This window comes from Parviterribacter multiflagellatus (genome assembly GCF_056863265.1).
Genome location: NZ_JBXPIZ010000002.1, coordinates 605,249 through 659,017, shown reverse-complemented (window position 1 = coordinate 659,017; position 53,769 = coordinate 605,249). Strand labels below are relative to the sequence as shown.

55 protein-coding genes (2 of these 55 only partly in view) are annotated in these 53,769 nt (G+C 73.8%); 36 read left to right on the top strand and 19 right to left on the bottom strand.

The window, feature by feature from the left end:
- The 4 genes in view from AC1UE5_RS06810 to AC1UE5_RS06795 are tightly spaced (each overlapping or abutting the next) and all read left to right on the top strand, a layout consistent with a single transcriptional unit that may run on beyond the window.
- A protein-coding gene (locus AC1UE5_RS06810; RefSeq protein ID WP_482921450.1) for a (Fe-S)-binding protein crosses the window boundary here: on the top strand, positions 1-1,179 show its 3' portion. 105 nt of this gene lie to the left of the window's left edge; the window shows 1,179 of its 1,284 coding nt (coding positions 106-1,284); the start codon falls outside the window, past its left edge; it ends in the stop codon at positions 1,177-1,179.
- Positions 1,176-2,693 (top strand): FAD-binding oxidoreductase, encoded by a 1,518-nt coding sequence (locus tag AC1UE5_RS06805; RefSeq protein WP_482921448.1) that lies wholly within the window; start codon positions 1,176-1,178, stop codon positions 2,691-2,693. The genes AC1UE5_RS06810 and AC1UE5_RS06805 overlap by 4 nt, the downstream gene beginning before the upstream one ends.
- Positions 2,690-2,938: a hypothetical protein gene (locus AC1UE5_RS06800; protein ID WP_482921446.1), complete on the top strand. Its 249-nt coding sequence runs from the start codon at positions 2,690-2,692 to the stop codon at positions 2,936-2,938. The genes AC1UE5_RS06805 and AC1UE5_RS06800 overlap by 4 nt, the downstream gene beginning before the upstream one ends.
- Complete coding sequence (locus tag AC1UE5_RS06795; protein WP_482921444.1) at positions 2,931-4,430, top strand: APC family permease; 1,500 nt, start codon at positions 2,931-2,933, stop codon at positions 4,428-4,430. Before AC1UE5_RS06800 ends, AC1UE5_RS06795 begins: the two co-directional genes overlap by 8 nt.
- A 20-nt stretch (positions 4,431-4,450) precedes the next feature.
- On the opposite strand, the gene AC1UE5_RS06790 is transcribed toward AC1UE5_RS06795, so the two are convergent.
- Positions 4,451-6,667: a helix-turn-helix transcriptional regulator gene (locus AC1UE5_RS06790; RefSeq protein WP_482921442.1), complete on the bottom strand. Its 2,217-nt coding sequence runs from the start codon at positions 6,665-6,667 to the stop codon at positions 4,451-4,453.
- Positions 6,668-7,016: 349 nt separating this feature from the next.
- Between AC1UE5_RS06790 and AC1UE5_RS06785 the strand changes: the two genes are divergently transcribed.
- Both AC1UE5_RS06785 and AC1UE5_RS06780 read left to right on the top strand, forming a co-directional pair.
- A complete protein-coding gene (locus tag AC1UE5_RS06785) occupies positions 7,017-7,316 on the top strand; it encodes a hypothetical protein (RefSeq protein WP_482921440.1) in 300 nt (99 codons plus the stop codon).
- 35 nt (positions 7,317-7,351) lie between these two features.
- Positions 7,352-9,037: a hypothetical protein gene (locus AC1UE5_RS06780; protein ID WP_482921438.1), complete on the top strand. Its 1,686-nt coding sequence runs from the start codon at positions 7,352-7,354 to the stop codon at positions 9,035-9,037.
- An 11-nt stretch (positions 9,038-9,048) separates the two neighbouring features.
- On the opposite strand, the gene AC1UE5_RS06775 is transcribed toward AC1UE5_RS06780, so the two are convergent.
- From AC1UE5_RS06775 to AC1UE5_RS06765, 3 genes are read right to left on the bottom strand one after another with little or no spacing between them, the layout of a single operon-like run.
- On the bottom strand, positions 9,049-9,906 hold the full coding sequence (locus AC1UE5_RS06775; protein ID WP_482921436.1) for a fumarylacetoacetate hydrolase family protein: 858 nt from the start codon (positions 9,904-9,906) through the stop codon (positions 9,049-9,051).
- Position 9,907: 1 nt separating this feature from the next.
- On the bottom strand, positions 9,908-10,807 hold the full coding sequence (locus AC1UE5_RS06770; protein WP_482921434.1) for an NAD(P)-dependent oxidoreductase: 900 nt from the start codon (positions 10,805-10,807) through the stop codon (positions 9,908-9,910).
- On the bottom strand, positions 10,804-11,637 hold the full coding sequence (locus AC1UE5_RS06765; protein WP_482921432.1) for a hydroxypyruvate isomerase family protein: 834 nt from the start codon (positions 11,635-11,637) through the stop codon (positions 10,804-10,806). The genes AC1UE5_RS06770 and AC1UE5_RS06765 overlap by 4 nt, the downstream gene beginning before the upstream one ends.
- Before the next feature lie 81 nt (positions 11,638-11,718).
- Between AC1UE5_RS06765 and AC1UE5_RS06760 the strand changes: the two genes are divergently transcribed.
- From AC1UE5_RS06760 to AC1UE5_RS06730, 7 genes are all read left to right on the top strand, one after another.
- Entirely contained in the window at positions 11,719-12,450 is a 732-nt protein-coding gene (locus tag AC1UE5_RS06760; protein ID WP_482921430.1) for a GntR family transcriptional regulator, read from the top strand.
- 112 nt (positions 12,451-12,562) lie between these two features.
- Positions 12,563-13,690: an ABC transporter substrate-binding protein gene (locus tag AC1UE5_RS06755; protein ID WP_482921428.1), complete on the top strand. Its 1,128-nt coding sequence runs from the start codon at positions 12,563-12,565 to the stop codon at positions 13,688-13,690.
- The gene (locus AC1UE5_RS06750; RefSeq protein ID WP_482921426.1) at positions 13,687-15,447 is read left to right on the top strand and encodes an ABC transporter permease; all 1,761 of its coding nucleotides are present in this window, start codon (positions 13,687-13,689) and stop codon (positions 15,445-15,447) included. The genes AC1UE5_RS06755 and AC1UE5_RS06750 overlap by 4 nt, the downstream gene beginning before the upstream one ends.
- On the top strand, positions 15,440-16,540 hold the full coding sequence (locus AC1UE5_RS06745) for an ABC transporter ATP-binding protein (RefSeq protein ID WP_482921424.1): 1,101 nt from the start codon (positions 15,440-15,442) through the stop codon (positions 16,538-16,540). The genes AC1UE5_RS06750 and AC1UE5_RS06745 overlap by 8 nt, the downstream gene beginning before the upstream one ends.
- Positions 16,537-17,922 carry an acyclic terpene utilization AtuA family protein gene (locus tag AC1UE5_RS06740; protein ID WP_482921422.1) on the top strand — a complete coding sequence of 462 codons (1,386 nt, stop codon included), beginning with the start codon at positions 16,537-16,539 and terminating at the stop codon, positions 17,920-17,922. Before AC1UE5_RS06745 ends, AC1UE5_RS06740 begins: the two co-directional genes overlap by 4 nt.
- Positions 17,912-18,265, top strand: coding sequence for a DUF4387 domain-containing protein (locus tag AC1UE5_RS06735; protein WP_482921420.1), 354 nt, complete (start codon positions 17,912-17,914; stop codon positions 18,263-18,265). Before AC1UE5_RS06740 ends, AC1UE5_RS06735 begins: the two co-directional genes overlap by 11 nt.
- Positions 18,249-19,274, top strand: a complete 1,026-nt coding sequence (locus AC1UE5_RS06730; RefSeq protein ID WP_482921418.1) for a pyridoxal-phosphate dependent enzyme — start codon at positions 18,249-18,251, stop codon at positions 19,272-19,274. Before AC1UE5_RS06735 ends, AC1UE5_RS06730 begins: the two co-directional genes overlap by 17 nt.
- Positions 19,275-19,278: 4 nt before the next feature.
- On the opposite strand, the gene AC1UE5_RS06725 is transcribed toward AC1UE5_RS06730, so the two are convergent.
- The 3 genes from AC1UE5_RS06725 to AC1UE5_RS06715 all read right to left on the bottom strand — a co-directional run bounded on the left by AC1UE5_RS06725 (position 19,279) and on the right by AC1UE5_RS06715 (position 23,631).
- Complete coding sequence (locus tag AC1UE5_RS06725; protein WP_482921416.1) at positions 19,279-19,986, bottom strand: response regulator transcription factor; 708 nt, start codon at positions 19,984-19,986, stop codon at positions 19,279-19,281.
- Positions 19,983-22,169: an MMPL family transporter gene (locus AC1UE5_RS06720; RefSeq protein ID WP_482921414.1), complete on the bottom strand. Its 2,187-nt coding sequence runs from the start codon at positions 22,167-22,169 to the stop codon at positions 19,983-19,985. The genes AC1UE5_RS06725 and AC1UE5_RS06720 overlap by 4 nt, the downstream gene beginning before the upstream one ends.
- Before the next feature lie 64 nt (positions 22,170-22,233).
- Complete coding sequence (locus AC1UE5_RS06715) at positions 22,234-23,631, bottom strand: sensor histidine kinase (RefSeq protein WP_482921412.1); 1,398 nt, start codon at positions 23,629-23,631, stop codon at positions 22,234-22,236.
- Positions 23,632-23,788: 157 nt separating this feature from the next.
- Here AC1UE5_RS06715 and AC1UE5_RS06710 point away from each other — a divergent pair, with 157 nt between their 5' ends.
- Positions 23,789-25,444, top strand: a complete 1,656-nt coding sequence (locus AC1UE5_RS06710; RefSeq protein ID WP_482921410.1) for a S8 family peptidase — start codon at positions 23,789-23,791, stop codon at positions 25,442-25,444.
- Here AC1UE5_RS06710 and AC1UE5_RS06705 read toward each other — a convergent pair.
- Complete coding sequence (locus AC1UE5_RS06705) at positions 25,441-26,892, bottom strand: WS/DGAT/MGAT family O-acyltransferase (protein ID WP_482921408.1); 1,452 nt, start codon at positions 26,890-26,892, stop codon at positions 25,441-25,443. The genes AC1UE5_RS06710 and AC1UE5_RS06705 overlap by 4 nt on opposite strands.
- Positions 26,893-27,002: 110 nt before the next feature.
- Between AC1UE5_RS06705 and AC1UE5_RS06700 the strand changes: the two genes are divergently transcribed.
- Complete coding sequence (locus AC1UE5_RS06700; protein WP_482921406.1) at positions 27,003-28,208, top strand: M15 family metallopeptidase; 1,206 nt, start codon at positions 27,003-27,005, stop codon at positions 28,206-28,208.
- Between the two features lie 56 nt (positions 28,209-28,264).
- Here the strand turns inward: AC1UE5_RS06700 and AC1UE5_RS06695 are convergent, their stop codons facing one another.
- The gene (locus AC1UE5_RS06695) at positions 28,265-28,837 is read right to left on the bottom strand and encodes a helix-turn-helix domain-containing protein (RefSeq protein ID WP_482921404.1); all 573 of its coding nucleotides are present in this window, start codon (positions 28,835-28,837) and stop codon (positions 28,265-28,267) included.
- A 47-nt stretch (positions 28,838-28,884) separates the two neighbouring features.
- Here AC1UE5_RS06695 and AC1UE5_RS06690 point away from each other — a divergent pair, with 47 nt between their 5' ends.
- Genes AC1UE5_RS06690 through AC1UE5_RS06680 form a run of 3 tightly spaced genes read left to right on the top strand, consistent with a single transcriptional unit; the run spans position 28,885 to position 31,647 of the window.
- On the top strand, positions 28,885-29,826 hold the full coding sequence (locus AC1UE5_RS06690) for an NAD(P)/FAD-dependent oxidoreductase (protein WP_482921402.1): 942 nt from the start codon (positions 28,885-28,887) through the stop codon (positions 29,824-29,826).
- Between the two features lie 4 nt (positions 29,827-29,830).
- A complete protein-coding gene (locus AC1UE5_RS06685) occupies positions 29,831-30,643 on the top strand; it encodes a LysR family transcriptional regulator (RefSeq protein ID WP_482921400.1) in 813 nt (270 codons plus the stop codon).
- A 47-nt stretch (positions 30,644-30,690) separates the two neighbouring features.
- A complete protein-coding gene (locus tag AC1UE5_RS06680; RefSeq protein WP_482921398.1) occupies positions 30,691-31,647 on the top strand; it encodes an aldo/keto reductase in 957 nt (318 codons plus the stop codon).
- 5 nt (positions 31,648-31,652) lie between these two features.
- On the opposite strand, the gene AC1UE5_RS06675 is transcribed toward AC1UE5_RS06680, so the two are convergent.
- Positions 31,653-32,711: an NAD-dependent epimerase/dehydratase family protein gene (locus AC1UE5_RS06675; RefSeq protein WP_482921396.1), complete on the bottom strand. Its 1,059-nt coding sequence runs from the start codon at positions 32,709-32,711 to the stop codon at positions 31,653-31,655.
- A gap of 18 nt (positions 32,712-32,729) precedes the next feature.
- On the opposite strand from AC1UE5_RS06675, the gene AC1UE5_RS06670 reads away from it, so the two are divergent.
- A complete protein-coding gene (locus tag AC1UE5_RS06670) occupies positions 32,730-34,016 on the top strand; it encodes an acyl-CoA dehydrogenase family protein (RefSeq protein ID WP_482921394.1) in 1,287 nt (428 codons plus the stop codon).
- Complete coding sequence (locus AC1UE5_RS06665; protein WP_482921392.1) at positions 34,009-34,950, top strand: M28 family metallopeptidase; 942 nt, start codon at positions 34,009-34,011, stop codon at positions 34,948-34,950. Before AC1UE5_RS06670 ends, AC1UE5_RS06665 begins: the two co-directional genes overlap by 8 nt.
- Positions 34,951-34,956: 6 nt before the next feature.
- Here AC1UE5_RS06665 and AC1UE5_RS06660 read toward each other — a convergent pair whose 3' ends face one another.
- The 3 genes from AC1UE5_RS06660 to AC1UE5_RS06650 are packed head-to-tail and all read right to left on the bottom strand — an operon-like array spanning position 34,957 to position 37,342.
- Positions 34,957-35,724 (bottom strand): ABC transporter permease, encoded by a 768-nt coding sequence (locus AC1UE5_RS06660; RefSeq protein ID WP_482921390.1) that lies wholly within the window; start codon positions 35,722-35,724, stop codon positions 34,957-34,959.
- The gene (locus tag AC1UE5_RS06655) at positions 35,721-36,698 is read right to left on the bottom strand and encodes an ABC transporter ATP-binding protein (protein WP_482921388.1); all 978 of its coding nucleotides are present in this window, start codon (positions 36,696-36,698) and stop codon (positions 35,721-35,723) included. The genes AC1UE5_RS06660 and AC1UE5_RS06655 overlap by 4 nt, the downstream gene beginning before the upstream one ends.
- Before the next feature lie 32 nt (positions 36,699-36,730).
- Positions 36,731-37,342, bottom strand: coding sequence for a PadR family transcriptional regulator (locus AC1UE5_RS06650; protein WP_482921386.1), 612 nt, complete (start codon positions 37,340-37,342; stop codon positions 36,731-36,733).
- Positions 37,343-37,406: 64 nt separating this feature from the next.
- Between AC1UE5_RS06650 and AC1UE5_RS06645 the strand changes: the two genes are divergently transcribed.
- Together AC1UE5_RS06645 and AC1UE5_RS06640 are read left to right on the top strand one after the other, a co-directional pair.
- Positions 37,407-38,363: a 4-hydroxy-3-methylbut-2-enyl diphosphate reductase gene (locus AC1UE5_RS06645; protein WP_482921384.1), complete on the top strand. Its 957-nt coding sequence runs from the start codon at positions 37,407-37,409 to the stop codon at positions 38,361-38,363.
- Positions 38,364-38,397: 34 nt separating this feature from the next.
- The gene (locus AC1UE5_RS06640) at positions 38,398-39,495 is read left to right on the top strand and encodes a metallophosphoesterase (protein ID WP_482921382.1); all 1,098 of its coding nucleotides are present in this window, start codon (positions 38,398-38,400) and stop codon (positions 39,493-39,495) included.
- Here the strand turns inward: AC1UE5_RS06640 and AC1UE5_RS06635 are convergent.
- On the bottom strand, positions 39,492-40,889 hold the full coding sequence (locus AC1UE5_RS06635) for a hypothetical protein (protein WP_482921380.1): 1,398 nt from the start codon (positions 40,887-40,889) through the stop codon (positions 39,492-39,494). The two genes, AC1UE5_RS06640 and AC1UE5_RS06635, sit on opposite strands and share 4 nt — an antisense overlap.
- 97 nt (positions 40,890-40,986) lie before the next feature.
- Between AC1UE5_RS06635 and AC1UE5_RS06630 the strand changes: the two genes are divergently transcribed.
- Entirely contained in the window at positions 40,987-41,625 is a 639-nt protein-coding gene (locus AC1UE5_RS06630; RefSeq protein WP_482921378.1) for a calcium-binding protein, read from the top strand.
- On the opposite strand, the gene AC1UE5_RS06625 is transcribed toward AC1UE5_RS06630, so the two are convergent.
- On the bottom strand, positions 41,622-42,410 hold the full coding sequence (locus AC1UE5_RS06625; RefSeq protein ID WP_482921376.1) for a thioredoxin domain-containing protein: 789 nt from the start codon (positions 42,408-42,410) through the stop codon (positions 41,622-41,624). The genes AC1UE5_RS06630 and AC1UE5_RS06625 overlap by 4 nt on opposite strands.
- 139 nt (positions 42,411-42,549) lie before the next feature.
- Here AC1UE5_RS06625 and AC1UE5_RS06620 point away from each other — a divergent pair, with 139 nt between their 5' ends.
- From AC1UE5_RS06620 to AC1UE5_RS06600, 5 genes are all read left to right on the top strand, one after another.
- Positions 42,550-43,314: a hypothetical protein gene (locus tag AC1UE5_RS06620; protein ID WP_482921374.1), complete on the top strand. Its 765-nt coding sequence runs from the start codon at positions 42,550-42,552 to the stop codon at positions 43,312-43,314.
- A gap of 108 nt (positions 43,315-43,422) precedes the next feature.
- Entirely contained in the window at positions 43,423-44,187 is a 765-nt protein-coding gene (locus AC1UE5_RS06615; protein WP_482921372.1) for a hypothetical protein, read from the top strand.
- A gap of 62 nt (positions 44,188-44,249) precedes the next feature.
- On the top strand, positions 44,250-44,726 hold the full coding sequence (locus AC1UE5_RS06610) for a hypothetical protein (protein WP_482921371.1): 477 nt from the start codon (positions 44,250-44,252) through the stop codon (positions 44,724-44,726).
- Entirely contained in the window at positions 44,723-46,132 is a 1,410-nt protein-coding gene (locus AC1UE5_RS06605) for a fenitrothion hydrolase (RefSeq protein WP_482921369.1), read from the top strand. The genes AC1UE5_RS06610 and AC1UE5_RS06605 overlap by 4 nt, the downstream gene beginning before the upstream one ends.
- 7 nt (positions 46,133-46,139) lie before the next feature.
- Complete coding sequence (locus AC1UE5_RS06600) at positions 46,140-46,319, top strand: hypothetical protein (RefSeq protein WP_482921367.1); 180 nt, start codon at positions 46,140-46,142, stop codon at positions 46,317-46,319.
- On the opposite strand, the gene AC1UE5_RS06595 is transcribed toward AC1UE5_RS06600, so the two are convergent.
- Complete coding sequence (locus AC1UE5_RS06595; protein WP_482921365.1) at positions 46,286-46,897, bottom strand: SCO family protein; 612 nt, start codon at positions 46,895-46,897, stop codon at positions 46,286-46,288. The two genes, AC1UE5_RS06600 and AC1UE5_RS06595, sit on opposite strands and share 34 nt — an antisense overlap.
- Before the next feature lie 86 nt (positions 46,898-46,983).
- Between AC1UE5_RS06595 and moeB the strand changes: the two genes are divergently transcribed.
- Positions 46,984-48,165 carry a molybdopterin-synthase adenylyltransferase MoeB gene (moeB, locus tag AC1UE5_RS06590; RefSeq protein WP_482921363.1) on the top strand — a complete coding sequence of 394 codons (1,182 nt, stop codon included), beginning with the start codon at positions 46,984-46,986 and terminating at the stop codon, positions 48,163-48,165.
- Between the two features lie 15 nt (positions 48,166-48,180).
- On the top strand, positions 48,181-48,459 hold the full coding sequence (locus AC1UE5_RS06585; protein ID WP_482921361.1) for a MoaD/ThiS family protein: 279 nt from the start codon (positions 48,181-48,183) through the stop codon (positions 48,457-48,459).
- A gap of 126 nt (positions 48,460-48,585) precedes the next feature.
- Here AC1UE5_RS06585 and AC1UE5_RS06580 read toward each other — a convergent pair whose 3' ends face one another.
- The 3 genes from AC1UE5_RS06580 to AC1UE5_RS06570 all read right to left on the bottom strand — a co-directional run bounded on the left by AC1UE5_RS06580 (position 48,586) and on the right by AC1UE5_RS06570 (position 50,764).
- Positions 48,586-49,275, bottom strand: coding sequence for a hypothetical protein (locus AC1UE5_RS06580; RefSeq protein WP_482921359.1), 690 nt, complete (start codon positions 49,273-49,275; stop codon positions 48,586-48,588).
- The gene (locus AC1UE5_RS06575) at positions 49,265-49,813 is read right to left on the bottom strand and encodes a hypothetical protein (protein ID WP_482921357.1); all 549 of its coding nucleotides are present in this window, start codon (positions 49,811-49,813) and stop codon (positions 49,265-49,267) included. The genes AC1UE5_RS06580 and AC1UE5_RS06575 overlap by 11 nt, the downstream gene beginning before the upstream one ends.
- Before the next feature lie 75 nt (positions 49,814-49,888).
- Positions 49,889-50,764: a hypothetical protein gene (locus AC1UE5_RS06570; protein ID WP_482921355.1), complete on the bottom strand. Its 876-nt coding sequence runs from the start codon at positions 50,762-50,764 to the stop codon at positions 49,889-49,891.
- A 52-nt stretch (positions 50,765-50,816) separates the two neighbouring features.
- On the opposite strand from AC1UE5_RS06570, the gene AC1UE5_RS06565 reads away from it, so the two are divergent.
- The 6 genes in view from AC1UE5_RS06565 to AC1UE5_RS06540 are tightly spaced (at most 56 nt apart) and all read left to right on the top strand, a layout consistent with a single transcriptional unit that may run on beyond the window.
- Positions 50,817-51,452 (top strand): CPCC family cysteine-rich protein, encoded by a 636-nt coding sequence (locus AC1UE5_RS06565; protein WP_482921353.1) that lies wholly within the window; start codon positions 50,817-50,819, stop codon positions 51,450-51,452.
- A gap of 56 nt (positions 51,453-51,508) precedes the next feature.
- Positions 51,509-52,483 (top strand): PLP-dependent cysteine synthase family protein, encoded by a 975-nt coding sequence (locus AC1UE5_RS06560; RefSeq protein WP_482921351.1) that lies wholly within the window; start codon positions 51,509-51,511, stop codon positions 52,481-52,483.
- A 9-nt stretch (positions 52,484-52,492) separates the two neighbouring features.
- Complete coding sequence (gene tatA, locus AC1UE5_RS06555; RefSeq protein ID WP_482921349.1) at positions 52,493-52,672, top strand: twin-arginine translocase TatA/TatE family subunit; 180 nt, start codon at positions 52,493-52,495, stop codon at positions 52,670-52,672.
- A 36-nt stretch (positions 52,673-52,708) separates the two neighbouring features.
- Positions 52,709-53,104 (top strand): M67 family metallopeptidase, encoded by a 396-nt coding sequence (locus AC1UE5_RS06550; protein ID WP_482921347.1) that lies wholly within the window; start codon positions 52,709-52,711, stop codon positions 53,102-53,104.
- Positions 53,101-53,586: a hypothetical protein gene (locus tag AC1UE5_RS06545; protein ID WP_482921345.1), complete on the top strand. Its 486-nt coding sequence runs from the start codon at positions 53,101-53,103 to the stop codon at positions 53,584-53,586. The genes AC1UE5_RS06550 and AC1UE5_RS06545 overlap by 4 nt, the downstream gene beginning before the upstream one ends.
- A gap of 5 nt (positions 53,587-53,591) precedes the next feature.
- Positions 53,592-53,769, top strand: the 5' end (the start) of a protein-coding gene (locus tag AC1UE5_RS06540) for a histidine phosphatase family protein (RefSeq protein WP_482921343.1). 539 nt of this gene lie beyond the right edge of the window; only the first 178 of its 717 coding nucleotides appear in the window; it begins with the start codon at positions 53,592-53,594; its stop codon lies beyond the right edge, outside the window.

Genomic DNA, 53,769 nt, shown 5'->3' with positions numbered 1-53,769 from the left:
TTCTGCCGCGAGGTCTGCCCGGTCCAGCAGGTCACGCGCAACGAGTCGTGGACCCCGACGGCGTTCCACGCGAACGTCGTGGCGATGGAGAAGGGCGAGCTGTCCGTCGAGGACGTCGCCGAGGACTTCGTCAACTGCACGCAGTGCGGCGCGTGCGAGCTGCGCTGCCCCAACACGCTGTTCACCGGCGACTTCTACCGCTTCCGCACGCGGACGGTGGACCTCGTGAAGGCCGTCCGCGCGCTGGCGGTCGAGGAGGGCATCCACCAGCCCGGCTACCAGCGCTGGAACCTGCTCACCGACGAGCGCCGCCACGAGCCGGTGCTCGGCGAGGCCGCCGGGTGCGGCGTGCCGGTCGACCAGGCGCACGTGGCCGACTGGGCCGCGGACCTCGACATCCCGGTCGGCGGCGAGACGATCCTCTTCGTCGACTGCGAGGCGGCGTTCTACCGCACGTCGGTGCCGCGCGCAGTGGCGCAGATCCTCCAGCGCGCGGGCTTCGAGTTCGGCCTCATGCGCGAGCAGTGGTGCTGCGGCGGCCCGGCCGCGGAGATGGGCTACCTCGAGCAGGCCAAGCGGTTCGCGCGGCACAACCTCGACGACTGGCGCGCGAGCGGCGTCAAGCGCGTGATCGTGCTCGACCCGCACGACTACATCACGTTCACCGAGGACTACCCGAAGTACTTCGGCGAGGAGTACGACGACATCGAGATCGTCCTGGCGGTCGAGATCTTCGCCGAGCTGATCCGCGACGGGAAGCTCACGCCGACGGTCCCGATCGACCGCACGATCACCTACCACGATCCCTGTCGCCTGAACAAGCGCAAGGGCATCTGGCAGGAGCCGCGCGAGATCCTGCGCGCGATCCCCGGCCTGGAGTTCAAGGACGTCGACCGCGTGACGCAGTGGTCGTACTGCTCGGGCGGCGGCGCGGGCCTGCCGGTCGAGAAGCCGGAGCTGACGGCCAAGATCAGCGGCCGGCGGCTGGAGAAGGCGGCGGAGCTGGAGGTCGACACGCTCGTCAGCGCGTGCCCGTGGTCCGAGCGGCCGCTCGCGGAGGCGGGCGAGGCGCAGGCGATCGACGTCGTCGACATCCACGAGCTCCTGGCCGAGTCGCTCGGCATCGTGGTCGGCGGCAGCCGCGGGGCGAGCGAGCCGCGCGCGGGGGAGGCGGCATGAGCGCGGTCGCCACGCCGCGGTCGCTCGACGACCAGGTCCTGCGCGAGCTCGAGCGCGCGCTGGGCAGCGACAACGTGCTCACGAGCAAGCCCGCGCGCCTGCACCGCGCGCGGGTCCCCGCGCCGTTCCCCGTCCACCGCTGGGCCGACCACCTGCCCGATGCCGTGGCGCTCCCGGGGAGCACCCAGGAGGTCGCGGAGGTCGTCCGCATCGCGAACCGCTTCGGCGTCCCGGTCGTGCCGCGCTCGGGCGGGACCGGGCTGACCGACGGCGCCGTGCCGTTCCGCCACGGCATCCTGCTCGACCTCAAGCGGCTGGACCAGATCCACGAGATCGACCTCGAGAACCGCACGTGCACGGTCGGCGTGGGCATGAACATGCTCAAGCTCAACGAGGTCCTCGGCAAGCACGGGCTCATCTATCCCGACGACCCGGCGTCGTACCCGTGCTCGCTGGTCGGCGGGCGGATCGGGACGAGCGGCTGGTCGCTGGTCGGCTCGCGCTACGGCCACACGCGTGACCTCGTGCTGAGCTTCACCCACGTCCTGCCGACCGGCGACGTGATCCGCGCCGGCGACGGCGGCGGGGCGAAGATCTCCAAGAGCTCGACGGGCTACAACCTCAAGCACCTGCTGATGGGCCACCAGGGGACGCTCGGCGTCGCGACCGAGGCGACGCTCAAGCTCTACCCACGGCCCGAGGCGGAGCTGTCGCCGTTCTGGGCGTTCGAGGACTACGACACCGCCCACCGCGTGCTGCGCGACCTCGTGCGGGCCGACTGCGCGACGTTCGCGGGCGCGGTGCTGTTCGACGAGCAGAAGGTCGCGTACCTGCGCCGCGACGACGAGGCGTACATCCCGCAGCCCGAGAACGTCCGCGCGCTCGTGTGCGCGGTGCTCTACGGCAACGAGGACGAGGTCCGCGCGGGCGGCAAGCGGCTGATGCGGATCGCGCGCGACGGCGGCGCGCGCTACCTCGGCGACGAGATCTCCGAGGGCGACTGGGCCGCGCGGCACGACCGCTACGCGACGCCGCTGCACGGCCGCACGAAGGCCGGGCAGGTCGTGCCGATGAGCTGGCACTGCGAGGACGCCGCGGTCAACTGGACGCAGCTGCCCGCCGTCCGCCGCGCGTGGCACGAGATCGTCGCCGGCCTGCGCGCGAAGAGCGACGTGTTCGACGACTGGGGCATGTTCGCCTACACCAGCGCGCGCACGGGCGTCGACTACCTGACGGAGATCGACGTCGGCATCTGGGAGCAGGAGCTCGACGACGAGACGTGGGCGATGTGGGTCGACGCCAAGCGGCGGATCGCCGAGGTGGCGGTCGCGCACGGCGGCTCGATCAGCACCTGCCACGGCGCGTGCCGCGAGGGCGAGGTCGACGTCGTCCCGCTCGAGCTGGGCGGCGCGTACGACGTGATGCGCCAGATCAAGCGCACGCTCGACCCCAACAACGTCATGAACCCCGGCAAGTACGGGCTGGACGGCGCGTTCGAGGAGGACGTCAAGTGAGGGTCTTCCGCCACGGCGAGGAGCGCCGCCCGCCGGAGCCCACGCGCGCGAGCGACGTCGCGATCACGCGGTTCGAGCACATCTACGAGGTCGACCCGCGGCTGATGGCCGACCACGTCCGCCAGCAGCCGTTCCCCAACTGGGACACGCAGCGCATCGCCGCGAGCCGCCACGACCACCTGCACTGGATGCATCGCCACTGGGCCAACGTCGTTCTGTCGGGAGAGGAGCTCCTGGATGACTGACATCGCCGTGCCGGCCGCGCCGCCCGCGGCCGCCGACCACCACGACGACGACGCGCGCCAGCTCGCCGAGCTGGGGTACGAGTCGCAGTTCGAGCGCCGGATGGGGCTGTGGGAGAACTTCGCCCTCGGCTTCACGTACCTGTCGCCGGTCGTCGGCGTCTACTCGACGTTCGCGATCGCGTTCCTCGCCGGCGGCGCGCCGATGATCTGGAGCATCGTGATCGCGGGCATCGGCCAGCTGCTCGTGTCGCTGGTGTTCGCCGAGGTCGTCGCGCAGTACCCGATCGCGGGCGGCGTGTACCCGTGGACACGGCGGCTCGTCGGCCGCCGGTGGGCGTGGCTGACGGGATGGATCTACGGCTGGGCGCTGATCGCGACGATCGCCAGCGTCACGACCGGCGCCGTGCCGTTCATCGGGTCGCTGTTCGGCTTCGAGCCGACGCGGCTGACGACCGTGCTGCTGGCCGGGGCGCTGATGGTGATCGCGCTGGCGATCAACCTGAGCGGGACGAAGACGCTCGGCCGCGTCGCGATGGCCGGGTTCATCGCCGAGCTGGTCGGCGCGCTGTTCGTCGGCGGCTACCTGCTGCTGTTCGAGCGCCACCACGACTTCGGGACCTTCTTCGACTCGATGGGCACCGCGGGCGACGGCTCGTACCTCGGGCCGTTCCTCGCGGCGAGCCTGCTCGGCCTCTACCTCTTCTACGGGTTCGAGGCGTGCGGCGACGTGGCGGAGGAGGTGCCCGATCCGGGCCGGCAGATCCCGAAGGCGATGCGCCGGACGATCTACATCGGCGGGTTCGCGGCGCTGCTCGTGACCGCGGGGCTGATCCTCTCGCAGCCCGACTTCGACGCGATCCTCAGCGGCGAGCTGGCCGACCCGATCGGCACGACGTTCGAGGCGGTCTTCGGCAGCTTCGGGGCGAAGGTCATCACGGTCATCGTGCTGATCTCGTTCCTGTCCTGCGCGCTCAGCCTGCAGGCGGCGGCGAGCCGGATGCTCTACTCGTACGGGCGCGACCGGATGATCGTCGGCGGCGCGGCGCTCGCGCGGTTCTCGCCGTCCCGTCACGTCCCGCCGGTGGCGCTGGTCGTGGCGAGCATCGTGCCGCTCGGCGTCATCGCGATCGCCGAGATCGTCTCGACCGACGCGCTGCTGCGCGTGATCGGGTTCGCGTCGGCCGGCATCTACATCGCCTTCCAGTCGGTCGTGCTCGGCGCGCTGATCGCCCGCCGGCGCGGGTGGGTGCCGAGCGGCAAGTTCCGCCTCGGCCGCTGGGCGTACCCGGTCAACGTCGCGGCGCTGGTCTACGGCGTCGCGGCCGCGATCAACCTCGCGTGGCCGCGCGGCGACGGGCTGCCGTGGTACGACCGCGGGGTCGTGCTGATCGGCTGCGGCGTCGTGCTCGTCTCCGGCGTGCTGTACCTGCTCCTCGGGCGCCCCTACGAGGGCAGCGACGCACCGGCCGGCGACGCCGCGCGCCGGACGTGAGGTGACCGGCTAGGCGGCCTTCACAGCAGTCCGCGCCGGCGCGCCTCCGCGACCGCGTCGGCGCGGTTGTCGACCCCGAGCCGGCGGTACAGCCGGCGCCGGTGGCTCTTGATCGTGTGGATCGAGAGGTACAGGTCGCGGGCGATCTGGGCCACGCTCAGGTCGTCCGCGAGCCGCGCCAGCACGCGCAGCTCGGACGCCGTCGGCGGGGTGCCGGCGAGGCCGTCGTCGGCGTGCCCGGCGAGCGCGCGCTCGACCGCCGCGAGCCGGGGCTCCAGCACGCCGACGTCCGCGAAGGGCGCGAGCACCTCGCGCGCGGTCGCGGCCGCACGGCCCGCGTCCTCGCGGTCGTCGCACGCGAGGCCCAGCTCGGCGCGCAGGAGCAGGGTGAACGCGTGGTGCAGCGACGTGGGGTGGTGGCCGGTGACGCGCTCGACGTGGGTCAGCGCCACCGCGGCGTCGTCGAGCCGGCCGGCGCGCCGCAGCGCGTCGGCCTCGGCCTGGAAGGCGACGGAGAACTCGAGCGCGGCCGCGCCGCCGTGCCGCCGTGCGGTGGCCGTCGCCTCGGCCGCGTGGTCCAGCGCCCGCTCGACGGCGCCGCCGTCCGCGGCGCAGAGCGCCAGCGCGGTGTGGGCCAGCGCCCGGCTGGTCGGGAACGTCACCGCCCCGACGTGCAGCTCCGCGATCGCGTGGGCCCGCGCGACGTCGCCGGCGAACCACAGCGCCAGGGCGAGCCGAGCGGCGGCCGCGTGCCGGCTCGGGTCGGAGATCGCGTCGCGGTCCCAGCGGTAGGCGCGGTACCCGAGGTCGACGGTCTCGCCGACGCGCCCGAAGAACGGCCACACGCGCGCGGCCAGCGAGAACCACGCCATGCCCGGCGCGTCGCGGTGGGCGTCGAGCTGCTCCCACCGCTCGTCGAGGACCGCGGGGCCGGCGCCCCGGTGCTGGAGGGCGACGGTGTGGACCGCCTCGCTGAACGGCCCGAGCGGCCCGCGCTCGGCCGGCATCTCCTCCACGAGGCGCAGGACGGCGGCGTGGCGGCCGCTGCCGAGCAGCTCGACCGCCGCCTCGCGCAGCAGCCCGGCCGCGCGGGGCCCGTCGCCGGCCCGGCTGGCGTGCGCGATCGCGTCCTCAGCCATGCCGGCCTGCTCGAACCACCGCGACGCGCGTGCGTGCAGCTCACGCACGAGGTCGGGCGAGCGGCTCTCCAGCGCCTGGCGCAGCAGCCGGGCGAACGGGTCGGGGGAGCGGTACCAGACCCCGCGGGCGTCCCCGTCGAGCTCGGCCACCAGCAGGTTCGCGCGGCGCGCCTCGGCCAGCAGCGGGCGGGCCCCGGGCGTCCCGACGACGTGCTCGCACAGCGCGGGGGTGAACCGGTCGAGCACGGCGCTGCGGACGAGGAGCTCGGCGAGCGGCGGGTCCATCCGCTCGAGCACCTCCTCGGCCAGGTACTCGTCCATCTGCTGCGCCGCGCGCCCGAGCGCCGCCAGGAACGACGGGCCGTCCGCGCTGCGGCTGAGGTTCGCCGCCACGAGCGCGAGGCCGGCCGGCCAGCCGGCGACGTGCTCGTCGACCAGCGCGAGCTGGGCGGCGCTGAGCGCGAGCTCGTGCCGGCCGTTGAGCAGCGCCTGCGCCTCCGCCGGGTCGAACGCGAGCTCTGCGAGGCCCAACTCGGTGGCCTCGCCCGCGGTGCGCCGGCGGCTGAGCCGCAGCGGCGGCGCGGTGCGGCTGGAGACGACGACGTGGGTGGTCGGGGGCGCCGCGTCGAGCAGCGCCGTGAGCGCCCGGTGGGCCTCGTCGTCGCGCACGTGGTGGTAGCCGTCGAGGACGAGCGTGACGCCGTCGCCGGTCGCCTCCTCGAGCGCGTGGACGGTCAACGGCACCACGGCGTCGAGGAGGCTTGCCCTGTCGCGGACGGCGGCCTGCGCCGCCTGGGCGCCGGGGACGACGCCGTCGAGCGCGGCCAGGAGCAGACCGAAGAGCCGCCGGGCGCCGTCGTCGGCGGCGTCGAGCGTCACCCAGGCCACGGGCGTGCCGGCGCGGTCGAGCCACTGGAGCAGCGCGGTCGTCTTGCCCGAGCCGGCCGGCGCGGACAGGACCGTCAACGGCCCGCCGGCGCCCGCGGCCACGCGGCGCACCACGCGCTCGCGCGTGATCGTCCCGCTCAGCGGCCGCGGCGGTCGCACCTTCGTGGCGGCGACGGCGGGCCCCGATGGCCCGCCGTCCGCCGCTGTCACTCCCTGCCCATCCTTGGTTCACACCTTCTCGTGCGGGTCTGCTCGGCACCGGAGGAATAGCGCCGCGGACGCGACGTCGCGGGCCAGTTGGCGCGCACGGGCTCCGGCAACGTGCGCAGGTGCACCGAGAGCTGGACATCCGTCGAGCGGCACCGCGTTTCATCCGGATGAGCCCCGGCGCGGTCGGCGGCGAGCGCATCCGCGGGTGGGGATGAACCCGTGCCTCACCCCGGGTGAAGTTGCTGTTCCGGCGCGTTGGCCGCTGGTAGAACCTGGGCCGCCGATGACCGGGAGTCATCGGTGAAGGACGGGGCTCCGCAGCGATGCGGGCGCCAGACAGGGGAAGACGATGTCCACACAGGTTTGGGGGCCGCTGGCCCTGCTCTGGCCTGCGCACGGTGCTGCCGGCCTGCTGCTCGCCGGAGGGCTGTACGTGGTCGGGGCAGGCGCGCTGGCCGCCGTGCTCTGCCGCGCGGCGCGACGAGGTGACGACGCGGTCGCGGCCGCGCTCGCCGCCGGGGAGATCGAGCGCACCGCGATCGAGGACCGCGAGACCGAGGTCACCGCACCCGACCGCACGGCCCGCCTCACGCGGCGCCCGGCGGCGGTCGCCGTCGCCCCCGGCGGCCGCCCCGCGCGCCGGCGCTGAGCCCACGCTTCGACCACCCATCAGACAGGGAGACCATGCACCATCCACGGATCGGAACCGGGACCCTCGGCGCCGCAGCGGCGCTGGCGGCGACCGCGCTGGCGCTCGCCCCCGCGGCGAGCCAGGCCGCCACGCCGGCGCTGGAGTGCGAGGCCAGCGCCCTCAGGACCAGCCTGCTCGGGGCCACGGCCGTCGAGCCGGCGGTGACCGGGCGCCACGGCGCGTGCCAGACCGGCGCGGCGGGGCTTCCGCTCGCGCTGCCGCCGCTGGTGAGCGCCGGCGTCCTGACGTCCACCACGACGCTCGACGCGACCGGCCCCACGGCGGGCGCGACCGGCGCCGTCACCGGCCTCGACGTCGGGCTCGGCGGGCTGCTGCCGCAGATCGAGCTGCCGACCGAGCAGCTCATCGCCGCGCTCCCGTCCGTCTCGGTGCCGATCCCGAGCCCGCTGCTGACGCTCGTGCGCGTGCTCGACCCGTCGTTCCCGAGCGCGCTCACCCTCGACATCCGCGAGGCCGTGCGGGCCGCGCTGCCGGACCGGCTCGCGGCCGGCTCCCTGCTCAGCGCCGACGTGCTGCGCTCCCAGGCGACCGCGGCCTGCAACGCGGGCACCGGCTCGCTGACCGGCAGCAGCGAGATCGTCGGGCTCGAGGCGCTCGGCCAGGACGTCACGCTCGTGAACGGCGTCGCCGAGCAGGCGCTGCCGCTGCTCGACAGCGCCTCGATCGACCTGTCGACGCTCGACCTGTCGAAGATCACCGTCACGCCGGCCCTCGACGGCCTGACCGGCCCGCTGCTGACGTCGCTGCAGGGCCTGATCCGCCCGGTGCTCGCTGGCCTGCCGCCGATCCAGATCCCGGCGACGGTCGCGCACCTGAGCGTCAAGGCGCCGGAGCAGATCGCCGACGGCACGACGCTCACGCAGCGCGCGCTGCACGCACGCGTGACGCTGGCCGGCCAGGAGCTGCTCGACGCGGTCGCCGGCGAGGCGCGGGTGCGCCGCACGGGCGACTGCCCGGCGCCGCCCAAGCAGGACCCGCCGACGGACACCACGCCCAAGCCGGGCCCGGCCGTGACGCCGCCGTCCAAGAGCGCCACGGTCGCCAACACGGAGCAGCTGAGCGCGTCCGAGCAGCTGCTGGCCTGCACCGACCGCAGGCTCGTGCTCCTCAACGTGCTGCCGGAGGGCGGTCGCGTCCGCCTCGAGGGCGCGGCCGACAAGGAGCTGGTCGGCCGCACGGTGGGGATCCGGCTGCGCGCGACGGGCAAGGTCGTCGCACGGGCGAAGGTCGGCGCCGACGGCTTCTTCCGTGCCGGCGCTCCGCTGCCGGCCGCGTCGATCCGCGCGTCCAACGCCGCGCGCTACACGGCCGAGCTGGGCAGGGAGCGGTCGCTGCCGCTCAAGCTCCAGCGCCGGATGACGCTCACGCGGCTGGTCGCCTCCGGCGGCAAGGTGACGCTGAGCGGCCGCGTCGCCCTGCCGCTGTCGAACCCGGTCGAGCCGGTCCGGATCGTGCGGCGCGTCTCGTGCGGCAAGAGCGTCGTCGTCAAGTCGGTCCGCCCCAACGCCGACGGCACGTTCACGACCACGGTGCCCGCGCCCAAGAACGCGGCCGCGGCGGTCTACCGGCTGTCGACGCGCGTGCGCAAGACGATGCGCAACGCGAAGACGTACCCGACGTACACGCTGCCGGCGGGCGTCGACCTCGACCGCCGGTAGCCGCCGCGTCCTCAGCCCTCCGCGACGAACGCGTTGCGGAGGGCGCCGACGCCCGGGATCTCCGTCACCAGCACGTCGCCCGCGGTCAGGAACCGCGGCGGCGTGCGGGTGAACCCGGTCCCCGCCGGCGTCCCGGTGAGGACGACGTCGCCGGGGCGCAGCGTCGTGACGGAGGAGAGCGCCGCGACGATCGCCGGCACGTCGTGCAGCATGTCGCCCGCCGAGCCGTCCTGCACGACATCGCCGTTGAGCGTCGCCTTCAGGCGCAGCTCACCGAGCGGCGGCAGCTCGTCCAGCGTCACGAGCGCCGGGCCGAGCGGGCAGAACGTGTCGTAGCCCTTGCCGAGCGAGAACTGGCGCCCGCCCGCGTTGAACTGCACGTCGCGCTCGGTGACGTCCTGCGCGACCATCACGCCGGCGACGTGGTCGAGCGCGTCCTCGCGCGCGATGTGCCGCCCGCCGCGGCCGACGACGAACGCCAGCTCGGACTCCCAGTCGACCTGCTCGCGCCCGCGCGGGATCACGACGTCGGCCTCCGGCCCGCAGACCGATGACGGCAGCTTGACGAACGTCGTCGGCAGGGAGCCGGCCTCGATGTTCGCCGTCGCGGCGTGCGCGGCGTAGTTGACGCCGATGCCGAAGATCGTGCCGGGCCGCGGCGTCGGCGCATCGAGGTCGCGCGCCGGCGGGAGCGGGTCGCCCGCGCCGAAGCCGCCCGCGGCGTGCAGCGTGCGGACGTCCTCCCACAGGCCGGCGGCGAGCAGCGCGCTCGGATCGCCCTGCAGGCGCCCGCCGGACAGCTCGTCGAGCCAGTGCGCCCGTTCGCCCTCGGCGAACGCGGCGCGGCCCCGGTGGCAGATCAGCCTCATGTCAACCCTCTCGGTCGTGGTGGTCGGTGCGGCCGGAGAGCTGCTCGGCGAGCAGCATCAGCGCGCTGTGGTCGAGATCGCCGTGGCCCTGCGCGCGGAGCGTGGCGACGAGCTGGGCCACGTGGGCGCCGAGCGGGGTCGCGACGCCGGCCGCGCGGGCGGCGGCGAGGACGATGCCCAGGTCCTTGTGGTGCAGGTCGATGCGGAAGCCCGGGGCGAAGCGCCCGGCGAGCATGCCCTCGGCCTTCAGGTCCAGCACCCGGCTGCCGGCCAGGCCGCCGCGCAGGACCTCCAGCGCGGCGTCGGGGTCGACGCCGTGCGCCTGCAGGAACACCAGCGCCTCGGCGACGAGCTGGAGGTTGCCCGCGACGATGAGCTGGTTGGCGGCCTTGACCGTCTGACCGGCGCCGTCGCCGCCGACGTGCGCGATGGTCCCGCCGAAGGCGCGCAGGACCGGGACCGCCGCGGCGACGTCGTCGGGCGCGCCGCCGGCCATGATCGACAGCGTCCCCTGCTCGGCGCCGACCTGGCCGCCGCTGACCGGGGCGTCGACGGGGCGCAGGCCTAGGCGCCGGGCCGCCGCGGCGAGCGCGCGCGACGTGTCGGGGCGGATCGTCGAGCAGTCGACGTGCAGGGCGCCCGGCTGCGCGTGCGCGTGGATGCCGTCCGCGCCGAGCGCGACCGCCTCCACGTCGGGGCCGTCGGGCAGCATGGTGATCACCACCTGCGCGTCGCGGACGGCCTCCGCGACGCTCGCCGCTCCCCGGCCGCCGTCGGTCACGAGCCGCTCGACCGGCGCGCTGCTGCGGTTGACGCCGACGACGTCGTGGCCGGCGGCGACGAGGTGCCGCGCCATCGGCGCGCCCATCACGCCGAGGCCGATGAAGGCGATCCGCGTCATGCCGTCGCTCCCGCTGCGCGCCGCTCGCGGGGCAGCCAGGCCAGCGACGCCTCGGTGTCGCCGCCGCTCGGGACGTACTCGAGCGCGACGCGTCCGGTGTAGCCGGCCGCCTGGAGCGCGGCGAGATGGGCGTCGAGCGCCAGCCCGCCGGTGCCCGGCTCGTGCCGGCCCGGGGCGTCGGCGATCTGGACGTGGCCGATGCGGGCGGCGTGCGTGCGGACGACCTGCGCGAGGTCGTCGCCGTTCGTCGCCAGGTGGTAGAGGTCGGCGAGCAGGCGCACGTCCGTCCGGCCGGCGCGCTCGATCGCTGCGACGACGTCCGCCGCCGTGCGCAGCGGGTAGCGGGGCGCGCCGCTCACCGGCTCGAGCAGGACCGTCGCGCCGGCGGCCGTGAGCGCGTCGGCGATCCACACGAGGTTCTCCGTCGCGAGCGCGTCCTGCGCCGCGGGGGAGACGCCGTCGACGCGGTTGCCGTACAGGCACGTGACGCCGTCGACGCCCAGCCGGCCTGCGAGGTCCACGGCGACGTCGACCGTCGCGCGGAGCTCGGCGTCGCGCCCGGGCAGCGACAGGAGCCCGCGGTCGCCCGCGGGGAGGTCGCCGCCGAAGAGCGTCAGCCCCGTGAGCCGGACGCCGGCGTCTTCGACCGCGCTCGTCAGGCGGTCGACCTCGGCGGCGGGCGGCGCCGCGTCCGCGAACGGCCACCACAGCTCGATCGCGTCGAAGCCGGCGGCGCGCGCGGCGGAGGGCCGCGCGAGCAGCTCGTGCTCGGTGAAGAGGAAGGTGCAGCTGGCGACGAAGGCCAGCCGATGGGACGGAGGATCGTGCATCGCGACGGAAACCATATGCCATAGCAAGTGGAAAAGAACATGCTTGACACCGCGTCGTGAACGGCTAAGGTCCCCGCTCCGATGTCCACCGGTCCCGCCTCCTCGCTCGTCGGCCTCACGTCGGCCACGCTCGCCGACCAGGCCTACGACGCCCTGCGCGCCGCGATCGTCGCGGGCGAGCTGCCGAGCGGCGAGAAGATCACCGAGCGCGGGCTCGCCGAGCGGCTGCGCGTGAGCCCCACGCCGATCCGCGAGGCGCTGCGGCGGTTGGAGCAGGACCGGCTGGTCGAGCGCACTGGCCCGCGCTCCATCCGCGTCGCGGCGCTCGACGACGCCGACCGGGCCGAGGTCAGCGCCATCGAGGACGCCTTGCGCAGCGTCGCTGCCCGCATGGCCGCGAAGCACGCGACGGCCGAGCAGATCGCGCGGATGCGCGCGGAGCTCGACGCCGCCGACGCCATCCACGCCGACGTGGCCGGGCGCGACGACGTCGGCGCCGACGTCCTGCGGGCGGCAGTCGAGCAGATCTTCCTCCACGTCCGCGAGTTCCACCGGCTGCTCGACGAGGCGGGCGGCAGCACCTTGCTGCGGCACCTCCTCACGACGGTGCAGGCGTTCGACGCCGGCGAGCGGCGCCGGTACGTCGAGCGGCTGGTGGAGCAGGGCGACCTCGCGGCGGTCGGGCGCCGGTACCCCGAGCACCGCGAGATCCTCGAGGCGGTCGAGGCGAGGGACGAGGACCGCGCCGAGCAGCTGATGCTCGCGCACTGCCGTGCGGCCGCTCCCGCGCGGCTGAGGTACACGGGCTCGTAGGGGTTCGGCGCCGCGTCGCGAGGCGCGGCCGGGTCAAGGTGCAGGGCGCTTCACCGGCGCCTTGCTATGGCAAATAGGAGAGACGATGGGTTGGAGAGCTACGAGGCGAGCGGTGGGGACCGCGGGCCTGATCGCCGCGCTCGCGCTGGGTGTGGCCGCGTGCGGCAGCGACGACGACGACGCGGCCGCCGGGGCGGGTGCCACGGCGCCGGCGGGCAACACGACGACCGTGGACGCCGGGAAGGCGGCTCCCGAGACGCCGGTCGACCCGCAGGTCGCGGCCGCGGCGAAGGAGGAGGGCACCGTCCTCCTCTACACGAACGCCAACGAGGAGCAGACGCAGCCGCTCGTCGAGGGCTTCGAGCGGGAGTACCCCGGCGTGAAGGTCAAGACCCTGAGCCTCAACGGCGAGGAGGTCGTCCAGCGATACCTCAGCGAGCAGGCCAGCGGCGGGACCACGGCCGACGTGATCATGAACTCGAACGCGATCGGCTGGCTGGGCCTGGTCGAGCGCGGCGCGATCGCCGACTACGAGGACCCGAACGTCGCGAACCTGCCGGACCACGCGAAGCTCGCGCCGGGCGTCGTCGCGGTCTCCGAGGACCCGATGATGGCCTTCTACAACAAGGCCGTCCTGCCGGAGGACCAGCAGCCGGACACCCTCGCGGACCTGGCGAAGATGGCCGGGAGCCTGAAGGGCAAGATCGGCACGGCGAACATCACGACCACGCCGCAGGCCTACGAGGCGACCGCCTCGTACCTGGAGGCGGCGGGCGACGCCGGCTGGAAGAACCTCGAGCAGCTCGGCGGCAGCACGAAGGTCGAGAGCAGCACCGGCAGCCTGATCACCAAGCTCGCGCAGGGGCAGTACGCCGCGGCGTTCCTCGTCCCGGGCTCCGTCCGCCCGCTGCTGCCCGACGACCTCGCGAAGATCGTCACCTTCAAGTACCTGACCGACGCGACGGTCGTCGTCCCGCGCGGCATCGGGCTCACGAAGAGCGCGAAGTCGCCCAACGCGGGCAAGGCGTTCATCAACTACGCGCTCTCGGTCGAGGGCCAGGAGGCCGCGTGCCGCGGTGGCATCACGCCCTACCGCGACGGCGTCGAGTGCCCGTTCGGCCTGGCCGCCACCCGCGCCGAGCTCGGCGACGACAAGCTGATCTTCGGCACGTACGACGAGGCCCTGGCCGACGAGCGGCAGGCGATCCTCGACCGCTGGAAGGCGGCTTTCGGCCGATGAGCACGTCGTCGCCGAGCGGCACGCTCGCCGGCGCCGCTTCCGGAGCGCCCGCCCTCGGGCGCTCCGCACGGCGCGCGTGGCTCCCGGCCGGCGTGACGCAGTGGGGCCTGTGGGCCGGCGCGATGCTCCTCATCGTCGGCCCGGTCGTGCCGGTGCTGCTCGCGTCGCTGTGGTCGACGCCGCTGTACGAGAGCGGCGGGCACCTGACGCTCGACAACTACAGCCGGCTGCTCAGCGACGGCGCGTGGTGGACCGCGGTCGCCAACAGCCTCGTCTTCGCGGGCTCGGTCACCGTGGGCGCGCTCGTGCTCGGGACGGTCCTGGCGATCCTCGCCACGCGCACCGACCTGCCCGGCCGCCGCCTGCTCAGCGGGCTCAGCATGGTCCCGGTCGTCCTGCCCGGGCTCGTCCTGATCCTCGGGTGGATCGCGATGTGGGCCGAGTCCGGCTACGCGACCGCCTGGCTGGAGCTGCACACGCCGCTGCGGGTGCCGGGCGACCTGTTCAGCCTGCCCGGGATGATCGTCGTCGGCATCAGCGTCGCGACGCCGGTCGTCTTCCTCTTCGCGCGCAGCACGCTGGCCGCGCTCGACTCCTCGCTGGAGGACGCCGCGCGCACCGCCGGCGCCGGGCCGCTTCGCGCGCTGCTCTCCGTGACCGTGCCGATGCTCCGGCCGGCGCTGCTCAACTCCGGGCTCATCGTCTTCGCGCTGTCGCTCGAGGTCCTCGGGCTGCCGCTCGTGCTCGGCACGACGCCGAACGTCACGCTGATCTCGACCTACCTGTACGACAACTGGCTGCGCGCCGACCCGCCCGACCACGGGCTCGTCTCGGCCGGCGCGGTGGTGCTGCTCGCGGTCGTCACGCTGCTGCTCGTCGCGCGCAACCGGATGGTCGGCGACGTCGCGCGGTTCACGACGACGACCGGCAAGCCGAAGGCGCACGTCACGCTGCGGCTCGGGCCGGCGCGCTGGCCGATCGCCGCGCTGATCCTGCTCGGGCTGCTCGCCGGCGTCGTGGTGCCGCTCGTCGGCGTCGTGCTGTCGGCGTTCACCACGCTGCTGACACCGCTGATCGATCCGTGGACCGTGCTCACCACCGAGCACTTCACCGCCGTGCTCGACAAGCCGCAGTACCGCGAGTCGATCGTCAACAGCCTCCTCATCGCCGCGGTCGGCGGCGCGCTGACGACGATCGCCGTCGCCGCGCTGTCGGTCGTCGCGCACCGCTCGCAGTTCCGCCTGCGCGGCTCGCTCCAGCACGCGATGCTGTGGCCGCGCGCGATGCCGGGGCTGGTGACCGGCATGGCGTTCTTCTGGTCGTTCGCGATCCTCGACCCGGGCGGCGCCGTGCGCGCCAGCCTGTGGGCGATCGGGCTCGCGTTCGCCGTCCGCTCGCTCGCGTTCGCCTACAGCGCGTTCTACCCGGCGCTCGCCGCGATCGGGGAGGACCTCGACCGCGCGGCGCGCACCTGCGGCGCGGACTGGTGGACGGCGATGCGCACGATCGTCCTGCGCCTCGCGCGGCCGGCGATGGGCGTCTCGTTCGTCCTGCTGTTCGTGACGATGCTCAACGACGCCGACCCCGCGGTGTTCCTCGTCACCTCCGACACGCCGGTGATGGGGCTGACGATGCTGCAGCTCGCCACGACCGGGATCGGTGGGCCGGTGGCGGCGTTCGGCGTCATCCAACTCGTCCTCACGGTCGTCGTCCTCGGCGCCGGCCGCCTGATGTTCGGAGCCCGGACCCATGTCTGACCTGCACGTCGACCGGCTGCGCAAGACCTTCGGCGACGTCGTCGCGCTCGACGACGTCACGATCGCCGCGCGCGACGGCGAGCTCCTCACGCTGCTCGGCCCGAGCGGCTGCGGCAAGTCGACCACGCTGTGGTCGATCGCCGGGCTGCACGACCCGGACTCCGGCACGATCCGCGCCGGCACGGACGTGTTCTTCGACGCGGCCACCAACCGGCCGGCGGAGGACCGCAACTGCGGCGTGGTGTTCCAGTCCTACGCGGTCTGGCCGCACATGTCGGTGTTCGACAACGTCGCGTACCCGCTCAAGCTGCGGCGCGTCAAGGCGCCGCAGCGCCGCGCGCGGGTCGAGGAGATGCTGGAGCTGGTGGAGCTGGGCCCGTACGGCGCGCGCTACCCGCACGAGCTGTCGGGCGGCCAGCAGCAGCGCGTCGCGCTCGCCCGTGCGCTCGCGTACGAGCCGCAGCTGCTGCTCCTCGACGAGCCGTTCTCCAACCTCGACGCCAAGCTGCGCGAGCGGGCCCGCGAGTGGCTGCGCGCGCTGCAGCGGCGGGTCGGTGTGACGACGGTCTTCGTGACGCACGACCAGGACGAGGCGCTGTCGATGAGCGACCGCATCGTCGTCATGGACGGCGGCGCGGTGATGCAGATCGGCACGCCGGAGGACGTCTACCGGCGGCCGGAGCGGCTGTTCGTCGCGGACTTCGTCGGCGGCGCGAACATCCTCGACGCCGAGCTGGCCGGCGGGGACGGGCGCGCCGCGACCGTCCGTCTGCCGGGCGCGCCGGCGCCGCTGACCGTCGCGTCGGCGCTGCGCGACCCGGGGCCGGTGGCCCTGGTCGTGCGGCCCGAGTCGCTCGTCCTGCGCGACGACGACGGCGCGCCGCACGACGGCGCCCTGCCCGCGCGCGTCCTGGACCGCGCCTACCTGGGCGACCACTACCGCTATCGCGTCGGGGTCGGCGAGACCTCGATGAGCGTGACCAGCCGCCGCGGCGACCTCGGCGAGCGGCTGCTGATCGAGATCCCGCCCGGTGAGGCGCGGCTCTTCGCACGGGCGCAGGCGCCCACCGAGAACGACAAGGAGCAGCAGTGAACGACGATCTGCAGGCGGTGGGCGTGCTCGTCCCCTCCGGCGCGCTGGGGACGGGCTTCACGCCCGAGTCGATCCGGCGAGGACTCGAGCTCGGCCCGGCGGCGATCGCCATCGACAGCGGCTCGACCGACTCGGGCCCGTACTACCTCGGCACCGGGACGCCCAAGGTCCCGGCGAGCGCGATCCGCCGCGACCTGGACCTGCTGATCCGCGCCGCGGCGGAGGCCGACATCCCGCTCGTCGTGGGCAGCTGCGGCACGGGCGGCACCGACGCCGGCGTCGACCTCGTGGCCGGCCTGGCGGAGGAGATCCTGCTCGAGGCGGGGCTGCAGCGGACCGTCGCGCGCGTGTACTGCGAGCAGCGCGCGGAGGAGCTCGTCACGCGGCTCGACGCGGGGCAGATCACGCCGCTCGCGCCGGCCGGCCAGCTCGCCGCGGAGACGCTGCGACGCTGCTCGCACATCGTCGGGATGAACGGGCACGAGACGTTCGTGCGCGCCATCCAGGCCGGGGCCGACATCGTGCTCGCGGGCCGGACGAGCGACGCGGCGGTGCTCGCGTCGGTGCCGCTCATGCTGGGGGCGCCGGCGGGCCCGAGCTGGCACGCCGCCAAGGTCGCCGAGTGCGGCAGCCAGTGCACGACCAACCCGCGGTCGGGCGCCGGGGTCTTCTTCCGGGTCGACGCGACCGGCTTCGAGATCGAGTCGCTCGACCCCGAGACGCGGTGCACGACGCGCTCGGTCGCCGCGCACATGCTGTACGAGACCGCCGACCCGCACGCGCTGCGCGAGCCGCCCGGGACGCTCGTCACCACCGAGGCCGTCCACCTCCAGCTCGACGAGCGGCGCGTGCGCGTCGAGGGCTCGCGGTTCGAGCCGGCCGAGCAGCACACGATCAAGCTCGAGGGCGCGGCGCTCGTGGGCTACGAGACGATCTCGCTGACCGGCGTGCGCGACCCGTACATCGTCTCCGAGATCGAGCGGTGGTCGGCCGGGCTGCTCGGCGAGCTGCGCCGGCGCGCGGACGTGGCGCTCGGCCTCGGCGCGGACGACTACGACGTCGCGCTGCGGCTGTACGGGCACGACGCGATCCTCGGCGACCTGGAGCCCGCGACGGCCCCGGCGCGCGAGGTGGGGGCGATCCTCGTGGTGCGCGCGCCCGACCAGCAGACCGCGACGGCGGTGGCCAAGCTCGCCAACCCGCTCATGCTGCACATGCCGCTGGCCGAGCACGAGGAGCTGCCGAGCTTCGCGTTCCTCACCTCGCCGGCCGAGATCGAGCGCGGGCCCGCCTACGAGTTCGTGCTCAACCACGTGGTCGCGATCGACGAGCCGACCGAGCTGTTCCGGATCGAGATGGAGGCGATGACCCATGTCGCATGACGCGACCACCCTCGGCGCGCTCGCGGTGAGGATCCGCGCGAAGAACGCGGGGCCGTTCTGGATGACGCTCGACGTCTTCCTGCCCGACGACGAGGCGTACGCGCGGGCGGCGGCGGAGGGCGTCGTGACCGAGGAGGCGGTGGCCGGCATCTACGCCGTCGCGCCCGAGTCGGTGCGGATCTTCCGCCTGCCCGAGCTGCAGGTGCTGAAGATCTCGTTCCCGCGCCGGGTCCCCCAGGGCAGCCTCGAGGACCGGGACATGCACGCCGGCCAGCAGCACGTGCCGCTGATGGCGCTGCCGGTGCCGGCGGTCGCCGCGGCCGCGCATGCCGGCGCTCCCTGAGCCGCCCCTGTTCGTGCCGGCGCCGCTCGCGGTCGGAGCGGCGCCGGACGGCGAGGGCCTCTGGCGCTACCGGGCGTGGCTGCCGCCGGAGGTGGGGGAGCCGGTCACGCTCGGCGAGCCGACCACGCCGCTCGTCGCCTACGGCGCCGTGCTGGTGAAGCTCGAGGGCGCGCTGCCGACCGGCTCCTTCAAGGACCGGGGTGCCGCCGTGCTCGTGTCGGCGCTGCGCGCGGACGGCGTCCGGGCGGTCGTCGAGGACTCGTCCGGGAACGCCGGCGCCGCGCTCGCCGCCTACTGCGCCCGCGCGGGCATCCGCTGCACGATCCACGCGCCCGCCAGCGCGCCGGCCGCCAAGCTCGCGCAGCTGCGCGCGTACGGCGCGGACGTGGTGCTGGTGGAGGGCCCGCGCGCGGCGGCGACGGCGTCGGCCGAGCAGGCGGCGGCGCGAGAAGGGGTCGTCTACGCGTCGCACGCACGCAGCCCGCTCTACCTCGCGGGGACGATGACGTTCGCGTTCGAGGTGTGGGAGCAGCTCAGCCGGCGGGCGCCGGACGTCGTGGTCGTCCCGACCGGCGGCGGCGCGCTGCTGCTCGGCGCCGCGCTCGGCTTCGGGGCCTTGCGCGACGCGGGCCTGATCGACCGCGTCCCGCGCCTGGTCGCCGCGCAGGCCGCGGCGTGCGCGCCGCTGGCACAGGCGATGGCGAGCGGCGCCGACGAGCCGGAGGAGGTGGCGCCGCGCCCGTCGCTCGCCGACGGCATCCAGGTCGCCGCGCCGCTGCGGGGCCGCACCATCCTCGCGACGCTGCGCGCGACGGGCGGGACCGCGGTGGCGGTCGGCGAGGACGAGATCGCCGCCGCCTACCGCGTCGCCGCGCGCGACGGGCTGCTCGTCGAGCGCACGTCGGCCGTGGCGCTCGCCGCGCTGGCGGCGTTCCCCCAGCTGACGGGAGCGGGCGAGACCGTCGTCGTCGCCGCGACCGGGCACGGGCTGAAGACGCCGCCGGCGTGATCGCTCACGCCGGCGCGGGGCGCAGGCTGTAGCCGATCCCGCGGACCGTCTGCAGCAGCGGCGCGCGCCCGTCGTCGAGCTTGCGCCGCAGGTTCGACACGAACCGCTCCACCACGACGGACTCGCCGCCGAAGTCGTACTGCCACACGGCCTCGAGGATCTGCGAGCGCGTCAGCACGTGGCCCTGGTTGACGAGCAGGAAGTGCAGGAGGCGGAACTCGGTCGGCGACAGCGCGATCAGCTCCCCGTCGCGACGGACCTCGTGCCGCGCCTCGTCGAGCTCGAGGTCGGCGCAGCGCAGGACGCCGTCGTCGGGCTCGGCCTCGCCGCCCGCCGCCGTCCGCGCCCGCCGCAGCAGCGCCGTCAGCCGCGCGACGAGCTCGACGACCGCGAAGGGCTTGGTGACGTAGTCGTCGCCTCCGAGCTGGAGGCCCTCGACGCGGTCGTCGACCGCGTCGCGGGAGGTGAGGAACAGGACGGGCACGTCGACCCCCTGCGACCGGAGCAGTCGCAGGAGGTCGAAGCCGTCGCCGCCGGGGAGCATCACGTCGAGGACGATCGCGTCCGGCGTCCGCTCGCCGATGCTGCGCAGGGCCGACGGCACGTCGCCGACGGCATCGACGGCGAAGCCCGCGAACCCCAGCGCGCTGACCAGCAGCTCGCGGATGCCGGCGTCGTCGTCGACGAGCAGGATCCGGTCCGGGACGGTCACGCCCCGATCTTCGCAGCCGATGGCGTGCGCGCGGCCTCCGCGCCCTCGAGGTCGACGTGCGGCAGCCACCGCTCGAGCCAGCGGGGAATCGTCCACGCCCGGTCGCCGAGCAGCGCGAGCACCGCCGGGACGAGCGTCATCCGCACGAGGAACGCGTCCACCAGGACGCCGGCGGTGAGCGCGAGCGCGATCGCCTTGATGTCCGCGTCGGCGTGTGTCAGGAAGCTGCCGAACACCGCGATCATGATCAGCGCGGCGGCCGTCACCACCCGCCCGGCGTGGCCCGCGCCGGCGATGATCGCGCGACGGTGGTCCCCCGTCCGCAGGCGCTCCTCGCGCATCGCGCTGACCATGAACACCTGGTAGTCCATCGCGAGCCCGAACAGCACGGCCATCACGACGATCGGCATGAAGCTGGCGACCGGGCCTTCGACCGGGACGCCGAGCGGCCCGGCGAGCCAGCCCCACTGGAACACCGCCACCGTCACGCCGAACGCGGCGCCGATCGAGAGCAGGAAGCCCGCTGCGGCCTTGATCGGGATCGCGACCGAGCGGAACGCGACGAGGAGCAGCAGGAGCGACAGGCCGACCACGGTCGCGCCGAACGGCAGCAGCGCGGCGTTGAGCTTGGCGGCGACGTCGAGGTCGACGGCGGTCCGTCCGGTGATGGCGGCGTCCGCGCCCGCGGCGGAGGCCGCCGCCGCGCTGACGTGCTGGAGCCGCGTGACGAGGTCCTGCGTCGCGGGATCCTGCGGGCCCGTGGTGGGGAGGACGATGAACCGGGCCGCGTCCTCGCGCTCGGAGAGCTCGACGCCGCCGACCTGGGCGACCCCGCGGGCGGCCCCGACCTCGACGGCGACCTGCTGCGCGGTGCGCTCCAGCCGATCGCCCCGCTGCCCGGTGACCAGCGCGACGAGCGGGCCGTTGGCGCCCGCCCCGAAGTCGCGCGCGATCGCGTCGTAGGCGACGCGCGCCGGTGTGCCCTGCGGCTCGCTGCCGGCGTCGCCGAGCGCGGTCTGGAGCGACAGCGCCGGGATCGCCAGCCCGCCGAGCACGAGCACCACCGCGCCCGCCGCGAGCCGCGGGCGGGCGACCACCCGCCGCGTCCACGCCGCCCCGAACGTCCGCGGCTCGTCGCCGGCGGTGGCGGCGAGGCGCCGCGCGGCGCGCGAGCCCGGCTTCGGCACCAGCCGCTCGCCCGCCAGCCCGAGCAGCGCGGGCACGAGCGTGACGGCGAGCACCACTGCGACGGCGACCGCGCCGGCGGCGCTCAGCCCCATCCCGGTGAGCATCGGCACGCCCGCGACCGACAGGCCGGCGAGCGCGATGATCACCGTGAGGCCGGCGAACACGACCGCGCTGCCCGCCGTCGCGTTGGCGCGCGCGATCGACTCGCCGACGCCCATCCCGGCCGCGAGGTGCGTCCGGTGGCGGGAGACGATGAACAGCGCGTAGTCGATGCCGACGGCGAGCCCGATCATGAGCGCGAGCGTCAGCGCCGTGTCGGGGATGCCGACCAGGCCGGCGAGCGCGAGCATCCCGCCGAGCGCGAGCGTGACGGCGAGCAGCGCGGTGAGCAGCGGCAGGCCGGCCGCGAGCAGCGAGCCGAACGTGATGGCGAGGACGACGAGCGCCACGAGCACGCCGGCGCCCTCCGCGACGGACACGGGCGGCGAGCTCGCCTCGTACGCGTCGCCGCCGTAGGCGACGTCCATGCCCGCGGCGCGTGCGGCGTCGCCGGTGGCGGAGAGCCGGTCGAGCACCGGCTGCTCCACACCGTCCTCCTCGGTGGCGCGGAACTCGACCTCGGCGACCAGCGTCCGGCCGTCGCGCGAGACGTCCGCGTCGTCGAGCGCGTCGGCGGCAACGACCGCGGGGATCGCGCGTGCGGCCGCGAGGCCCTGCGCGACCGGTTCGCGGTAACGGGCCTCCTCGACGGTGTGGCCGGCGGGCGCCCGGAAGACGAGCTGGGCGCCGGCGCGGTCGGGGTCAGGGAAGTGGCGGTCGAGCTCGTCGAGGGTCCGCTGCGCGGGCGAGCCGGGGATCGAGGAGCCGTTGTCGAACGAGCCCGGGAACGCGAACGCGATCGCGAGCGTCCCGACGACGAGCGCGAGCGAGGCGGCGACGACCCATCGGCGCCGCGCGTGCGCGAACGCGCCGAGACGGTGAAGGAAGGAGGTCATGCGGCCATTCAGCCGGGCCGCGTTGACCGTCCGCCTGCGCGGGGGTTGACGGTTCCTTGACGGTCTAGCCGGCGCTGCGCGGAAGCCGCACCTCGAACCGCGTCCCGCCGCCCGGGCGCCGGCTCGCGGTCACCGTGCCGTCGTGCGCCTGCACGATCGCCTGGACGATCGCCAGACCCAGGCCCGAGCCGCCGTGGGCGCGGCTGCGGCTCGGGTCGGCGCGCCAGAAGCGCTCGAAGACGTGGGGGAGCTGCTCGGGCGGGATGCCCGGGCCGTCGTCGTCGACGCGCACCACGACGGCGTCATCCTCGGTGCGCACGGCGACCGCCACGGTCGCGGTCGCCGGCGTGTGCTGCACCGCGTTGCCGACGAGGTTGCGCAGGACCTGCGCCAGCCGGGCCTCGTCGCCCGTCACATGGGCCGGCGTCGGCGCGTCGACGGTGATCGTGCGCTCCGCGCTCACCACCAGCGCGTCCTCCACCACGTCGGTCGCGAGCCGCGCGACGTCGACCTGCTCGCGGGCGAGTGCGCGGCCCGCGTCGAGCCGCGCGAGCAGCGACAGCTCCTCGACCATCAGGCGCATGCGGCCGGTCTCGCGATCGATCCGCGCGAGCGCGCGGTCGCGGTCCTCGGGCGTGGCGAGCGCCCCCTGGTGGTGCAGGTCCAGCCAGCCGGAGATCGTCGCCAGCGGCGTGCGCAGCTCGTGCGAGGCGTCGGCGGCGAACGCGCGGATGCGGTCCTCCGCCGCGGCCTGGGCGTCGAACGCGTCGTTCACCGCGCCGGCCAGCGCGGCCGCCTCTGGGCCGCCGCTGGTCGCGCTCAGGCGCCGTCCGCGCGCGCCGTCCGCGATCGCGGTCGCGGTCGTGGCCATCGTCGTCAGCGGCCGCAGCCCGAGCCGCAGCACGGCGAGTGCGAGCGCGATCATCACGAGCACGGTCAGCGCGACCACGAGCGCCTGGCTGCGCAGCAGCCGCGCGACGTCCGCGTCGTCGATGTCGGCGTCGATCGTCAGCAGGACGGCGCTCGCGGAGACGGTGCGATCGGGGCCGAGCCGCACGGTGAGCTGCGGCGTCGGGATGCGGAGCGCCAGCAGGTCGCCGCCGCCCTCCGGCTCGACCTCGATGGTCTCGCCGGAGCGGCCCGCGGTCTGGGCGACGAGCGCGCTCGCGTCGCGCTCCGCCGAGCCCGTGCTCGCCACGACCCGGTCCTGCGCGCCGAGCACGATCGCCCCGAGCGGGTCCCCGAGAAGCACCTCGAGGTGCTCTCCCTCGACGACCTGCGGCCCGCTCGCGAGCGCTGACCGGACGCGCTGTGCCGACGACTCGAGCCGGTCGCGATCCCGGTCCTCGAGGTAGGACTGCAGCAGGGAGGACGTGGTCAGGAAGCTGCCGACGAGGCCGAGCACGATGACCAGCGCCAGCCCCGCGAGGAGCCGAACACGGATCGAGGCGGTCCACCGCACCGCGGCCAGGCTACGCAGCCGACCGGACCCCCCGCCGCGCGCCGGGGGCATCCTGCGCGCGGCGGGGTGGTTCACCGTCCGGCCCGCCGTCCATGACGGTCACGTGAGACCAGAACGCGACCCACGTGGCGTGGTTGGCCGGTTAGTGTCGGATTCGATGCGCCGGGTCGTCCTGCTGCCGCTGCTCCTGGCAGCGACCTTCGCCCCGCCGCCGGAGCGGGGCGAGGCGTCCGCGGCCGTCACGGGGCGGCTGCTCGTGAGCACCGAGCAGACCGGCGCTCACGCGGCCGGGCGCGTGGTCGCGCGGGCCGCCGCGGTGCGCTCGGGGCCGCAGGTGCCGCAGATCGGGCTGACCACGGTGCGCCCGGCGCCGGGCGTCTCGCTGCGCGAGCTGGCCGAGCGGCTGCGCGCCGAGGAAGGTGTGCGGGAGGTTGCGGTCGAGCGTCGGCACGTGCCGCGGTTGGTCCCCAACGACCCGGCGCTGACCGACGCCGAGGGAGCCGGCGGCACCCCGCCGGGCACCGCGGTGCAGTGGTGGGCGCAGCGGCTCGGCCTGTTCGAGGCGTGGGACGTCGCGCGCGGGGCGGGGGCGCGCGTCGCCGTGGTGGACTCGGGCGTCGATGGCCGCCACCCGGAGCTGGCGGGCCGCATCGTCTCGGAGATCGACGCGGACCCGACGCCGACGCACGGCGGGCCGCTCACCGACGAGGCCGGGCACGGCACGCACGTCGCGTCGCTGGCCTGCGCGGCGGGCGGCGACGGGATCGGGCTCGCGGGCGCGGGCGGTGAGTGCGGGCTGATCGTCGCCAAGACCGACTTCAGCGACGCCAGCGTCGCACAGGCGATCGTCGCGGCCGCCGACGCGGGCGCTCACGCGATCAACCTCAGCTTCGGCACCGACGGGACGCGCGCGCCGCCGCGGGCGCTGCTCGACGCGCTGCAGTACGCGACGTCCCGCGGCGCGGTGCTCGTCGCGGCCGCCGCCGACCAGGTGACCGAGGAGCAGGGCGACCCCGCCAACGTCCTGCAGCCGACCGGGACGGCGCCGGATCTCGGCGTCAACGCCGGCCTGTCGGTGACGGCGGCGACCGCGTCCGACCAGCGCGCGTGGTTCGCCGGGCGCGGCACGCAGATCTCGATCGCCGCGTACGGCGCGTACGAGCGCGACCGCGGGCCGCGCGGCCTGCTCGCCGCGTGGCCGCACGCGCTGACGACGTTCGAGCGCGGCGAGTTCGGCCCGCCGTCGCTGCCGCCGTGCCGCTGCCGTACGACCTACCGCGGGGACAACCGCTACGCGTACCTGCAGGGGACGAGCATGGCGACCGCGATCGTCAGCGCCGTCGCGGCGCAGGTCCGCACGCTCAACCCCGACCTGCCGCCCGCGGACGTGGTGCGGCTGCTGAAGGAGACCGCGCGGCGGCCGCCGGGCGCTGGCTGGGGCCCGGAGTTGGGGTGGGGGATCGTCGACGCGCGCGCGGCGGTCGCCGCGGCGCGGCTGATCGACCGCCGGCCGCCGGTCTCGCGGCTGCGCGCGCGGAAGGCGTCGGGGCGGCGGATCGTCGTGTCGTGGCGCGGCCGCGACGCGGCGCCCGCGGGCGTGCAGGCGGCGGGCATCGACCGCTACGAGCTGTGGCGCTCCTCGTACGGGCGCCGGCCGGTGCGGCTGCTGACCACGAGCTCGACGCGGCGGGTGTTCCGCGCCCGGGCGGGCGGCCGCTACGCGTTCTTCACGGTGGCGGTCGACCGCGCGGGCAACCGCGAGGCGGCGCCGGTGCGGGCCGACGCGGCGGTGCGGATCGCGCGCGGCCGCTAGGCCGTCGTCGGTGCGGCGGGCGCGGGCTGCTGCTGCGCGCGCCGGGCGAGCTCCTCACGGGCGAGCGTGACCAGCTCGTCCATCGAGGCCTCGATCGCGTCGGCGATCGTGTCGAGGTCGGGCAGCGCGTCGTAGTCGCCGAGCAGGCCGAAGTTGAGCCAGCCGTTGTAGGAGATGATCGCGACGGCGAGCGCGTGCTCCTTCGGCAGGAACGCGATCGGGGAGACGATCTTCATCTCGCGGCCCAGCACGTAGAGCGGGATCTGCGGGCCCGGGACGTTCGTCACCAGCAGGTTGAACAGGCGGGTGGAGAAGTTCAGCCGCGACGCGACGCCGAGGATCGTCGGCGGCGCGAAGTCCTCGAGCTTGGAGATGACCTCGGCGCCCAGCGCCTGCTTGCTCGACTTGAGCCCGTCCATCGCCTCGCGGACCGTGTTGAGCCGCTCGATCGGGTCGGCGATGTAGACCGGCAGCGGCCCGCGCATGACCACGATCGAGTTGCCCGTGGCGCCGCGCTGGTCGCTCCCGCGCGTGGAGACGGGGACGAGCGCGCGCAGCTCCAGGCCCTCGGTGCGCTGGCCGCGCAGGCGCAGCCACCGACGCAGGCCGCCCGCGACCGCGGTGAGCACGACGTCGTTGACCGTGCCGCCGTAGACGTCCTTGACGAGCTTGAAGTCCGACAGCTGCCCGCGCACGCCCGCGAACCGGCGGTGCGGCCCGATCGGGACGTTGAGCGGCGTCGTCGGCGCGGGGTTGAGCGTCGCCCACGCGATCTCCCCGACGCCCTCGGCGGCCTCGCGCGCGGCGGCGAGCGTGCGGCTCGGCGTCGCCAGCGACTCGACGGTGCGCTGCGCGCTGCGCAGGCCGGTACGGACCGCGCCGCGCAGGCCGGCGGCGAGCAGGTCGACGGCGGCGGGCTGGCGCTGCGGCTGCCACGGGCGGCCCGGGTGCTCGACCTCGCGGGGGACCGGCGTGATGTCGAACAGGACGGTCGCGATGTCGATGCCCGCGATGCCGTCGATCAGCGAGTGGTGGGTCTTCGTGATGAGCGCCCACGAGCCGTCGTCGAGGCCCTCGACGACCCACAGCTCCCACAGCGGCTTGTCGCGATCCAGGCGCTGCGAGTAGATCCGCGCGACGAGGTTGCGCAGCTGCTCGTCGCTGCCCGGCGCGGGGAGCGCGGTGTGGCGGACGTGGTACTCGAGGCTGAAGTCGGGGTCGTCGACCCACAGCGGCCGGCCGCTGCCCGCGGGCGGGAAGGCGAGGCGCTGGCGGTAGCGCGGGACGAGGTGCAGGCGGCCGCGCAGCACGTCGAGGAAGTCCTCGAGATCGGGTGCCGGCCCTTCCAGCGTCACGAGCGCCCCGATGTGCATGTGCGAGTCCGGGCCCTCCTGATGCAGGAAGGAGGCGTCGACGGCGCTCAGACGGTCGAGGTGCTCCTGCCCCACGCAGCCCACCCTACCGGTTGACGGGCCCCGTGGCGACGCACTCGCGGCGTGGTTCGTGACACCCGTCACGCTTCAGGTCCGCTTCACGTGGAGCGCCTACCTTCCCGGCCATGCGACGCGTGGGCTACTGGGCGCTCGTGCTGCTCGTGCTCGTCGCGACGATCGTCATCTCGGTGGCGGTCTCCGACGGGGACGAGGGCAGAGGCGCCGGCGCCCAACGGACCGCACCGGCGCCCGCGGCGACCGCTCCGGCGGACCCGTCCGCGGGCGTCGGCGCGGCCGACGAGGCCACGGCCGCCGCCGCGCCCACGCTCGTCCTCGTCCGCCGCCGCGGCGGGCTGCCGCGGGCGTGGGTGGCGCGCCTGGAGCGCAGCCGGGCGGTCACCGGGCTCACGCAGGTCAGCCGCGCGCAGCGCCTCGTCAGCCGCACCACGACGCGCGGCGGCCGCACCGTCACCCGCGCGCCGGACGGCTACGCGGTCCCGGTCGACGCGCTCGTCATCGACCCGCGCGCGTACGCGCGGCTCTCCCCGCCCGAGGACGCCGCGGCGCTGCGTCGCCTGCGCGCCGGGCGCGTCGTGCTCTCCGCCTCGTCCGCGCGGCTGCGGAAGGTCGGGCGCGGCGGAACGATCACGCTCTCCGGCGGCCGCCGCCTGGCCGTCACCGGCGTCGTCTCGGACGAGACCGCGCGCGACGCCGAGCTCGTCCTCAGCGGCGCCGAGGTCCCCGCCGCCGAGCGCGCGACCGCGCAGGTGCTGCTCGCCACCGACGACTTCGAGGCGGTCGACCGGCTCGTCCCGCGCGACAGGCTGACGGTCGTCGCGCCGCTGCTCACCGGCCGCGCGAGCCGCCGCGGCGGGGTCGTGCGGACGCTGCAGGTCAAGGAGCGGTTCGGCGAGTTCGCGGTGCGGCTGCCGTACGGCGACGACTGGATCGAGATCGACCCCGCGTGGCGCGCGCGCAACCTCGTCACCCGCCGCGTCCCGATCCTCGGCAGCGTCACCTGCCACCGCGCGATGATCGCCCCGCTGCGCGCCGCGCTCGGCGAGCTGCGGCGCAAGGGCCTGAGCCGCCTCGTCGACCCCGGCGACTACGCCGGCTGCTACGCGCCGCGCCGCATCCCGGGCAGCGGCACGCTGTCGCTCCACGCGTGGGGCCTGGCGGTCGATCTCAACGCGAGCGAGAACCCGCAGGGGCAGGAGCCGACGATGGACCGCCGCATCGTCGCCGCCTTCGAGCGCGCGGGCTTCGCGTGGGGCGGCCGCTGGCCGACCGCGCCCGACGGCATGCACTTCGAGCTGCACGAGCGCCCCTGATCACGCGCCGCGCGGGGCGGCAGCGCGCCGGCGTGGCGCGCGGGGCGCCGCGCGCGTCACGCGTGCAGGTGGACCTTCTCGCCCGACGCGCCGAAGATCCCGATCAGCTCCACCGGGCCGTCGATCGCGCCGAACCAGTGCGGCGTCCACGTCGAGAACTCGACCGCCTCGCCGGGCTCGATCGTCAGGTCCTGGTCGCCGAGCAGCAGCCGCATCCGGCCGGACAGGACGTAGAGCCAGTCGTGGCCCTCGTGGACCGGCAGCTGGTCCGGCGGCGTGTTCCGCACCGCGTGGATCACGACCTTGTACGCCGTCAGCCCGCCCGCCGGCCCGCGGTTGGTCAGCGGCCACATCGTCAGGTTGTAGCGCCGGACCGGGCGCGCGCGCACACGCGGGTCGCGGGCCGGGCCGGTCTGGAGGAGGTCGTCGGTGCTGACGCCGAGCGCCTGCGCCAGGCCGGGGAGGTGGTCGAGCGCGAGCCGCCGCTTGCCCGACTCCAGGCGCGAGAGCGTCGACACGTCGATGTTCGCCGCCTCGGCGACCTGCTGGAGCGTCATGCCGCGCTCGGTCCGCAGCTCGCGCAGCCGGCGCCGGGCACGGGCGTCGACCGGCTCGTCGTTTGCCGTCATGGCAAACCAGCTTGGCAGATCGTAGGATCCGCGCCACAGTCGGAGCCATGGACTTCGACACCCCTTACGACGCGATCGTCGTCGGCGGCGGCGCCGCGGGCCTGAGCGCCGCGCTCGTCCTCGGCCGCGCCCGCCGCCGCACGCTCGTCGTGGACGCCGGCCAGCAGAGCAACCGGCCCGCGCACGGCATCGGCGGCCTGCTCGGCCATGACGGCCGCCCGCCCACCGAGCTGTACGCCCTCGGCCGCGAGGAGCTGCGCAAGTACCCGGCCGTGACCGTCGTCGAGGGCGCGGTCGCGTCGGGCGCCCGCGCCGGCGACGGCACGTTCGCGCTGACCCTCGCCGGTGGCGGAGTTGCAACCACCTCGCACGTCGTGCTCGCCACCGGCATGCGGTACGAGCACCCCGACCTGCCCGGCGCGGCGGAGCGGTGGGGCGGGACGGTGTTCCACTGCCCGTTCTGCCACGGCTGGGAGGTGAGCGGCCGCCCGCTCGGCGTGCTCGACGACGGCGCGAGCGGCGTGCACCGGGCGATCCTGCTGGCGAACTGGAGCGACGACGTGACGCTCTACACCGGCGGCCCGTCGATCCTGACCGGCGAGGAGCGCGACGCGCTGGCCGCCGCGGGGGTCGCCGTCGACGAGCGGCCGGTCGCCGGGCTCGGCGGCGCCGCGCCGGCGCTCGAATCCCTGATCTTCGAAGATCGAAGCCAGCGCGCGTGCGGCGGGCTGCTCGTCCCGGTGACGCTGCACCAGCGCTCGGACCTGCACGCGGAGCTAGGTGCCCAGACGGTGGAGACGCCGCTGAGCCCGGAGGCGCTCGACGTGGACGGCTTCCTCCGCACGACGGTGCCGGGCGTGGTCGCGGCCGGCGACGTGAGCGGCGAGATGCCGTCGGTGGCGAACGCCGTCGCCGCCGGGGCGAAGGCCGCGGCGACGATCGTCGGCGGGTTCGCCCACGCCCGCGACTTGCAGGGTGCGGCACGATGAACGGGTGAACCTCCAGCATCTCCGGGCGTTCATCGCAGTCGTCGACACCGGGTCGTTCACCGGCGCGGCGCGTCGCCTGAACATCGCGCAGCCCTCGCTGTCGCAGGCCGTCCGCACGCTCGAGGCCGAGCTGGGCGGCGACCTGCTCGTCCGCTCGTCCCGCGCCGTCAGGCTCACGCCCGCCGGCGCGGCGTTCGAGCCGAAGGCGCGCGCGGCCGTGCAGGCGGCCGAGGACGCGGCGCACCTCGCGCGCCGGGCGATGCGCGACGTCCCCGCCTCGCTCTGCCTGTCGTGCGCGCCCGACCTCCCCGAGGCGCCGGTGGCCCGCGCGATCGCGGTGTGGCGCGCGGAGGACCCGCGTCGCCGCCTGCGCTGGCACGCCATGCCGTCGGCCGCGCGCGTCCACGAGAAGGTCCGCGACAGCCCGCCGGAGATCATCGGCATCGGCCCGGCGCCGCGCGGCGCGTGGGACGGCCCGCTGGTGCCGCTGGCCGAGGAGCCGCTGGTGCTCGCGGTCCCGCTCGGGACCGACCCCGCGGACCTGCCGAGCGTGCGCCCGTGGCGGCTCGGCGACGTCCCCGCGCCCGACACCGTGCTCGACGCGCCCTCCGAGCGCGCGGCCCTGGAGCTGGTCGCCGCGGGCGCCGGCACGGCGGTGCTGCCCGAGCGCCTCGTCGCCGACCGCGACGACGTCGACGCCCAGCCGCTGGGCGAGACCCGCACGCTGGCCGCGTTCGCCGCGGGCCCGTGGACCGATCCCGCCGCCGCGCTCGTCGCGGGCCTCGCGGCGGAGCTCGGCGCGCTCGCGGTCCCATAGGCGATCCGTCTTCGACGATAGGCGCCGCGGGCGCGACCATCGGGGCCATGGAGAAGCGCAAGATCGCAGGGCACGAGGTCGGCGCCGTCGGCCTCGGCTGCATGGGCATGTCGTGGGCGTACGGGCAGGGCGACGACGAGGAGTCGATCCGCGTGATCCACCGCGCGATCGAGCTGGGCGTCACGTTCCTCGACACGGCCGACATGTACGGGCCGCACACCAACGAGGAGCTCGTCGGGCGCGCGCTCGCCGGCCGCCGCGACGACGTCTTCCTCGCCACCAAGGCCGGCATCGTCGTCCACGACAAGGCGACGTTCGACCTCGGCCGCGACGGCTCGCCCGAGCACCTGCGCGCGGCGATCGACGGGTCGCTCGCGCGGCTCGGCACCGACCACGTCGACCTGTGGTACCTGCACCGCGTCGACCCGCAGGTGCCGGTGGAGGAGTCGGTCGGGGCGATGGCCGAGGCGGTCGCGGCCGGCAAGGCGCGCGCGCTCGGCCTGTCCGAGGTCGACGTGCCGACGCTTGAGCGCGCGCACGCCGTCCACCCGATCGCCGCCGTGCAGAGCGAGCTGAGCCTGTGGACGCGCGACCCGCTCGAGAACGGCGTGCTCGAGTGGTGCCGGGAGCACGGCGTCGCGTTCGTCCCGTACTCGCCGCTCGGCCGCGGCTTCCTCACCGGCCGGATCACGAGCACCGACGACCTCGGCAGCGAGGGCGACTTCCGCGCGACCACGCCGCGCTTCGAGGCCGAGGCGCTGCAGGCCAACCTGCGGCTCGCCGACCGCGTCCGCGCGCTCGCCGAGCGCAAGGGCGCGCAGGCCGGCCAGGTCGCCATCGCGTGGACGCTCGCGCAGGGCGAGCACGTCATCCCGATCCCCGGGACCAAGCGGCTGAGGTGGCTGGAGGAGAACGTCGGCGCGGCCGGTCTGACGCTCGACGCGGCCGAGCTGGCCGAGCTCGACGGCCTGGCCGCGGACGTCGTCGGCGGCCGCTACCGCTGAGTCGGCTACTTCGACGTCTGCCCGACGCCGGTGAGGATCTCCCGCACCCGGCCCGGCCCGCTCGACGCCGGGTCGAGCTGCGGCGAGCCCTCCAGGCCCTCGCCCCGGCGCATGGCCTCCATCAGCTCGAGCAGGGCGTCGGAGGCCGAGCGCTTGGGCTCCCACCCGAGCTCGCGCTGGATGCGGGTCGTGTCCATCACCGGCACGTTCAGGCCCATGTCCAGCCAGCCGGGCTCGGTCGGCTGCAGCCGGAGCTTGAACGAGAGCGCCGCACCCGCCCGCAGGACGGCCGCCGGCACCTTGACGCGCCGCGCGCCGAGCACCTCGGCGAGCTTGGCCGGGTCGAGCACGGGGTCGGCGGCGACGTTGTACGCGCCGCGCGCCTCCGGCCGCACGACCGCGAGCCGGTAGGCGTCGGCGAGGTCCTCGGTGTGGACGGCCTGGAAGACGAGCCGGTCGACGTCCGGCACGACGGGGATGAGGTCGCGCCGGACGAGCGCCCGGGGGAGGAAGGGCCCGACGAACAGGCGCCGCACCTCCTCGGCCGCCTCGGCCTTGAAGACGAGCCCGGGGCGCAGCCGCACCACGCGGACGTCCGGGTGTGCGGCCTCGAAGGAGTCGAGGATGCGCTCGACCGCGGCCTTGTGCCGGCCGTAGAACGACGTCGGCGTGCCCTCGGTCGGCCACGACTCGTCGACCCGGCGGTCCTTCGGCCCGTGGGAGTAGGCGCCGATCGAGGAGGCGTAGACGATCGCGCCGACGCGGGCCCGCGCGGCGGCGTCGAAGACGCGGGCCGAGCCCTCGACGTTCGTCGCGTGCGTGATCCGCTCGTCCCGCCCGGGCTGGATCAGCCACGCCAGGTGCACGACGGCGTCGGCGCCGGCGAAGACGTCCTCCAGCGGGTCGCGCGAGACGTCCCGCTGCACCCACTCGGTCTTGGGGACGTCGAGCGACGGCCTCCGTCGCGACACCCCGACGATCGACTGCACCTGCTCGTCGCGCGCGAGGCGGCGGACGAGGCTCGATCCGTGGTTCCCGGTGGCTCCGACGACGACGACGCGCATACCTGATCCACTACCCGTATGTGGGACTTCTCGACGGACCCCGAGTTCCAGGCGCACCTGGACTGGATGGCCGACTTCGTGCGGGAGGAGATCTGGCCGCTCGAGACGCTCGACCTGAGCTACGAGCAGCTGCTCCGCGCCATGGCGCCCCTGCGCGAGGAGGTCAAGGCCCGCGGCCTGTACGCCGCGCACCTCGATCCCGAGCTGGGCGGCCAGGGCTTCGGCCAGGTGAAGCTCGGGCTCATGCACGAGGTCCTCGGGACGTCCCCGCTCGCGCCCTTCGCGTTCGGCAACCAGGCGCCCGATTCGGGCAACAGCGAGATCCTCGCGATCGCCGGCACCGAGGAGCAGAAGGACCGCTGGCTGCACCCGCTGCTCGCCGGTGACCTGCACTCGGCGTTCTCGATGACCGAGCCGCACACCGCCGGCAGCGACCCGACGCTGCTGCAGACCCGCGCGGTCCGCGACGGCGACGAGTACGTCATCACCGGCCACAAGTGGTTCAGCTCCAACGCGTCGATCGCCGACTTCCTCATCGTCATGGCGGTCACCGACCCCGACGCGCGCCCGCACCAGCGCGCGACGATGTTCATCGTCCCGGCCGACACGCCCGGCGTGAACATCCTGCGCGACGTCCCGACGATGGAGCACCCGCAGGAGGAGTTCGCCAAGTACGGCGGGCACGCGGAGATCCGCTACGAGGACGTCCGCATCCCCGCCGCGAACCGGCTCGGCGCGGAGGGCACCGGGTTCCTCATCGCCCAGCAGCGGCTGTACCCGGGCCGCATCCACCACTGCATGCGCTGGCTCGGCGTCTCCAAGCGAGCGTTCGACATGCTCTGCGAGCGCGCCCTCAGCAGAGAGGCCCACGGCGGCCCGCTGGCCGAGAAGCAGACGGTCCAGAACTGGATCGCCGACTCCGCCGCGCAGATGCAGGCCGCGCGGCTGATGACGCTCCACGCCGCGTGGGTGATGGACACGCAGGGCGCCGCGGCCGCGCGCAAGGAGATCAGCCTCATCAAGTTCTTCGGCGCCGAGGTGCTGCACGACGTGGTGGACCGGGCGCTGCAGATCCACGGCTCGCTCGGCTACTCGACCGACCTGCCGCTGGAGGCGATGTACCGCTTCGCCCGCGGCGCGCGGTTCTACGACGGCCCGGACGAGGTCCACCGCCAGTCCGTGGCCCGGCAGATCCTGCGCGGCTACGCTCCGCAGGAGGTCCCCAGCGAGCACGTCCCGACCCGCCGCGAGGAAGCCCGGCGCCGGTTCGCGCACCTGCTGGAGGCCGCCACCGCGAATGGATGAGAGCGCCCGCCCCAAGGTCCTGATCGTCGTCCTGCTGATCCAGCTGCTGATCGGCGGGGCGCTGATCGTCGCCGTGTCGCAGGACTTCTTCGGCCTCTTCGACGAGGACGAGCCGGCGAACGCGGCGACGACGGCGGCGGTCACGAAGGCCGACCGGTTCGACGAGGACCGCGCGTGGAAGCTGCTCGTCGAGCAGGTCGACGACTTCGGGCCGCGGCCGGCGGGCAGCGACGCGTCGCGGCGGCTCGCGGCGCGGCTCAGGCAGGCGCTCCCGCGCGGGAAGTACGAGCCGATCCGCGGCCACGCCGGGCTGCGCAACGTCGTCGGCACGATCCCCGGCACCAAGCCGGCGGTCGTGATCGGCGCGCACTACGACACCGAGGCGACGCCCGAGGGCCACGTCGGCGCCAACGACGGCGCGGCGGGCACGGCGGCGCTGGTCGAGCTGGCGCGGGCGATGCGCAAGGTCAAGCGGCCCGGGGGCGCGCCGGAGCTGCGCTTCGTCGCGTTCGACGGCGAGGAGGAGCCGGCCGGCTGCGAGCCGTTCGAGAAGTGCGGCCTGCGCGGCTCGAAGGCGTACGTCAAGGCGCACGGCAAGCGGGAGGTCAAGGCGATGGTCCTGCTCGACTACATCGCCGAGAAGGGCACGCGCATCCCGCGCGAGGGCTCCTCGAACCTGGAGATGTGGGGCCAGCTGCGCGCGGCGGCCCGGCGCGTCGGCGCGGGGGCGACGTTCCCCGACGAGGTCGGCTACGAGATCATCGACGACCACCGGCCGTTCCTCGACGCCGGCATCCCGGCGATCGACCTGATCGACTTCGACTACCCGCACCGCGACACGCTCGAGGACACGCCGGACAAGCTCTCGGTCCGCAGCCTCGACGCCGTGGGGGAGACGGTCGTCGAGCTGCTGCGGACCGATCTGGCGCGGTAGGCCGGGCTAGGCCGACTCGCGCTGGAACGTGCGGCGGCCGAGGGCGATCGCCACCAGCGCGAGGCCGCCCGCGGCGACCATGCCCCAGCTGACGGTCGCCGTGGTGACGTCGCCGAGGAAGAGCGCGCGGACGCCGTCGACGACGTGGCTGAGCGGGTTGATCTCGCTCGCGGTCTCCAGCCACCCCGGCGCCAGGGACATCGGCAGCAGGATGCCGCTGAGCAGCAGGAGCGGGAGCACGGTGCTGTTGACGACGGGCACCAGGCCCTCCTCGCTCTTGGTCTTCAGCGCGACCGCGTAGCTCGCCGCCGCGAACGCCGCGCCGACGAGGCCGACCATCACGATGCCGAGCACGACCGGGCCGACCGGCGCGTCGAGCCCGAACAGGTACGCCGTGGCCGTCAGCAGCAGCGCCTGGACCATGAGGACGAGCACGTCGCGCAGCACGCGGCCGAGCAGGAGCGCGGTGCGGGAGGCGGGCGTCACGCGCTGGCGCTCGATGACGCCGGAGCGCAGCTCGTGCAGCAGGCCGAACCCGACGAACGCCGCGCCGAACAGGCCGAGCTGCACGAGCAGGCCGGGGACGAACACCTGCCACGCGTCGCCCTCCGGGAAGCCGGGCGTCGCCGCGACCGGCTTCAGCAGCGGGCCGAACAGCGCGAGGTAGAGGATCGGCTGCGTCAGCCCCATGACGACCCAGATCGGCTGGCGCAGGCTGAGCCGCAGGGCGCGGGCGAAGATGATCCGCGTGTCGTGGACGGTGGAGCCGGTCATGCCGCCACCTCGTCGCGCAGCGCGCGGCCGGTCACGTTGAGGAAGACGTCGTCGAGCGACGGCCGCTTGACCTCCAGGCCGGTCACCGCGATGCCGTCGAGCGCCCCCAGTGCCGCGGGCAGCTGCGACGCCGCGTCGCGCAGTCCGAACCGGACGTGGTGGCCTTCGACGTGCGGCGTCTCGAGCGCGTGGGGCCGGAGCGCCTCGACCGCCGCGACGGCCTCGTCCGCGTGCGCGAGGGCCAGCTCGACCGCGTCGCCGGCGACCCGCTGCTTGAGCTCCTCCGGCGTGCCCTCGGCGACGATCTCGCCGTGGTCGATGACGAGCAGCCGGTCGCAGAGCGCGTCGGCCTCCTCGAGGTAGTGGGTCGTCAGGAAGACCGTCGCGCCGCGGTCGTCGCGCAGCGCGCGGATGTGGTCCCACAGGTTCGCGCGCGCCTGGGGGTCGAGCCCCGCGGTCGGCTCGTCGAGGAAGAGCAGGCCGGGTTCGTGGACGAGCCCGAGCGCGATGTCGAGCCGGCGCCGCTGGCCGCCGGAGAGCTCCATGATCGGCCGCTCCCAGACGCCCTCCAGGTCCATCGTCGCGATCAGCGCCCGGCCGCGCCGCTCCGCCGTCGCGCGATCGATGCCGTAGAGCATCGCCTGGTCGATCAGCTCCTCGCCGGCGTAGGCGGCGACGTCGGACTGGCCGCCCTGCGCGACGTAGCCGATCCGGCGCCGGACCTCGACCGGCTCGCCGCGCAGGTCGGCGCCGGCGACGGTCGCCTCGCCCGCGGTGGGCTCGAGGAGCGTCGTGAGCATCCGCTGCGTCGTCGTCTTGCCGGCGCCGTTCGGGCCGAGGAAGCCGACGACCTCGCCCGCGTGCACGGTGAGGTCGATCGCCTTGACGGCCTCGACCGTCGCGCGCCGGGTGGTGAAGGTCCGTGAGAGGCCCTGCGCCTCGATCGCGGGACCACTAGTCAAAGTTGAAGCCACGTGGCTATTCAACCTTGACTAGTCGTCCGGTGTCAACCTTCCTGGGCCGCCCGCGCCTCGGCCGCGTGCTCGGCGGCCATCCGTGCGTGCTCGTCAGCGAGCTTCTTCTCGCCCCAGAACGCGTAGTCCCCGGCGCGCACGCGTTCCGCGAACCGCTCCAGCCAGGCCAGCTCGCCGTTGACGAGCGCGAGGTTGAACTCGAGCAGCTCCAGCGAGATGCCGGGATGGTCCTCCGCGCGTGCGGTGCGCGACGTCTTCGCGATGTTCACCCGGTGCTGCGCGATGCGGCCGTCGATGATCTCCAGCACCTCGTCGCGCGGGATCATCCACAGGAACGCGAGGCCGGCCATGAGCCGTCCGGGGTGGTGGTGGTCGACCGTCCACAGCGTCTCGCGGAGCAGCGCCTGCAGCTCGTTCTCGCCGTCGAGCGTCAGCCGGTAGCGCGTCCGGTCGCCCTTGCCGCCGGGGAGCTCCTCGAGGAAGGCGTCCTTGGTGAGCGACTTCAGGGCGCCGTAGATCGAGCCCGGGTTGACGTTCGCCCACGAGTCGGCGCGCCAGCTCAGCAGCTCGCGGCGGACGAAGTAGCCGTGCACGGGCTGGAACATCCGCACGACCCCGAGGACGAGCAGACGGGTGGTCGACATGGCGCGAGTCTAGGTGCCCGCAGGCACGCTCGGGCCCTGCGCCCGCCTCTACACTGGGAGGCCGATGAGCGTCGAGAAGCTGCTTCTCGCCCGTCCACGCGGCTACTGCGCCGGCGTCGACCGGGCCGTCCAGACCGTCGAGCGCGCGCTCGAGCTGCACGGGGCCCCGGTCTACGTGCGCAAGGAGATCGTCCACAACAAGCACGTCGTGGCGACCCTGCGCGAGCGCGGCGCGATCTTCGTGGAGGAGCTCGACGACTCGATCCCCGAGGGCGCGATCACCGTCTTCTCGGCCCATGGCGTGTCGCCCGCGGTCCACGCGGACGCCGAGCGCCGCGGCCTGCAGACGATCGACGCGACGTGCCCGCTCGTCACCAAGGTCCACCGCGAGGCGCTGAAGTTCGCCGCCGACGGCTACACGATCGTCCTCATCGGCCACGACGGGCACGAGGAGGTCGAGGGCACGATGGGGGAGGCGCCCGACCACATCGTCCTCGTGGAGACCGAGGAGGACGTCGACCGCCTCGAGATCGAGGACACCGACAAGATCGCGTACATCTCGCAGACGACGCTGAGCGTCAACGAGACGCGCGCGATCATCGCGCGGCTGCGCGAGCGGTTCCCCAACATCACCGGTCCCCGCACCGACGACATCTGCTACGCCACGACGAACCGCCAGGCGGCGGTCAAGCAGATGGCGCAGCAGTGCGACCTCATCCTCGTCATCGGCTCGCAGAACTCGTCGAACTCGCAGCGCCTCGTGGACGTCGCGCGCGACGAGGGCGCCGACTCGTACCTCATCGACCACGCCGGCCAGGTGCAGGAGGAGTGGGTCGAGGGCAAGCGCGTCGTCGGCATCTCGTCCGGCGCGTCGGCGCCCGAGGAGCTCGTCGAGGCGCTCGTGCAGTGGTTCCGCGACCGCGGCGTGGAGGACGTCTCGGAGCTGGAGGTCGTCCGCGAGGACGTGCGCTTCATGCTGCCGAAGACGATCCGCCAGGCGCTCGCGGCCGCCGCCGGCTAGCCACGCCGTCCGTCCCGTAGGCTGGGGCGGACCCGTGCGGACCCTCGTCCTCTCCGACCTCCACCTCGGCAGCCGGACGGACGCGGACGTCCTGCGCCGCGACGGCGCCGCCGCGCAGCTCGCGGCCGCGCTGCGCGAGGAGCCGCCCGACCGGCTCGTGCTGCTCGGGGACCTGCTGGAGCTGCGGCACGGGCCGGTGGTCGACGCGCTCGACGCGGCGCGGCCGGTGCTGGAGGCGATCGGCGCGGCGCTGCGGCCCCAGACCGAGGTCGTGCTCGTGCCCGGCAACCACGATCACGCGCTGATCGGGTCGTGGCTGGAGCGGCGGGCGCTGCGGCGCGAGCCGGAGCTGACGCTGGAGGAGCGCGCCGACCCCGTGGAGGCCTCGGACGCGGTCGCGGCGATCGCCGCCCTGCTGGAGCCGGGGAACCTGTGCGTCGCCTACCCGGGCCTGTGGCTGCGCGACGACGTCTACGCGACGCACGGCCACTACCTCGACCCGCATCTGACGATCCCGACGTTCGAGCGGCTGGCGAGCGGCGCGATGCGCCGGGTCACCGGCGCGATCCCCGAGCACGGCGCCACGCCGCGCGACTACGAGGCCGCGCTGGCGCCGCTCTACGCGTGGCTCCACCTCGTCGCGCGCCACACGCGCACCGGCTTCGGCGCCGAGCGCCAGCGCGGCACCCAGAACGCCTGGCGGATGCTCACCGCGAAGGGGCCGCGGCCGCTCAAGCACCGCGCGCTCGCGGCGGCCTTCCCGGCGGCGATCAAGCTGGTCAACCGCACCGGGGTCGGGCCGGTCCACCACGACCTCAGCGCGCCGGCCCTGCGCCGCGCCGGCCTCCGCGCGATGGCGGAGGCGACGCGGCGGCTGGGCATCGACGCCGGGTGGGTGATCTTCGGCCACACCCACCGTGCCGGGCCGCTCCCGGCCGACGACCCGGCCGAGTGGCGCGCCGGCCCGGACGGGCCCCGGCTCGTCAACTGCGGCTCCTGGGTCCACGAGGAGGCGTTCCTCACGGGCCAGGGGCCGGGGTCGCCGTACTGGCCGGGCCGGGGCGTGGTGGTCGACCAGGACGGCGCGCCGCGCCTGGTCGACCTCCTGCCGGGCTGGACGCCGCCGCGCTAGCGGGCGACGGTGACCGTGCGGGCGGTGCGGGTCGTGTTCCCGCTGCCGTCCGTCGCGGCGAGCTCGACGCGGAGCCTGCCGCCGCGCACGCCGCGCAGCGTGCCCGCGGTCAGCCGCAGCGCGACCGTGCGGGGCTCGACGGTCCGGCCGGCGGGCGTGACCGTCTTAAGCACGACGGTGCGGACGCGCTTGCCGACCTTCTTGCGGCCGGTGACCTTCACCGTCAGCGTGCACGCCTCGTCGCACGTGATGCGGGGTCGCAGGCCGCGGCGGGTCACCTGCGACCGCTTCGCGCGGGCGCTGAGCCCGGCGAGCGTCAGGCGCGGGGCGCGGCGGTCGGCGGCCGGGGCGGGGACGCCGCCGCCTCCGGGCTGCGGCTGCGGGGCCGGCGCCGGCGTGCCGGGGTCGGGCGTGGGCGTGCCCGGGTCAGGCGAGTCGACCGGCTTGGGCGGCGCGATGAGCAGGCAGCCGTTGGCGGTGTTGCCCTTCACCGACGGGCACGCGTCGCTGAACGTCGTGACGCCGTCGCCGTCCGGGTCCGGCCCCCAGTTGAGGACGTGCTGGGCCACCGCCGTCGACAGCCCGGTGAACGGCTTGCCCCCGTTCTGGACCGCGGCGGTCGCGTCGGCCAGCGCGGTGGTCGCGCCCGACCAGTGCAGGAGGTGGACCGTCCTCCCGGGCTCGAGGACGATCTGGGAGTAGCGCAGGGTGGCGTCGTCCATCACGCCCGCGTCCGGCTCCCAGACGGTCAGGTCGGGATCGGCCGGGTCGACCTGCGGGGTGTTGCCGTTCTCGGCGCCCCAGCGGATGAAGGGGAACGCGTTGTCGTTGGAGCTGAGGACCGCCCAGTGGTCGTCGGAGTCGACGCTCGCGTTCCCGTCCTCGCTGGCCACCGAGCCCTGCGAGCCGAGCACGGCCAGCTTGAAGTCGGCGGTCGTGAACTTCAGCTTGTCGGTCGCGTTCGTGATCGTGTCCAGGTGCTGGACGACGCCGTCGACCACGGTGACCTTCCGCGAGACGAGCAGGCCGCCGACGTTCTGCGCCGGGAAGCTCAGCGTCGTCCCCTCGGCGAGGCACGCGTCGTCGTCGAGCTCCTTCGCGTACAGCACGCCGTTGACCGCGAGGGTGCCGTAGCCGGCCTCGAACACCGAGCCGGGCCCGGGCTGGACCTGCAGCGCGGCGGAGAGCGCGCCGTCGCGGTCGATCTTCCACGTGCCGTTGCCCGGCCCGGCGTGGGACGCGACGCAGGGCTGCGCGGCGGAGGCGGAGGCGGGGGCGAGCGCGGCGGCGACGGCGGACGTCGCGGCGAGCGCCAGGAGCGTGCGGGACGCGGGCTTCAGGCCGGCCGCGACGAGGCGGTCGGCGCGGCGGGGAGAGCGGTCGGTGGAGAGCATGGGCCGCAGTCTCCGCACGCTCGGCCGTGGGGTCATGAGGGGGTGTCCCTCAACTTCTGGGTGGGGGTGATCCTGGGGGGATGGGTAGCCTCCCCGGATGCCCCGCGTCCCCCACCGACCGCGGCTGCTTCTCGCTGCCGCGGCATCCCTCGCCCTGCCCGCGGCGATCGGCGTCACCGCCGCGTCCGCCGGAGGCGGCACCGACAAGAGCGACTGGCCGCCGAACACCGGCGTGCTGCTCATGAACAAGAACGACAGCTCGCGTCCGCTCGACGCGCGCCCCGGCAACGACCCGTTCGGCGGCCGCGACCCGAGCTACTCGTGCGACACCGTCCACAAGCGCGGCAAGTGCCAGCAGCGCTTCGTCGCCCAGGGCGGCGGGCGCGTGATGACGGACCGCGCCGGCCACAACAAGCTCCTCGGCGGCCACGGCTCCGACACCATCCACGCCGGCCCGTGGGGCGACGTGATCTGGGGCGACTACAAGCCCTCAGGCCAGCCGACGTCGCAGAAGGACCGCCTGCACGGCGGCGCAGGCCGCGACTTCATCTACGGCAGCCACGGGTTCAACCGCATCGAGGCCGGCGGCGGCAAGGACTACGTCAAGCTCCACTTCGGCCACGGCATCGTCGACTGCGGCGGCGGCCGGGACGTGCTCTACATCAGCCGGCGCTCGAAGAAGCGGACGAAGATCCGCAACTGCGAGACCGTCTCGCACAAGACGACCGGGTACTAGGCCGGCGCGTCCGACCAGCCGGGCGGCACGACGCCCGGGGTGAACGAGACGGCGTGGCACTCCACGCCGTCCGACAGCTCCAGCTCGAGCACCCCCGTCGTGTGGTGGGGGTGCTCGATGAGCGCGTACGCGCCCGCGTGGTCGACGGCGATCTCGGTGCCGTTCGCGCGCGCCACGCCGCTGCCGCTCAGCACCGCCCACACGCCGCCGGCCTCGTACGGGCCCGACCAGGCGCCGCGCTGCTCGGGCGTCGGCACCACCACGCGCGCCTCGGGGTCGTCCTCCGGGTGCACCGGCGGCACGAGCGCGTCGGGCGCGTCGAGCGGCAGGCCGAGCAGCTCGCGGATCGCCAGCTCGGTCTCCTGGTAGCCGCCCTCGCCGTAGTGGAACTCGTGGAGCGCGTGGCCCCGCTCGGTCGGCCGCCACAGGTACCGCGCCGGCCAGCCCTCGTTGTCGTAGAGCGTCCACAGGCGGAAGTCGTCGTCGATCAGGACCGGGTGGTCGATGTCCAGCCGGTCGACGGCGTCGCGCACTGCGTCCTCGCCGCGCGACGCCGGGAAGCCGGGGGAGTGGACGGAGACGACCCGCAGCCCGTGCTCCTCGTACTTGGCGTGCCACGCCTTCAGGTAGGGCAGCGTGCGGAGCGACTGGACGCGGCAGAAGTCCCAGAACTCGATCAGCACCGGGCGCCCGCGCTGCTTGTCCATCCGCAGCGACGCCACGTTCACCCATGGGAGCTTCTGCGGGAAGTGCGGGGGCGTGATGTCGTCGACGGGCGGGCGCATCGTTAGGGATCCGTGAGGAAAGGACCGGACCGCAACCTTTAGAGATACCGTGTGTTCTCTTGGTTTGGTCGGCCCAAGCCGTGAGTCGGGTCACAGACCGTATCCACCCCTGCTGTTCCCTCGTAGGAGAGACCTCTTCATGAAGAAGATCGCCATCTTCATGGCGACCGCACTCGTGCTGTCCCTGTCCGCCGTCGCCTATGCCCAGAGCGCCGGGAACACCTACACCGTCGAGGGCTCGACGTCGCCGTCCAAGGCGGGCACGAAGTCCAAGCCCGTCGGCATCGGGGTCGACTTCGACTTCTCCGTCGACGGTCCCAGCGGCCAGCGTCCTGCCGTCGTCAACAGCTACGCCATCTTCTTCGGTGGTGTGAAGGCGAACTACGCCAAGTTCCCGAAGTGCGCGATCTCCAAGATGGAGACCGACCAGAGCATCGACGGCTGCCCGAAGGGGTCGATCGTCGGCACCGGCTTCATCGAGAACGCCACCGGCATCAAGACCAACCCGGCCGATCGCTCCATCCACTGCAACGCGCAGCTGTGGGTCGTGAACTCGGGCGGCGGCAAGGGCGCCATCTTCGTCAAGGGCGATCCGGCCTCGAGCAACCCGAAGACGAACTGCGCCATCGAGCTGGCCGCGCCGATCCCGACGACGTTCAAGAACTCGTCCAAGGGCACGACGCTGACCTTCACGGTCCCGCAGGTCCTCAAGCACCCGGCCCCGACCCTCGACAACGCGGTCCTCAAGACCGAGTCGAAGATCAAGAAGGTCAAGGCCGGCGGCAAGTACTTCTACGAGTCGATCGGCGGCTGCACCGGCGGCAAGCGTGAGGTCTCCGTGACCTTCACGACCGAGGCCGGCGACAAGACGGTGGAGAAGACGACCGCCAAGTGCTCCAAGTAGCTCAGCCTCGCTGAAGCTTCTGTTGTGACCGGAGGGCGGGCCTTGTGCCCGCCCTTCGTCTGCCAGTAGGTTCCCGCCGTCCCACCCCACGTCCTCTGGAGGAGAGAGATGCGGAAGACGGTGGCTGCCACGACGGCAGTCCTGACGCTGGCCTTTGCGGCGTTCGCGTACGCGCAGGCGATCGAGAACACGTACGAGATCACGGGTTCCACCAGCCCGACGAAGGCTGGGACGAAGTCCAAGCCCGTGGCGGTCGGCGTCAAGTTCGGCTACACGGTCGACGAGGCGAACGGCAACCGCCCGTCGCCGGTCAAGACGTACAGCATCCGCTTCGCCGGCCTGAAGGCGAACACCGACGCGTTCCCGACCTGCTCCGTCGCGAAGATGGAGGAGGAGCAGAGCGTCGACGGGTGCCCGGCGAAGTCGATCGTCGGCACCGGGTTCATCAAGAACGCGACCGGCATCAAGACGAACCCGGCCGATCGCTCCATCCCGTGCAACGCGGCCCTGTGGGTCGTCAACGGCGGCAACGGCAAGGGCGCGATCTTCGTCAAGGGCAGCCCGGACTCGACGAACCCGAACACGCGCTGCGCGATCGAGCTCTCGGCGCCGATCCCGGCCCGCTTCATCAACAAGAGCGGCGAGGGCCGCCTCGAGTTCGACGTCCCGCCGTCGCTGCTGCACCCGGCGCCGACGCTGGACAACGCGGTGACCGAGGTCACCTCGACCATCAAGAACGTCAAGAACAAGGGCCGCGGCTTCTTCGAGTCGAGCGGCGGCTGCGTCGGCGGCAAGCGGAAGATCTCCGTCGTCTTCACGCCGGAGACCGGATCGGCCAAGACGGCCACCACGCAGGCCAACTGCAAGAAGTAGCCGGACATGGACCGCGAGGGGCGGCACGTCCGCCCCTCGCAGTTCACTAGCCTGCGCTGCCGATGACCACTGGGCAGCGCATCGCCATCCTCGTCTCGGCCGCCGTGATCCTCGCCGGGGCGTTCGTCCTCGCGCAGGGCTCCGACGACGACGGCGGGGGCGAGCAGTCGCTCACGCCGGCCGAGCAGCAGGCGACGACCGAGCCGACCGGCGGCGCCGAGGCGCCCGCCGAGGGGGAGGAGCCGCCCGCCGCGACGACGCAGGCCGCGCCGCCGCCGCGCGTGGAGACGATCCGCATCGAGGGCGGCCAGCCCGCCGGCGAGCCGGAGACGCTGAAGTTCGAGAGCGGCGACACGATCCGCCTGAAGTTCACCTCCGACACCGCCCAGGAGATCCACATCCACGGCTACGACCGGTACGTGGACGTGCCCGCGGGCGGCTCGAAGACCGAGCGCTTCAAGGCCACGGCCGAGGGCATCTTCGAGATCGAGCTGCACTCGAACGGCGCCCTCCTGGCGAACCTCGAAGTCCGCCCGTGAGAGCGCGCATCGGGCTGGTCCTCGTCGCGGCGCTCGCCGCGACGGTCCTGCTCGCGCCGGACGCGTTCGCGCACGCCCTGGGCGGACGCGAGGACCTGCCGATCCCGCGCTGGGTGTTCGGCTGGGCGGCCACCGCCGTCCTCGTCGTCTCGTTCGTCGCGCTCGCCGTCCTGTGGCCCAAGCCGCGGCTGGAGGAGGACCGCGAGCGCCCGCTCGTGCGCGTGCCGGTCGTCCTCGAGGTGCTCGCGGGCGCGATCGGCGTGGCGATCTTCGCGTTCCTGGTCTGGGCGGGCCTGACCGGCACGCAGTCGTCCAGCGCCAACATCCTGCCGGTCTTCTTCTGGGTGCTGATCTGGGTCGGCGGCCCGGTGCTGTCGGTCCTGGTCGGCGACTGGTTCCGCGCCTTCAACCCGTGGCGCGCGGTCGGCCGCGCCGCCGGCTGGGTCGCTAAGCGCGTCGCGCCCGACGCGCTGCCCGAGCCGCTCGCCTACCCGCAGCGGCTCGGCCGCTGGCCGGTCGCGGCCGGCTTCTTCTTCGCGGCCTGGCTGGAGCTCGCGATCCCCGACGCGACGCGGACCGACCCGGGCAACCTCGCGGTCCTGATGCTCGCGTGCGCGGCGACGCAGCTCGTCGGCATGGCGCTCTACGGTGTCGACCAGTGGACGCGCAACGCCGACCCGTTCGCCGTCTACTTCCGCATCATGGGCTCGATCTCGGCGTTCGACTGGCGCGAGCGGACGATCTTCCTGCGCCGCCCGCTGTCGGGCCTGACGCGGCTGCGCGCGCTCCCCGGCACGGTCGGGTTCCTCGTCGTCCTGATCGGCTCGACGACGTACGACGGCGTGTCGGGGAAGGACTTCTGGTCCGAGACGCTGGTGGACGTCGCCGACGTCTTCGAGGGCCTCGGCTTCGGCGACACGAACGCGCTGACCGCCGCGGACACCGTCGGCCTCCTGCTGACGATCCTGCTCTGCCTGGGCCTGTACTGGCTCGGCGTGCTCGGGATGCGGACCGTCGACGACCGCTTCGAGGCGCGGGACCTGGCGCGCCGGTTCGCGCACTCGCTCGCGCCGATCGGCTTCGCGTACCTGCTCGCGCACTACTTCTCGTTCCTCGCCTACCAGGGCCAGTCGGCGATCTACCTCGCGTCCGACCCGCGCGGCAAGGGCGACGACTACTTCGGCACCGCGTCGAGCACGATCGACTACGGCGTCATCGGCACCAACGGCATCTGGTACGTCCAGGTCGGCGCGCTCCTGCTCGGGCACGTCGCGGGCCTGATCCTCGCGCACGACCGCGCGCTCGTGGTGTTCGACGACGTCCGGCGCGCGACCCGCTCGCAGTACTGGATGCTCGCGGTGATGGTCGCGTTCACCTCGATCGGCCTGTGGCTCCTATCGTCTTGAGCGGCTGATGCTCGTCCCGCTCGCCCATCCCGGCCACTGGCTCGCCGAGCTGCTCTACGTCGCGCCGGTGATCATCATCGTCGGGTGGATCGGCGTGCGGTCGCTGCTGGACAAGCGCGAGGAGCGCCGCAACGGCGGCTCCGGGCCGGGCGATCAGGACTCGCGCTCGAGCAGCGCGATGTCCTGAGCGAGCTGCTCGGGGACGAGCTGGTTGGCGGGGAAGCTCACCCGCTGCCGGCCCTGCTTGTCGATCAGCACCGTGGACGCGCTGTGCTCCAGGTCCTCGGTCTGGCGCTGGATGCCGAACGCCTTCCACTGCGCCGACAGCTGCTCGCGTGGGCCGAGGAGGAAGCGCATCCGGCCCTCCATCCGCTGCTCGAGGATGAACTTCTTCGCGCGCGCGGGCGTGTCACGTGGGGGATCGACCGCGATCGCGTAGACCGGCACGTCGTGGCCCAGGTCGTCGAGCGCGCCGCGGATCTGCTGGGCGGTCAGCGGGCAGGTGTCCTCGCACGTCGTGAAGAGGAACGTGACGACCGAGACCTTGCCGCGCAGGTCGGCCGCCGTGACGCTCCGGCCCTCCTCGTCGGTCATCCGCAGGTCGACCGGCGGGAGCGTCGCGGGGCGGACGGCGCCGCTGAACTTGGACGTGCGGGCGGAGGCCGTCTGGGGGTCGTCCTCGCTGCCTCCGATGGTGGCGAAGAACGCGGCGGCGACGGCGAACGAGGCGGCGAGCAGGACGGCGAGACGGACGCGGACAGGCACGCGACCCAGCGTAGGGACAACGGGCCTGCGGCCTACTACACTTCCTGAAGTACTGATCCCTGACCGCCTTTGAGGAGATTCCCCGAGTGAGCCCGTCCGGGGCGGAGTTCATCCGCCAGGTGAAGTCGAAGATCGACGAGGTCGACCCGTCCCAGGTCCACGAGGTCCTCGGCAACGGCGCGGTCATCGTCGACGTCCGCGAGAGCGAGGAGGTCGCGCAGGGCAAGCTGCCGGGCGCGATCCACGTGCCGCGCGGGCACCTCGAGTCCCGCATCGAGGGCGCCGCGCCCGATCGCTCGCAGCGCGTGATCCTCTACTGCGCGTCGGGCAACCGCTCCGCGCTCGCCGCCAAGACGCTGCAGGAGGACCTCGGGTACGAGCGCGTCGAGTCGATGACCGGCGGCTACACGCTGTGGAAGGACCGCGGCTACGACGTCGAGGTCCCGCGCCAGTGGTCGCCCGAGCAGCGCCAGCGCTACTCGCGCCACTTCCTCCTGCCGGAGATCGGCGAGGAGGGGCAGGCCAAGCTCCTCGACGCGAAGGTGCTCCTGCTGGGCGCCGGCGGCCTCGGCTCGCCGACCGCGCTCTACCTCGCGGCCGCCGGCGTCGGCACGCTCGGGCTCGTGGACGACGACGTGGTCGACGTCTCGAACCTGCAGCGCCAGGTCATCCACACGACCGACCGCGTGAACATGTCGAAGGTCGAGTCGGCCGAGACGCAGATCAACGCGCTCAACCCGGACGTCAAGGTCGTCAAGTACGAGACGCGCCTCGACAGCTCCAACATCATGGAGATCATCGAGGGCTACGACGTCATCGTCGACGGCGTGGACAACTTCCCGACGCGGTACCTGCTCAACGACGCCACCGTGCGCCTGCAGATCCCGGTGGTGAGCGCCTCGATCCTCGGCTTCGACGGCCAGCTGTCGGTCTTCGCGCCGTACGACGGCCCGTGCTACCGCTGCCTCTACCCGGTGCCGCCGCCGGCCGAGCTGGCGCCGTCCTGCGGCGCCAACGGCGTCGTCGGCGTCCTGCCGGGCACGATGGGCCTGCTGCAGGCGACGGAGGTCGTCAAGCTCGTCGTCGGCATCGGCGAGCCGCTGATCGGCCGCCTGCTGCTGTACGAGGCGCTGTCCGCCACGTTCACCGAGCTGAAGGTGCGCCGCGACCCGGACTGCCCGGTGTGCTCGCGCGACCCGGAGTCGATCTCCGACGAGGAGATGGGCGTCTTCCCCGACTACGAGGCGTTCTGCGCCGCCGCGGGCTAGGCTCGACCACCAGCTATGGCCACGATCAAGATCCCACCCGTCCTGCGTCCGTCGACCGGCGGCGAGAAGGAGGTCACCGCCACGGGCGGTGACGTCGGCACCGTGCTCAACGCGCTCGCCGAGCAGCACCCGTCGACGAAGACGCAGCTCTTCGGCGAGGGTGGCGACCTCAACCGGTACGTCAACGTGTACCTCAACGACGAGGACGTCCGCGTCCTCCAGGGCCTCGAGACCCCCGTCGGCGAGTCCGACACGCTCGTGATCCTGCCGGCCATGGCCGGCGGCTGCCGCTAGTCGCGGCGCCCCCGTTTCTTGCGCGCCCCCGCGCCGCACCTCTCATGTGCGGTGCGGGCGGTTCGCGCGGACGCCGTTGCCGGCCGCACGCGGGCGTCCGCCCGCCGCGCTGGCCGCGCGGCCCCGTCAGGTGTTGCTGCCGGCTGCGCGGTCAGCGATGAGCCGTATGGCGTCGCCGAGATGCGCGGGGTCGGTGACCGCGACCGGGGCGAGGTAGCCCTCGAGCGTCACGCTCGGTTCCGGCGCCTCCGCGAAGACGATCACGCCTCCTACCGCCTGGAAGACGAGCGCGTACCGCTCCACCTGCTCGACCGCGGATCGCACGCGATTCGGGCGGGCTGGGCTGGCCTTCACCTCGATGATCACCTTGTGACCTCCGACCGTCGCGACGAAGTCGGGCCTGGCGCGGCCGTCGGGTCCGCGGGGGGTGACTTCGATGTCGGAGACGTCGGGAAGTGCGTTGAGCATGCCGAGAACCGATCGCTCGAACGCCATCGCCCGGGACGCGGGGGACGCGCCGAGCTGGTGCTGCAGCGTGCTGCGGGCGACGGCCGGATTGTCGCGAAGTGCGACGAGGGCGGTAAAGACCTGGCTCGGGGACAGACGTTGCCCGAGGGTGCTCGGTGAGTGGCCCGCGATAGTCGGCTCCACGGGCAGATCACCAGTGTCCGCCCACTGCGCTGCCGCCTCGACGATGTCGGCGTCGGCGCGGCTGAGTCGCGCCGCGATCGTCTCCGCGCGGTCTCGCGGCAGCCCCTGGCGAGCGACGAGAGCATCGACGATGCGGTTGGCCGTGCTTGCAGCGCTAGGAGGCATCGGAATCTCCGGCCTTGTCGCGGAGCCTGTCGTAGCTGCCTTTCCAGTAGCCGATCAAGACTCCATTCTCCGCCGCCCGCGCGTCGGTCTCAAGCGGGTTGTACATGTAGGCGACCACGTCGTCGTCATCGTACGCTTCGTCGCCGTCCTTCCAGACGCCGACCTCGTCCAGCGTCTGCTCCCCGTGGGGGTACGGGAGCAGGCCCTGCATCACGGCGCTTTGCAGGGCATGCCGTGTTTCGTGCGCGAGCGTCGCCACGACCGATGACACATCGTCGTCCAGCAGGATCTCGCTGCTCACCGTCGTCCGGTCAGAGAGCGGGTCGTACTCGCCGTGCACGCCGGCAGGGAGATCTACGATCTCCATGTCGCTGACGTCCAGCCCGCCGGCCATGCGGAGGAACGCGTGCATACGCCGGCACAACTTCCGGCGTTCTTCGTCGGATGCTGCGCCCCACGCGTCGGGATTCACGATCTCGGCAAGCCCCCAGCCGGCCTCCTCGAAACGCTCCATGCCCGCGATGTCGCTGCGTGCCACGCGCGGAGTGTGACGGTTTCTGGACTCGCGCGTGTTCACGATATTCCACCTCGCGTCGGTGAGGCGACGCTCTCGTCATGTCTTCGCTCCGAGCGGGCGGTTCGGGTCGGTCGCGACGATCGCGTCGTTGACCGGGCCGCGGAAGTCGCAGTTCCCGATGCCGAGCGACCACGCCGCCGCGCCGGCCCGCTGGAGGGTGGGGTGGATGCGGCGGTTGAAGCGGTCGATCTCGGCGTTCGTGTCCGCGGACGCACCCGCGTGGAAGATGTCGCCGACGCCGTCCACGGCGTCCCGCAGCTCCTTCCAGCGGCGGCCGGCGCCGTGCGGGGCCTCGACCTTCATCAGGCGGGCGGAGCGCCGGAGGGTGCGCGCGATGCGCAGGGCCGCGCGCCGCTTGGAGATGCGGCCCTTGCGGGCGTCGCGGGTCGCCTTCTCGATCGCGAGCACGTCCTCGTAGCAGTACGAGCTCTGGTCGGACTGGAACTGCACGCCCTCCTTGCCGAGCGCGCGGACGCCCCAGTAGCGGCACGCGTGCGGGTTGTAGACCGTGAGCTTCGACGCGGCGCGCTCCATCTGCTCGATCGACCGGTCCGGGTTGCGCAGCGAGCGCGACCGCGCGTCCAGCGCCCTGCGGTACGCGGCGGCGTGGGCGGGCGGGACGTCGAGCTTGCGCAGGTCCTCCACCAGCTTGCGCTCCATCCGCCGCAGCGCGCGGAAGAACTGCCGCTCACCCTTCCGCGTGCGCGGCAGTCGCCGTGTCAGCACGTCGCGCGTGAACTCCGTGCACCGCGCCTCGGTCTGCGCCCGCAGCCGCTCCAGCGGGTCGGGCGCCGGCGCTGCGGCGGTCCGCGTCGTCGTCGCCGCACGCTCGCCCGCGCCGTTGCCGCCGCCACACGCGGCCGCCGTCGTCCCCAGCGCCACCAAGGCGCACGTCGTCGCGATCCATCGCATCTCGCGGCGCGAGGTACCCCTTACGCGATCAAGACATGCAACGCTGCACGGCATGGGGATGGAGCCCTGCCCGGTCTGCGACCGGCCGACCCTCGACGAGCGCGGCGCGTACGACATCTGCGGTTCCTGCGGGTGGGAGGACGACGGCGTCGAGCAGCCGTGGCAGCCGAGCGGGCCGAACGCGGGGGAGACGCTCTGGTCGGCGCGGCTGCGGATCCACCGGCCGGAGCTGCGCGGCAAGGCGCGGGAGTGGGAGCTCGAGCGGCTGCGCAAGGAGACGACAGCGCGCGAGGTCCCGCCTTACCTGGCGTCGCTCGGCCGGGCGCTCGGGACGGTCGTCGGCGCGGCGGACGTCACGCACGACCTCGACGAGGCCGACCGACTCTCGCTCTCGGTCCACAACGGCCCGGCAGCGGACGTCGACCTGGACGGCCTGTCGCCGGATGCGGTGGATGCCGCGCTCGCGCGCGCGCACCCGGCCCCGCCGGCGCTCCTGCTCGACCTGCAGTACGAGACGCTCTTCGGGGCCGTCCGCGTCGACCCGCGCGTCGTGCTCGCGCGCTGGCGCGCGTACGTGCGGGACCAGTCGCGCTTCCTCGTCCTCGGCGCCCCCGACCTCGCCGGCTCGCTCACCCTGATGCCGAACGGCGACGCGTGGCACCTGACGATCGCCGGTGCATGGGCCTGATCGACGGACACAGGCACGTTTGTACAACTTGCGAAATCGCCACTACACTCCGTGAAGTGACTCCACTCGAGCTCCGCAATCGCCCCTGCGGCGGTCGCTACGAGGACATCGTGGCGGCCATCGGCAACACCCCGCTGGTCGAGCTGAAGCGTCTTTCGCCCAAGCCCGGCGTGCGGATCTGGGCGAAGCTCGAGTCGCAGAACCCCACGGGCTCGATCAAGGACCGCGTCGCGCGCTCTCTGATCGAGGACGCGGAGGCGAAGGGCGCCATCAAGCCCGGCATGACGATCCTCGAGCCGACGTCGGGCAACACCGGCATCTCGCTCGCGATGATCTGCAGCCGCAAGGGCTACAAGCTCAAGGTCGTGATGCCGGACAACGTCACGCCCGAGCGCACGCAGCTGCTGAAGATGTACGGCGCGGACATCGTCTACTCGCCGGGCGACCAGGGCTCCAACGGCGCCGTCGCGATGGCGCTGAAGATGGCCGAGGAGGACGCCTCGTACTACATGCCGTACCAGTACGGCAACCAGGCGAACCCGAACGCGCACTACAACGGCACGGCGCTCGAGATCCTCGAGGAGCTCGACAACGACGTCACCGCGTTCGTGGCCGGGCTCGGCACCGGCGGCACGCTGATGGGCAACGCACGCCGCTTCAAGGAGGAGCTCGGCGATCAGGTCACGATCGTGGCCGCCGAGCCGATGCAGGGCGAGCCGGTCCAGGGCCTGCGCTCGCTCGACGACGGGTTCATCCCGCCGATCATCGACCTCTCGCTGCTCGACCGGAAGATCTTCGTCACCAACCGCGACGCGATCGTGTGGACCCGCAAGCTCCTCGACGAGGAGGGCATCTTCGCGGGCGTCTCCAGCGGCGCCATCGCCAAGATCGCGGTCCGCATCGCCGAGGGCCTCGACGAGGGCAACGTCGTCTTCATCGTCTGCGACGACGGCTGGAAGTACCTCTCCAGCGGCATCTACACGCTGCCCGTCGACGAGGTCGAGAACCTCGACTCCACCGTTTGGTGGTAGACAGCAGCCATGCCCTTCAACGTCGGCCTTCCTGAGCTGCTCATCATCCTCGTGATCGCGCTGATCGTCCTCGGCCCGAAGAAGCTCCCGGACGCCGGCCGCGCGCTCGGCAATGGCATGCGCGAGTTCAAGTCGTCGCTCAACGGCGACCCCAAGCGCGACGACGACGACTACGCGCTGCGCAGCTAGCCGCTCCGCGGGAGCCAGTCGCTAGGTTGGCGAGCGATGAAGATCGCCCGCGAGCTCCTCGACCGGATCGTCGACCACGCGCGCCAGGACGCGCCGGATGAGTGCTGCGGCCTCATCGGCGGCGCCGACGGCACCGCTTCCTCCGTCCACCCGACGACGAACACGGTGCGCAGCCCGCTCCGGTTCGAGATGGACGGGATGGAGCTCTACAGGACGATCGAGGCGATCGAGGGCGACGGTGGGGAGCTGCTGTCCGTCTACCACTCGCACACGCGGTCGGCGCCCTACCCGTCGCAGACGGACATCAACTTCAGCGAGAACTGGCCCGGCATCGAGTGGCTCATCATCGGCCTCGCCGGCGACGAGCCGGAGATCCGCTCCTACCTCATCAGCGGCGGCCAGGTCCAAGAGGTGGACGTGGAGGTCGTGTGAGCCTCGTCTGCCCGGCGTGCGGCCGCGCCCACGACGACGCCGAGCGCTTCTGCGGGAAGTGCGGGGTGCCGCTCGTGGTCGAGGGCGGCCCGGTCGAGGCGGACGTGACCGAGCAGCAGGAGCGCCTGCGCAAGGTCAAGAAGCAGTACGCCGAGGGCGAGCTCGTCCGGGTCGCCGTCGGCCGCCAGCTCCCCGAGGCGGAGCTGATCCAGAACCTCCTGCTCGACGAGGGCGTCCCGTCGACGCTGCGCCGCACGCAGGGCTTCGACGTCCCCGAGATGCTCGCCGCGGGCCCGCGCGACATCCTCGTGCCGCAGTCCGGCGTCGCGACCGCGCGCGAGGTGCTCCTGCAGGCCGACCTCGCCGACGCGCCGCCGCGCCCCGGCAGCGGGCCGGTGCCGCCGTCGAAGGTCCTCCTCGGGCTGCTCGCCGCCTGCGGCGTGGTGGGGCTGATCGTCCTCATCATCGACCTCGCCTCCTGAACTTCATGACGCACACCAACGACGCCGTCGAGCCCAACGACGACGGCAGCTACAGCCAGCGCCCGTTCACCCTCCCGCCGGGCGCGACCGAGATCGTGGTCGTCCGCCACGGCGCCTCCGCCAACGCCGTCCCGGGGCAGTCGTTCCCGATGGTCGCCGGGCGCGGGGACCCGCCGCTCGCGC

What these genes read in the sequence shown, in the direction of transcription:
- AC1UE5_RS06805 (WP_482921448.1), top strand. Translation starts at nt 1,176, where the DNA reads ATGAGCGCGGTCGCCACGCCGCGGTCGCTCGACGACCAGGTCCTGCGC.
- AC1UE5_RS06795 (WP_482921444.1), top strand. Translation starts at nt 2,931, where the DNA reads ATGACTGACATCGCCGTGCCGGCCGCGCCGCCCGCGGCCGCCGACCAC.
- AC1UE5_RS06785 (WP_482921440.1), top strand. Translation starts at nt 7,017, where the DNA reads ATGTCCACACAGGTTTGGGGGCCGCTGGCCCTGCTCTGGCCTGCGCAC.
- AC1UE5_RS06780 (WP_482921438.1), top strand. Translation starts at nt 7,352, where the DNA reads ATGCACCATCCACGGATCGGAACCGGGACCCTCGGCGCCGCAGCGGCG.
- AC1UE5_RS06775 (WP_482921436.1), bottom strand. Translation starts at nt 9,906, where the DNA reads ATGAGGCTGATCTGCCACCGGGGCCGCGCCGCGTTCGCCGAGGGCGAA.
- AC1UE5_RS06770 (WP_482921434.1), bottom strand. Translation starts at nt 10,807, where the DNA reads ATGACGCGGATCGCCTTCATCGGCCTCGGCGTGATGGGCGCGCCGATG.
- AC1UE5_RS06765 (WP_482921432.1), bottom strand. Translation starts at nt 11,637, where the DNA reads ATGCACGATCCTCCGTCCCATCGGCTGGCCTTCGTCGCCAGCTGCACC.
- AC1UE5_RS06760 (WP_482921430.1), top strand. Translation starts at nt 11,719, where the DNA reads ATGTCCACCGGTCCCGCCTCCTCGCTCGTCGGCCTCACGTCGGCCACG.
- AC1UE5_RS06750 (WP_482921426.1), top strand. Translation starts at nt 13,687, where the DNA reads ATGAGCACGTCGTCGCCGAGCGGCACGCTCGCCGGCGCCGCTTCCGGA.
- AC1UE5_RS06745 (WP_482921424.1), top strand. Translation starts at nt 15,440, where the DNA reads ATGTCTGACCTGCACGTCGACCGGCTGCGCAAGACCTTCGGCGACGTC.
- AC1UE5_RS06735 (WP_482921420.1), top strand. Translation starts at nt 17,912, where the DNA reads ATGTCGCATGACGCGACCACCCTCGGCGCGCTCGCGGTGAGGATCCGC.
- AC1UE5_RS06730 (WP_482921418.1), top strand. Translation starts at nt 18,249, where the DNA reads ATGCCGGCGCTCCCTGAGCCGCCCCTGTTCGTGCCGGCGCCGCTCGCG.
- AC1UE5_RS06720 (WP_482921414.1), bottom strand. Translation starts at nt 22,169, where the DNA reads ATGACCTCCTTCCTTCACCGTCTCGGCGCGTTCGCGCACGCGCGGCGC.
- AC1UE5_RS06710 (WP_482921410.1), top strand. Translation starts at nt 23,789, where the DNA reads ATGCGCCGGGTCGTCCTGCTGCCGCTGCTCCTGGCAGCGACCTTCGCC.
- AC1UE5_RS06700 (WP_482921406.1), top strand. Translation starts at nt 27,003, where the DNA reads ATGCGACGCGTGGGCTACTGGGCGCTCGTGCTGCTCGTGCTCGTCGCG.
- AC1UE5_RS06695 (WP_482921404.1), bottom strand. Translation starts at nt 28,837, where the DNA reads ATGACGGCAAACGACGAGCCGGTCGACGCCCGTGCCCGGCGCCGGCTG.
- AC1UE5_RS06690 (WP_482921402.1), top strand. Translation starts at nt 28,885, where the DNA reads ATGGACTTCGACACCCCTTACGACGCGATCGTCGTCGGCGGCGGCGCC.
- AC1UE5_RS06680 (WP_482921398.1), top strand. Translation starts at nt 30,691, where the DNA reads ATGGAGAAGCGCAAGATCGCAGGGCACGAGGTCGGCGCCGTCGGCCTC.
- AC1UE5_RS06675 (WP_482921396.1), bottom strand. Translation starts at nt 32,711, where the DNA reads ATGCGCGTCGTCGTCGTCGGAGCCACCGGGAACCACGGATCGAGCCTC.
- AC1UE5_RS06670 (WP_482921394.1), top strand. Translation starts at nt 32,730, where the DNA reads ATGTGGGACTTCTCGACGGACCCCGAGTTCCAGGCGCACCTGGACTGG.
- AC1UE5_RS06665 (WP_482921392.1), top strand. Translation starts at nt 34,009, where the DNA reads ATGGATGAGAGCGCCCGCCCCAAGGTCCTGATCGTCGTCCTGCTGATC.
- AC1UE5_RS06660 (WP_482921390.1), bottom strand. Translation starts at nt 35,724, where the DNA reads ATGACCGGCTCCACCGTCCACGACACGCGGATCATCTTCGCCCGCGCC.
- AC1UE5_RS06650 (WP_482921386.1), bottom strand. Translation starts at nt 37,342, where the DNA reads ATGTCGACCACCCGTCTGCTCGTCCTCGGGGTCGTGCGGATGTTCCAG.
- AC1UE5_RS06645 (WP_482921384.1), top strand. Translation starts at nt 37,407, where the DNA reads ATGAGCGTCGAGAAGCTGCTTCTCGCCCGTCCACGCGGCTACTGCGCC.
- AC1UE5_RS06635 (WP_482921380.1), bottom strand. Translation starts at nt 40,889, where the DNA reads ATGCTCTCCACCGACCGCTCTCCCCGCCGCGCCGACCGCCTCGTCGCG.
- AC1UE5_RS06630 (WP_482921378.1), top strand. Translation starts at nt 40,987, where the DNA reads ATGCCCCGCGTCCCCCACCGACCGCGGCTGCTTCTCGCTGCCGCGGCA.
- AC1UE5_RS06625 (WP_482921376.1), bottom strand. Translation starts at nt 42,410, where the DNA reads ATGCGCCCGCCCGTCGACGACATCACGCCCCCGCACTTCCCGCAGAAG.
- AC1UE5_RS06620 (WP_482921374.1), top strand. Translation starts at nt 42,550, where the DNA reads ATGAAGAAGATCGCCATCTTCATGGCGACCGCACTCGTGCTGTCCCTG.
- AC1UE5_RS06615 (WP_482921372.1), top strand. Translation starts at nt 43,423, where the DNA reads ATGCGGAAGACGGTGGCTGCCACGACGGCAGTCCTGACGCTGGCCTTT.
- AC1UE5_RS06610 (WP_482921371.1), top strand. Translation starts at nt 44,250, where the DNA reads ATGACCACTGGGCAGCGCATCGCCATCCTCGTCTCGGCCGCCGTGATC.
- AC1UE5_RS06600 (WP_482921367.1), top strand. Translation starts at nt 46,140, where the DNA reads ATGCTCGTCCCGCTCGCCCATCCCGGCCACTGGCTCGCCGAGCTGCTC.
- AC1UE5_RS06585 (WP_482921361.1), top strand. Translation starts at nt 48,181, where the DNA reads ATGGCCACGATCAAGATCCCACCCGTCCTGCGTCCGTCGACCGGCGGC.
- AC1UE5_RS06580 (WP_482921359.1), bottom strand. Translation starts at nt 49,275, where the DNA reads ATGCCTCCTAGCGCTGCAAGCACGGCCAACCGCATCGTCGATGCTCTC.
- AC1UE5_RS06570 (WP_482921355.1), bottom strand. Translation starts at nt 50,764, where the DNA reads ATGCGATGGATCGCGACGACGTGCGCCTTGGTGGCGCTGGGGACGACG.
- AC1UE5_RS06565 (WP_482921353.1), top strand. Translation starts at nt 50,817, where the DNA reads ATGGGGATGGAGCCCTGCCCGGTCTGCGACCGGCCGACCCTCGACGAG.
- tatA (WP_482921349.1), top strand. Translation starts at nt 52,493, where the DNA reads ATGCCCTTCAACGTCGGCCTTCCTGAGCTGCTCATCATCCTCGTGATC.
- AC1UE5_RS06550 (WP_482921347.1), top strand. Translation starts at nt 52,709, where the DNA reads ATGAAGATCGCCCGCGAGCTCCTCGACCGGATCGTCGACCACGCGCGC.